Consider the following 56,438-nt stretch of genomic DNA (forward strand, 5'->3'; position numbering starts at 1 on the left):
TGGAACGACAAGCCACTGGACCGCACCCGCACCAGCCACCTCTCCCGCCTCGAACTCGCCCTCATTGCTTAACCAAATAAATGGGCAACAGGATCTCCGCTGGTGGCGCAGTTCGGGTGAGCGTCGCGGGTCGCGTTGGCGGTCGGCGGTTCGCGCGTCCACGACCGCGCGCCGGTCCGAGTCACTGCGCATGCGTTTGGTCTGGCGGCCGTCTGCCGCGTTTGGTGGGTGCCTAAGATCAAAGGCAGGTGCCTCCGGCGGGTGCTCTACAGCGGGCGGCGCCCCCTGCGGGTGTGGCCACGCCAACAACAAGTACTGCTAAAACACCCCCATGCGACCTGCCATCCCCGCCGCCGTCACCGAAGCCGAGCGTCTCGCAGCCGAAGCGGGGTTCACCCAGTCCTGCATTCCCGAAGTCGGGCGGCTTCTGCGCGCCGCCGTCGCGTCCAAGCCCGCCGGTGTGATTGCCGAGAGTGGCACCGGGTGCGGGGTCGGTACCGCCTGGCTGCACAGTGGGCTGGGTGCGGATGCGCGGTTGGTCACCGTCGAGCGTGAGCCGTCTCTTGCCGCGAGTGCCGGCGCGCGGTTTGCTGGCGACGCCCGGGTCGAGGTGCTCACCGGGGATTGGCGGCTGCTGGAAGCGCATGCGCCGTTCGATGTCTTCTTCTGCGACGGCGGGGGGAAGCGTGACGATCCCGAGCGCGTCGTGGACCTGCTCGCGCTCGGAGGGGTGCTCGTCATGGACGACTTCACGCCCGCCGAGGGCTGGCCGCCGTTGTTCGACGGCCAGGTCGACGAGCTGCGCGTCTTCTACCTCGGTCATCCGCGGTTGGCCGCTGCCGAGGTGCTGACCACCCCCGGGACCGTGGCGATCATCGCGACGCGGCTCGGGTGAGGGGTGGTGGGGTCCGCTTTCCGGTGGGGGAGTGGGGCTGCGGGGGATTGGGGCTGCCGGGGGTGAGGCTGCGGGCGGCCGGAGAGGGCACTGCCGGACCGCCCGCTCCCGTCACCCCTCCAGGTACGCCAACAGTTCTCGATTGAACTCAGCGGCGCGGGTGACGATCAGGCCGTGCGGTGCGCTCTGCATCCGCAGCAGGCGGCTGCCGGCGATTGCCTCGGCGGTGCGGGCGCCGGTGGACTCCACCGGCAGGACGGCGTCGGCCTCGCCGTGTACGACCAGGGTCGGCACGGTGATGGCCCGCAGGTCGTTGCGGAGGTCGGTGGTCGCGGTCTGGAGCAGGGTCTGTAGTGCGCCGCGGTGGGAGGCTGCGGCGGCGAGCATGACCATGCGGGTGTGCAGGGGCCGGGGCATCGCCGGGCGCGGGGCGGAGGTGCGGCTGACTTCGAAGAACTTGGTGGCGAAGCGGTGCAGGAAGCTGACGCGGTCGTCGGTCAGGCAGCGCTGGTACTCGCGCAGCTTTGTGTCCTCCAGGAAGCCCTCGGGGTGCGTGTCGGTGCGGCGCAGGTACGGGCCCGCCGCGGAGACCAGCGCCAGCTTGGACACGCGCGGGTTGCCGAAGCGGCTCAGGTACCGCACCGCCGTGTTGGCGCCGGAGGAGAAGCCGACCAGTGTGGCATCCCGCAGGTCCAGGTGCTCCAGCAGCATGTGCAGGTCCGCGGCCAGGGTGTCGGGGTCGTAGCCGCCGCGCGGCTTGGCCGAGGCGCCGAAGCCGCGGCCGTCGTAGGCGACCACGCGGTGCCCGGCCGCCAGCAGGTCGGGGATCTGGAACTCCCACTGGCCGATGGACAGCGGCCAGCCGTGGAGCAGTACGACCGGTCGGCCGGCGCCCCGGTCCTGGTAGTGGATGTCGACGGGAAGGTGGTTCTCCTTGTCGACCGTCACCCGCGCCATGATTCCGCACCCTTTTCCGGTTCCGGGGGCGGGGAACTTCCCGTCCACACTTGAAATGGTCGCGGAAAGTGGCCTCCAGGTCACTGTTCTGATGCACATGGCTGACGGCTCGCGGTTGTGGCGGGGGATAACCGCCGCGCACGCCACGGCACGCTCCGGGGTGCGCTTGTCGGCACCGGGCCGTAGCCTGCCGACTATGGGTTCTGCCGAAGCGCACGTCGAAGCCGGTGGTCGCAGCGTCCGGATCTCCTCGCCGGACAAACTTCTCTTCCCCGACGCCGGGGTCACCAAACTCGGGCTCGCCACCTACTACGCGAGCGTCGCCGACGGGCTCTTCCGCGGCCTTGCCGATCGCCCCGTGGCCCTGAACCGCTTCCCGGACGGCCTGGGCGGCAAGTCCTTCTTCACCAAGGCCGCGCCCAAGGGCCTGCCGGACTGGGCCTCGACCGCGCGCGTCACCTTCCCCAGCGGCCGCACCGGCGACGAGGTCTGCATCACCGAGCCGGCCACCGCGCTGTGGACGGTCCAGATGGGCACCCTGGAGCTGCACGGCTGGCCGGTCCGCGCCGCCGACACCGACCACCCCGACGAGCTGCGCATCGACCTGGACCCGCAGCCCGGCACCGACTTCGCCGAGGCCGTCCAGGTCGCGGGCCAGGCGCGGGCGCTGTTCGAGGAACTGGGCATCCGGCCCTTCGTGAAGACCTCCGGCGGCCGCGGCCTGCACCTGCTGGTCCGCATCGAACCGCGCTGGACGTTCGTCGAGGCCCGGCGCGCGGTGATCGCCCTGGCCCGCGAACTGGAACGGCGCCACCCGGACCTGGTGACGACGTCCTGGTGGAAGGAGGAGCGCGGCGAGCGCATCTTCATCGACTTCAACCAGATGGCCCGCGACCGCATGACCGTGGCCCCGTACTCCACCCGGGCCCGCCCCGAGGCGCCGGTGTCGATGCCGGTCCGCTGGGAGGACTTGGCAGATGTGGTGCCGGGGGACTTCACGGTGAAGACCGTCCCGGACCTGTTCGCCAAGAACGGCGATGCGAACGCCGAGATCGACGAGGTCGCGCACAGCCTGGACGCGCTGCTGGAGATGGCCGACCGGGACGAGAAGGACCGGGGCCTGGGCGACCTGCCGTATCCGCCGGACTTCCCGAAGATGCCCGGTGAGCCCAAGCGGGTCCAGCCCTCCAAGGCGCGTGCCACTGACCAGGAAACAGGGAGCTGAGATGGCGGACATGAACCTGCCGGTGACGCCTCCGGTGGAGCCGATGCTTGCCAAGTCCGCGGCCAAGGTCCCCAGCGGCGACTACCTCTACGAGCCCAAGTGGGACGGCTTCCGCTGCCTTGTCTTCCGCGACGGGGACCAGGTCGTGCTCGGCAGCCGCGGCGGCAAGGAGTTGGGCCGCTACTTCCCGGAGCTGGTTGAGTCGTTGAAGGCCGCGCTGCCGCAGCGGTGCGTCGTGGATGGCGAGATCGTGGTGGTGGTCGAGAGTCGCCTGGACTTCGACCGGCTCAGTGACCGCATCCATCCCGCGGCGTCACGGGTGAAGCTGCTGGCGGAGCAGACGCCTGCCTCGTTCGTCGGCTTCGACCTGCTGGCGCTCGGTGACCGGGACTTGACGGCCGAGCCGTTCACCGAGCGCCGCGCGGCCCTGGTCGAAGCGGTGGCGGAACACCCGCACGTGCATGTCACCCGCGCCACCGACGATCCGAAGCTGGCCACCACCTGGTTCCAGCGTTTCGAGGGTGCCGGTCTGGACGGCGTGGTGGCGAAGCCGTCGCAGGGTCCATATACCCCTGGCGAGCGCAGCATGGTGAAGGTCAAGCACGAGCGCACCGCGGACGTGGTCGTGGCTGGCTACCGCCTGCACAAGAGCGGCCCGATCGTCGGCTCCCTGATGCTCGGCCTGTACGGGCAGGACGGCGTCCTGAACTACGTCGGCGGCTCCAGCGCCTTCACCATGGCCCGTCGCGCGGAGCTGATCGACGAACTCGCGCCCTACCTGCTGCCCGAGGGCGAGTCGCATCCCTGGGTGGACGCCGCCGAGGAGGGCGAGGACGAACACCGCCGCCCCGGAACGCTGAACCGCTGGAACGCCGGCAAGGATGTGTCCTTCATCGCGCTGCGCCCGGAGCTGGTCTGCGAAGTGCGCTACGACCAGCTGCAGGGCGACCGGTTCCGGCACAACGGACGCTTCGTGCGCTGGCGGCCGGACCGGGAGGCGAAGTCGTGCTCGTACGAGCAGCTGGAGGTGCCGGCGGCCTACGACCTCGCGGACGTGTTCGGGGGCTGATGCGACGGGAGCGGCTGAGCGGTCAGCGGCGGGCCTTCGCCTTCACGTCACGCACCACTTCGCGCAGGATGAAGAAGAGGTAGCACAGGACGAGAGGCGTCACGGCGACCACGAGCGGCCAGATGAGCAAGCCGACGGGCACTGGAATAGTCGTGATTCCCGGAGGACTGGCGAGCACGAAGGCCACGCTATCCGCCGTGCATTCGCTGTGTTCGAATTGTGAACCCCCGATGTGACTCTGGCGTCTCAGCCACCGATCCGTCGATATGGGGGAAGAACCTTGAGACGCCATCTCCGCACCGCCACCGCACGCGTGGGCGCCGTGGCCATCGCCGTGGCCACGATCGGCCTCACCGCGCCGGCCGCGCATGCCGACACCACTCCGGTGGAACTGCCGCCGCTGGTCGCCGCCGGGCCGAACTTCAACCAGGACCTGCGGACCGAGGTGAACTACTGGACCCTGGCGCAGATGGCCTCCGTCGGGCTGAACGACGACGGCCAGGACGCCACCGAACCGGCGAGCGGCTGGGACGACCTCAGTGCGCCGTGGTCGACCCAGGGCCAGGGACTCATCACCAAGACCGCCGGGAAGCTGTTCTTCGTCCAGAAAGACGTCGACAGCGGGGCGCTCGTCCCCGACTCGTGCTCGGCGGACGTCGTGACCAGCGGCAACCAGAGCACCGTGGTGACCGCCGCGCACTGCGTGGCCGTCCACACGCCGTTCGACCTCGGCGCGCCCTTCGGCATGGGCAACACCGTGGTCACCAACATGGTCTTCATCCCGGGCTACAACGGCGCGGCCCTGCCGCGCGGCACCACGAGCACGGCGCTGCCCGGCAAGGACATCGCGCCGTTCGGGGTGTGGGGCGCCACGCGGGCGTGGATCACGAACACCTGGAGCAACAGCGCCGACTTCGCCCTGGGCCACGACATGGCCGCGATACTGGTCGCCAATCCCGACGACCCGCGGCCGATCGCCCAGGTCACCGGCGCTCAGCAGATCGGCTTCAACCAGCCGCAGAACCAGTACGAGTACATGTTCGGCTACCCGCAGACCAACGAGCGCAACTGGTACTGGTCGAACAACAACAACGGCACGAAGGCCAGCAACGGCGAGCCGCAGAACCTGTGGCGCGGCTTCGACGGCCGCACCTTGAACGTCACCCGCGGCCAGTCCCAGCCCGACGCGGTCTACGCCAACGACGTGCTGAACACCGCGCAGGCCCCGGGGTGCAGCGGCGGGCCGTGGCTGCAGAACTTCGACCCCTCGACCGGGACCGGTGTGCAGACCGGTGTGAACTCCCGGTACCAGAACCCGTCCCAGGGACCGAGTCCCCTGGGCTGGCTGAACTGGTTGCAGGGCCCGCAGATGGAGGCCACGCACTTCGGGGATGAGGAGCAGGCGGTCTGGCAGGCCGCGCAGAACGCTTCGCTGTAGCGGGGCGCTTGCGCGTCGTTGTGACAATGAGGGCAGGTCGCGGGAAGCCGTGGCCTGCCCCTCGTCGCCAGCTGTGGCTTACGCCGACAAGAACGCCTCGGCTGTCGGAGCGAGCAACGGCGACATGAAGATGTTGTAGTGCGTGGTCCCCGGCAGCACCGCCAGTTGATGCGCTCCCGGACGCCCGGCCGCGTCCCATCCGGCGTCGCGCTCCCCGCCGCCGAGCAGTGCCCAGAAGTCGCACACGTGCTGCATCGAGTACATGTCGGCGTCGGCGAATACCAGCTGCGTCGGCACCTGGATGCCGCGGATCTCCTCGGAGTAGTCGAACGGCTGCTGCAGCCAGTCGCCCATCTTGCCGACCAGCGTCGGGAAGTCCTGCGGCCGCGGGGCCGTGCGCTCGTACAGCTCCCACATCGGTGTCTGCTTCATGAACGCCGCCGCCTCCGGCGACATCTGCCGCTGCTGAGCGCGCACGTCCTCATAGAAACCGTCCTGGCGGAACGGGAACGACACCACGACCAGCCTGCGCACCGCGTCCGGGTGCTGGATCCCGCACCGCAGCGCCGCGCCGCCCCCGAACGAGTAGCCCATGACGTCCGCGCGTCCCAGCCCCAGGTGCTTGATCAGGGCGGCCACGTCGTCGCCGAGCGTCTCCACCCGGATCGGGCGGTCGGCGTCGGCGGTGCGCGCGTGGCCCTGCAGGTCCGCGGTGATCACCCGGCGGCCGGCGGTCAGCGCCGGCAGGATCGGCGCCCAGTTCTCCGTGCCCTGGAAGCCGCCGTGCAGCAGCACCAGCGCCGGGTTCTCGGCGGTGACCTCGGCGTCGCCGTGCTCCTCGTAGTACATCGACAGGCCGTTGACGTCGGCATAGCTCATGTTCGGGCCCTTTCCTCGCGGATCGCTTCGCCAGGTTGGACGACGCGGACCCGGCGGACTCATCGCTCGCAGCCTTCCTACTTTCCCAGCCGTCCGCCACACTCGGCGTCCTCGGCGCTACCTTGATCGCCATGGAACTGCGCCAGCTCGAGTACTTCGTGGCCGTCGCCGAGGAGCTGCACTTCGGCCGGGCCGCCGAACGGCTGCACATCGGGCAGCCCGCGGTCAGCCAGCAGCTGCGGCGCCTGGAGCGGGAGCTGGCCGCCGAGCTGTTCGACCGCTCGCCGCGCCATGTGCGGCTCACCCCGGCCGGCGAGGCGCTGCTGCCGCAGGCGCGCGACGTGCTGGCCGCCGTGGCCCGGGCCCGGTCCGCGGTGGCGCAGGCCGCCGGCGCCCGCCCGGCGCCGCTGCGCATCGGCACCAGCTCCGGGCTGGGGGAGCGGCTGGAGATGGTGCTGGACGAGCTGGTCCGCCTGGCCCCGGACCTGCCGGTCGAGCTGGTGATGGCCGGGCCCACGCCCGATCGCCTGGACCGGGTCGCCGACGGTTCGCTGGACGCGGCCTTCGTCCGCGGCACGGTGCCCGACGAGGGCCGGGGCCTGCGGGTGGTTCCGCTGTGGCGGGACGAGGTGGTCGCCGCCGTGCCGGCCCGCCACCCGGTCGCGCAGGAGCCGTACGCCACCTTCGCCGCGCTGGCGCCGCTGGGCCTGCGCCTGACCGAGCGCCGCAACAACCCCGCGCTGGTGGACCTGGTCGTCGGCGCCTTCCACGCCGCCGGCTGCGAGCCGAAGTCGGCGAATCCCTATACCCGCCTGGCCGACACCCTGGCCGCGATCGGCGCCGACGGCGCCAGCTACACCGTCATGTACGCCGCGCGCGCCGAGCAGATCCGCAACCGCCGCGTGGCCTTCCTGCCCTTCCAGCCGCCGGGGCTGCGCCTGATGACCCACCTGGTGGTCAGCCGTTCCCGGCCCACGCCGCATTTCAGCCTCCTGATGCAGGGCTGTGAGCTGGCGATGGGCGGCGATGAGGGCGCGGCCGGCGACCAGTGATCGCCGCGGCGATGAGGGTCCGGCCGGCGATCAGGAATCGTGATGGCAACCAGTGCCGGTCGCGTCTGGTTCGGATCCCCGCTCTGCGATGAACTTGATCTCGCAAGGGGGAACGGGCCGGAAAGGCCGGAACCGCCCCTGATCGCCAGGGAGAGCGCCATGCCGAACATCACCATCCAGCAGATGCCCAAGACCGCCGAGCAGAAGCGCGAGCTGGTCACCCGCATCACCGACGCGATGGTCGACGTGTACAAGGCTCCGGTGGAGACCATCCACGTGTGGTTCCAGGAGGTCACCACCGAGGACTACGCCGCCGGCGGCCAGCTGCTGGCGGACAAGCTCGCCAAGAAGTAGCCCGGCTGCTACAACGGTCCCTATGCGGATCTTCATCAGCGCGGACATGGAGGGGATCACCGGGCTCGTGGACGCCGACGACGTCCAGCCCGGCGGCCGCGACTACGAGCGCGGGCGGCTGGCGATGACCGGGGACGTCAACGCCGCCGTCCGCGGTGCCGTGCGGGCCGGCGCCACCGAGATCGTCGTGAACGACGCCCACGGTCCCATGCGCAACCTGATGACCGAGAGCCTGCACCCCGCCGCGCGCCTGATCCGCGGCAAGCCCAAGACCATGGGCATGATCGAGGGCCTCACCGGCGACTACGACGCCATGCTCTGCGTCGGCTACCACGCCCGCGCCGGCGCCCACGGGGTGCTCAGCCACAGCTTCATGGGGCACGAGATCGAGGACATGTGGCTCGACGGCGCCGCCACCGGCGAGATCGGGCTGGTCCAGGCCTCGGCCGCGGCGCTGGGTGTTCCGCTCGTGGTGCTCACCGGCGACGACGCGGCTTGTGCGGAGGCCACCGCGTGGGACGACACTGTCGCCACGGTGCCGGTGAAGTACGTGCGCAGCCGTTTCGCCGCCGAGCTGCGCCCGGAGAACGAGGCGCGGGCGGCGATCGAGGAGACGGTCGCCAGGGCGCTCGGGGAGAGCCGCCGTGGCGCGGGCGGCGAGTCCGGCGGCTCTGGCAAGCCCGGCGACTCCAGCGAATCCACAGACTCCAGCGAATCCAGCGAATCCAGCGGCTCCAGCGCGCCGACCGCGACCCTGGCCGTGCGCTGGCAGTCCTCGGCGGTGGCCGAGATCCTGCTCGGCATCCCCGGCGTCACCGCCGTGGACCCGCGGACCGTGCAGGCCGCCGGCACACCGCCGGACCTGTTCCGTCAGTTCGGAGTATGGATGCGGGTCGCCTCCGCGCTGACGAATCAGGCCCCTTACTGCTGATCGTTCCGACCGGTCACTCCCGGCGGCTCAGTCGTCCTCGTCGTGCCAGTGCCGCGAGGCCTGCTGCTGCAACAGGGCCGAGATCTCGTTGGAGTCGTTGAAGACGTCCAGGACACCCTGGATGTCCGGCACGGCGGCGGCGTTGACCATCACCACGAAGATGAGCGTGCGGCCGTCGTCGGTGATCAGGTATCCGGCCTGGCTCTGGTCGGCGATCGACAGGCCGTTGTTGAGCAGGTCCTGGCCGATGACGGTGCCGGGCTTGGCGAACACCTTCCCCCGGGCCGGGCACGCGGTGCAGGTGCTCGCGTTCGAGCCGTCGACGCCCAGGATCGGCAGGGAGTTCCGGAAGGCGGCGGCGTCGGGGGTCCTCAGCCAGTAGGCCAGGATCCCGGCCAGGCCGTTCGGGGTGGCCCGCTCGGTCGCGTCGCCGCCGCGGCCGTCGTCGAGCTGGAACTGGGCCGGATCGACGTGCGCGACGTCCCGCAGGAACGCCTGCTCGACCGGGAAGGCGTCGAAGCAGTCGGTGCTGCCCTTGAACACCGCGATGTTGCACAGCGCCAGGTTCGCGCCGAGGTTGTGGCTGACCTTGAGGATCAGCTTCGCGTACTGGCTGTAGGGCGGGGAGACGTACTTGGCCACCTGCGGATCGCCGGTGTAGCCGGCCGGCAGCAGGTTCTGCGGGTTCGCCCCGGTCGGTGCCGCCGTGACGGTCACCCCGGCCCGGCCGAGCGCCTCGATCAGCGCGGTGCGGCCGAAGGCGTTCGGGTCCTGGATGCCGGAGGTGCGCAGGACCGGCTGCGCGCCCGCGGCGATGGTGCCGGACAGGGTGATGTGCGTGCCGTCCGGCGAGGCCGAGACGGTGATGTTCGTGGTACCCCCGGCGGCCACCGTCTGCACGGTCGAGGTCACGGTGTACGGGGCGACCTGCGGACGCCACATCAGCTGCGCCGGCTGGCCGGCGCTGGTCGGCGTGGTGAGCAGGTCGATGAGGTTGTCGTTGATGATCAGCGGGGTGGGCTGCGGGTCCAGCGGCGGCGGGGTGAAGATCCGCGGGTCGATGACCACGTCGCCGGCGACGTGGGTGATGCCCGAGTCGCGCACCTGCTGGGCGATCATGTCGAGCCCGGCCAGCGGGTCCTCGGGGGTCAGGGTCGCCCCGGGCAGGTCGTTGGCGTCGGTGTGGTCGATGTCGGTGTAGGCCACGGAGCCGTCGGGCTTGGTGCGCCCGCCCATCGTCAGGTCGCCCTGCGCGACCAGCGCCAGGTTCCCGGTCAGCGTGGAACCGGAGAGCGTGCCGACCGAGTACACCGGGGTGGTGAAGCGGTGGTCGGGGCCCAGGGTGTGCCAGGCCGAGGAGATGGTGACCAGCTTGGTGTCCGAGCCGGGGATGAAGCCCTGGTTCGGGAACTGGGAGTGGATCGTCTCGTGCTTCGCCGGGTCCACCTCCAGCACGCCCCACTGCGCGTGCTTGTAGGCGGGCTTGTCCATGATGGCCTTGATCGCGGGCCCGAGGCTGTCGTCGCCGGCCACGGCCGCGGGGCCGGTGGCGACCGAGGCGGCCAGGGCCAGAAGGGTCATACCGGCGGCAGCCTTCGTCCGCAGGCCGGTGGGGTGCATCCGTCTCATGAGGCGCATCGTAAGTGGCTGATATGGGGCAGATCGCGACCTCCGCCTCGTGCCGGGGCAGCGTCATCCGGTCGGCCGATCCCAGACAGGTACCACCAGGACCTGTCAGGACGCACCCCGCGCATCTAGCCTGGAGATCATGGACGGCCGAGACGAGTTCCGCGACTTCCTCACCTCCCGCCGCGCGCGCATCACCCCCGACCAGGCCGGCCTGCCCGCCTACGGCGGCGCCCACCGCCGGGTCCCGGGCCTGCGGCGCGAGGAGGTGGCACTGCTGGCCGGGGTGAGCGTGGAGTACTACACCCGGCTCGAGCGCGGGAACGCGCGCGGCGTCTCGGAGAGCGTGCTCGACAGCCTGGCCCGGGCCCTGCAACTCGACGACGCCGAGCGGGCCCACCTGTTCGACCTGGCGCGCGCCGCCAGCGCCGGGGGTGGGGGCGGCACCGGCCACGGTTCGCGACCCCGCCGGGCGGCCAAGCAGCAGGTCAGGCCCATCGTCCAGCGCATCCTGGACGGCATGGAGGGCACCCCCGCACACGTCCGCAACGGCCGCTTCGACTCGCTGGCGGCCAACCGGATGGGCCGCGCCCTGCTCGCCCCGGCATACGAGGGACACCAGGGACCGGTGAGCATGGCGCGCTTCGTGTTCCTGGACCCGCGTGCCGAGGAGTTCTACGGCGACTGGGAACGGACGGCCAACGACATGGTCGCCGCGCTGCGCTCGGAGGCCGGGCGCAACCCCTATGACAAGGCACTGACGGACATGATCGGAGAACTGTCGACGCGCAGCGAGTTCTTCCGCACCCGCTGGGCCGCGCACAACGTGCGTTTTCACAACACCGGGCTGAAGCGCTTCCACCACCCGGTGGTGGGGGACCTGGAGCTGGCGTACGAGGCGTTGGAGCTGACCGACGGCACCGGGCTGGTGATGAGCGTCTACAGCGCCGAGCCCGGGACGCCGTCGCAGGAGAAGATGGCGCTGCTGGCCAGCTGGGCCGCGACGGTCGAGCGCGAGGAGGCGGACTCGCGCCCGGCGGGGTGAGGGCGAGGAGCCTCACAGCTCCGGGAGTTGCTCGCCCCGGTGGGGATAGCGTCCGACTTCCAGCCTGAAGATGTACGCGCGAAGGTCGGCTTCGAGCCCGTCCGCGAGGTAGCCGAGGAACTCCCGCAAGCCCTCGGCGGCGTCGAGCGATTCACCCCCGGGGTCGATGTCCAGCACCTCCAGGGTTGCCGAGACGGCGTCGACGACGCGCTGCCGGCCGTGCCACCACGCGCGAACCGCCGCAGGAGTCCAGTGGTCGTCGCCGTCGCACGCGTAGCCGACGTACGGATCCGCCTCGGCCGCCTGCGCCAGCGCCGCGACCTCGTCGGCATCGCGGGGCTGGCGGAAGACGTGCTCTGCGAAGTATTCACCGGCGTAGATCACGTTGTGGGGCGCGCTCAGGCGGCCGGTCCAGCAGTTGTCGGTCATCCCGGTGTAGAACGGCCCAGGCACGTTCAAGACACTCAGGTCGGTCCAGCGGTCGTAGAACGCTCCACGATCCGTCTCCGACAGAGCACTGACGGGGTCCCACGAAGCATAGGCGGATTCCACACCGGGCAGGCTACCGGTGCCTGATCGGCTGTTCGAATCCGCCGCCCGGGTTCCGACCGCCAGGCCTTGGCTTGCCCGGCCTCAAGCCGCCCTACTCGGCCACCAACCAAGCCGCCGCATCCACCGGCAGCACCCTGTCGTCGTCCACCACCTCCGAAGCGAGCAGCACCCGATACCCCGCCGGCAACGCCACCGGCGCCGTCGACAAGTTCGCGTAGCACACCACCTCGCCGCGCCGGAACGCCAGAACGTCGGGTGGCGTCGTGATCCACTCCAGCGGCGCTCCGTCGCCCAGGCCCCGGTCCCGCCACTCGCGGCGGATGCGGAGCAGGGCTTGGTAGTGCGACAGGGTCGAGCGGGGGTTCTGCTCCTCGGCGGCGGCCGTGTGGTCCTTCCAGTCCGGCGGCTGCGGGAGCCAGGGGTCGGCGGTCGCCTGCTCCGGCGAGAAGCCGAACGGGGGTGTCGCGCCCGACCAGGGCAGCGGGACGCGGCAGCCGTCGCGGACCGGGCCGTCGTGGTCGGTGTAGCGGCGGTTCGGGTCCTGCCATACCGACGGCGGGAGGTCCTCCACCTCCGGGAGTCCCAGCTCCTCGCCCTGGTACACGTACGTGCCGCCGGGCAGTGCGTTGATCAGCTGCGCCGCCGCGCGGGCCCGGCGCTCGCCGAGGGCGTGGTCCACCGGGGTGCCGTACAGGCGGCGCGCGTCGGACAGGGAGGTCTGGCTGCGGCCGTAGCGGGTGGCGTGGCGGATCACGTCGTGGTTCGACAGCACCCACGTCGGCGGTGCTCCCACCGCGGCCAGGACGCCGAGCGTCGCGTCGATCTCCGAGCGCAGTGCCGAGGCCTCCCACGGGCAGCTCAGCAGCCCGAAGTTGAACGCCGTGTGCAGCCGGGACGGCGTCAGGTACCGTGCCACGCGCGCGGCGTCCGCGACCCAGGCCTCGGCGACGAACACCCGCTCGCCCTCGTAGGAGTCCGCGACCCGGCGCCAGTCCTCGTAGATCGCCAGCGTCTCGTCGCGGTCGAAGTACGGATGGTCCCTCGCCACGCCGTCCAGCATGCCGCCGGCGGCGCGCGAGGCCAGATCGGGGAAGCCGGGGTCCTTGGTCAGGCCGTGGGCCACGTCGATGCGGAATCCGTCGACGCCCAGGTCCAGCCAGAAGCGCAGGATGTCCTCGAACTCCCGGCGCACCTCGGGGTTGGTCCAGTCCAGGTCCGGCTGCTCCGGCGCGAACAGGTGCAGGTACCAGTCGCCGGGCTCGCCGTCGGCGTCCACGGTCCGGGTCCACGCCGGGCCGCCGAAGATCGACGGCCAGTCCGTCGGCGGCTGCGAACCGTCGGCGCCGCGCCCCGGCCGGAAGTGGTACCGGGCGCGGGCGTCAGACCCCTGCGAAGCGGCCAGTGCCTCCTGGAACCAAGGATGCTGATCCGATGTGTGGTTCGGGACGATATCGAGTATCAACCGCAGGCCGTGCTCGTGCGCGTCGGCGATCAGCCCCTTGGCGTCCTCCAACGTCCCGAACAGCGGATCCAGCCGCCGATAGTCGCTGACGTCGTACCCGGCGTCCACCTGCGGCGAGGCATACCAAGGGTTCAGCCACAAGGCGTCCACCCCCAGCGCCGCCAGATACGGCAGCCGCGACCGCAGCCCCGCGACGTCCCCGACCCCGTCGCCGTTCCCGTCGGCGAAGCTGCGGATGTAGACCTGATAGATGACGGCGTCACGCCACCAGCTGCTCATATGTTTCACTCCGAGATGAGAAGGCTGAGAAGAGGAGGAAGGGCCTAAACGCGCTCGACACGCCACACATGGAACGCCGGCCCGTCGGACGGCAGCTGAACGCCAGGGCGCAGATCGGGACCGCCGAGCAGATGCGAGGCGGCGAACGGAACGGTCAGCGGCGCGTGCGCCGCCCGGCTCACCTGCACCACCAGCGTCTCCTCGGGCCGGGCCCGCTCGAAGAGCACCATGTCGTCGGAGGCGTGCAGCCAGCGCAGTCCGCCGGAGCGCAGCGCCGCGTGCGAACGCCGCAGCGCGATCAGCGAGCGGTACACCTCATACGTACCCTGATCCCACGTGCTCTCATCCCACGGGAACGCCCGTCGCCCGTCCTCGCTATGCAGCGCTCCGGCGACGCCAACCTCGTCCCCGGCGAACACCATCGGCAGCCCCGGCAGCGTCATCAGCAGCGCCACCCCGAGCGCCTGCCGCCCGGCCCCGCCGACCAGCGACCGGAAGCGCGGCATGTCGTGCGAGTCCAGCAGCGTCATGTTGTGCGTGACCGAGCGCCAGGGGATCAGCGCCGCGAACTCCCGCATCACCGCGGCCATCTCCGCACCGCCGAGCGACGGCGGCCGGCCCGGCACGCCCCACAGCTCCGGCGTCCCGGCCTCGCCGAGCCAGCCCAGCACCGGCCGCGTGAACCCGGCGTACGCCATCGTCCCGTGCCAGCCGTCGCCCTGAAGCGCCGCCGAGGCGTCGAACTGATGCTCGGCCAGCAGTAGGGAATCCGGCGCCGTCCGCAGCAGCGTCTCACGCACCGCCCGCGCCATCCGGGCGTTCAGATCGATCGCGCCGTACCGCCCCGCCGACTGCGCCACGTCCACGCGCCAGCCGTCCAGCCCGAACTCCGCCGGATACCGCGCGATCACCGAATCCGGGCCCTCATACAGTCGGCGCCGCATCTCCTCGGAGCGGTGGTCGAGCTTCGGCATCGAGGGCACGCCGTAGAACGACGCGTACTGGCTGCGGTCGGCCCCGAAGTAGTAGAACCCTGCTTCCGGGCTCGCCGGGTCGGCCCGCGCGCGCTGGAACCACGGATGCAGGTCCCCGGTGTGGTTCAGGGTGATGTCGCCGATGACCTTGATCCCGCGCAGGTGGGCCTGCGCCGTCAGCTCCTTGAGCGCTTCATCGCCGCCGAGCAGCGGGTCGACGACGTCGAACGACGAGGCGTCGTAGCGGTGGTTCGACCGCGCGGGGAAGAAGGGCGTCAGGTACACCGCGTCGATCCCGAGCCCGCGCAGGTAGTCGAGCTTCTCCGCGACTCCCCACAGCGTGCCGCCGTAGACCTGCTTCACCCCGTTCGGCGTGCCGTAGGCGACCGGTTCGTCCCACGCGGTCGGAACGGCCCAGTCCGGCAGCGCGCCCACCGGATGCGCCTCCGAGCGCGCGAACCGGTCCGGGAAGATCTCGTACACCACCGCGCCCTCGGCCCACGCCGGCGGCGGGTCGTACGTCGAGAGGCGGAAGTCGGCGCTGTCGGTGACGTCGACGTCGCTGAGCCCCGTGCCGTTCAGCCACAGCCGCCGCCTCGTCGCCCCGGTCTGTCCGGTCTCGATCAGGAACCGGTATCCGAGCTCGGTGTTCACCACCGGCACGCTCGCGCGCCACCAGATCTCGTCGCCGTCCTCCCGGTCCACCTGCGCTTCGGTGTAGGCCGGCTCGCCGTCGGGGGTGGTGCGAACGTGGACTCCGCGCGCCGCCAGGGCTTTCGACGTTCGTACGAACACCTCGGCCTTCTCCCCGACGCGGGGCGCGGGATCGCCGACGTACAAAGGCGAGCCGTCGTGGTGGGCCGAGGGACCGAGAGCGGGGGGATTCACGACGCAGACGCTAGGCAAACGTGTCGTGATCCGTAAGGGGTTGCCGATGTTTGCCGCCGTGTTTCACTCTTTTGCTTCCGTGTTTCGCAACGCAACACCTATAGTGCGGCGCATGTCTTCTCGACTCGACGACATAGCCCGCCAGGCCGGGGTCAGCAAAGCCACGGTCTCCCGCGTGCTCAACGAGCGTCCCGGTGTCAGTCCCCAGCTGCGCAAGGCGGTGCTGACCGCCCTTGACGTCCTGGGCTACGAACGCCCCTCCCGCCTGCGCCCGCGCAGCGCCGGCCTGGTCGGCCTGCTCCTGCCGGAGCTGGAGAGCCCGATCTACCCGCTGTGCGCGCAGGTCATCGAGACCAACCTGTCCCGGCAGGGCTTCACGCCGGTGCTGTGCTCCCAGACGCCTGAGGGCGCGGGGGAGGACGAGTACGTCGGCATGCTGCTGGACCGCGGCGTCTCCGGCGTCATCTTCGTCTCCGGCATGCACGCCGACTCCGGCCAGGACCACTCCCGCTACCGGGACCTGGTGGCCCAGCGGCTGCCCCTGGTGTTCGTCAACGGCTTCATCCCGAACCTGGAGGCGCCGTTCATCTCCTGCGACGACCGCGCCGCCGGCGAGCTGGCCGTGGCGCACCTGGCCGAGCTCGGGCACCGCCGCATCGGGCTGCTGCTGTCCTCCGACCGGCACATCCCGGCCCGCCGGCAGCTGTCCGGCTACCGCACCGCGATGGAGACCGGCTTCGGCGCCGGCGGCTACGACCCGGACCTGGTGGACATCTCCTTCCCCGGCGTCGAGGGCGGGTACGCCGGGGCTTCCAGGCTGTTGCAGCGCAACGTCACGGCCATCGTCTGCGGCTCGGACATGATGGCGCTGGGTGCGATCAGAGCGCTGAGGCAACACCACAAGCGGGTCCCGGAGGACGTTTCCGTGATCGGTTACGACGATTCGGTCCTCATGGGCTACACCGATCCGCCGCTGACCACCGTGCGCCAGCCGGTGCTGTCGATGGGCGTCGCCGCAGCCCGGACGCTGATCGACCAGATCCGCGGGGTCACCATCCGCAAGACCGAGTCGCTGTTCTTCCCGGAGTTGGTCGTGCGGGCCTCCACGGGGCCTCTTGCAGAAACGTAGAAACAGCGGTGCACGGATCTGAAACGGCGACGCAAGAAGCTGCAACGGATTGTCCGGCCCGAGTTTCCGGTTAGGGTCTGCCGTGTTAACAGCGAGTCACGGCCGGATCCCGCTGCGATCAATGCTCTGACCTGTAGCGCAGAGGCCGGGCGTCGGGTGCCTCCCATTGCCCGCCCTGCCTACCTTCCCTTTCCGCAACCACTGACCAAAGGGGTCATGGTGAGATTCCGTCCCTCCTTGACGACCGCCGCTGTCGCGGTCGTAGCGGCAGCTCTTTCCCTGACCGGCTGCTCGAGCTCGGCCTCGAAGTCCGCCTCGAGTTCGAGCTCCACGCCGACCGCGTCGTCTGCGTCGTCCTCCAGCTCCTCCGCGGCGGCCGCGCCGTCCTCGTCCTCCAGCGCGCCGCCGGTCCGCGACCCCAACACGGACCTGGTGATCTGGACCGACGCCCAGCGCGCCCCGGTGCTCCAGCAGTTCGCACAGAGCTTCGCCGCCGCCAACGGCATATCGGTGAGCGTCCAGCCGGTGGCCACCGACCTGCAGTCGGCGTACGTCACCGCCACCGCCGCCGGCAAGGGTCCGGACATCGTGGTCGGCGCCACCGACTGGATCGGCAACCTGGTACAGAACGGCGCCATCGCGCCGCTGCCGCTGACCGCCGGGCAGAAGGGCTCCTTCGAGACCACCGCGCTGAACGCCGTCACCTACAACGGCCAGGTCTACGGCGTGCCCTACGCGACGGAGAACCTCGCGCTGATCACCAACACCGGCGAGGCCGCGGCGAACCCGGCGACGTTCGAGGACATGGTGGCCAACGGCCAGGCCGCGGTGAAGGCCGGCAAGGCCTCCGAGGCGCTGGCGATGCAGATCGGCCAGCAGGGCGACCCCTACACCGCGCAGCCGCTGATGGGCTCGGCCGGCGGCTCCATCTTCGGCACCAAGGCCGACGGCAGCTACGACCCCGCGCAGGTGGGCGTCGACGGCACCGGCGCCAAGGCGTTCGCCGCGCAGCTGGCCAAGTACGGCGAGAAGGGCCAGAACGTCTTCAAGCGCTCCATCGACGCCAACAACGCGGTGTCGCTGTTCACATCCGGCAAGTCCCCGTACCTGATCTCCGGCCCCTGGGCCCTGGAGCAGGTCCGCAAGGCCGGCCTGAAGTACGCGATCAGCCCGGTCCCCGGCTTCGCCGGCATGGGCCCCTCGCAGCCGTTCGTCGGCGTGCAGGCCTTCTACGTCTCGGCCAAGGCCAAGAACACCGCGATCGCGCAGGAGTTCACGCTGAACTACCTGACCAAGAAGGACGTCGAGGAAGCCCTCTACAAGGTCGACCCGCGTGCCCCGGCCCTGACCGAGGCCTACAACGACGTGTCCAAGACCGACCCGGACATCGCCGCCTTCCAGGCCGCGGCCGCGCACGGCGTGGTGCTCCCGCAGATCCCCGCGATGTCCGCGGTGTGGGGCCCGCTCGGGATCGCCGAGGCCGCGATCGTCGGCGGCGCGGACCCGAACACGTCGATGACGAACGCCGCGACGCAGATCAAGGCCGCCATCGCCAAGGGCTAGCAGACCTGAAGTCCCTTTCCACCCCCCAAAACCTTCGTGCGGTGCGGTGTCCCGACCTTGCCCCCGGGCCGCCGCACCGCGCGGAGCCGACAGAAAGCAGGGGAACGGCCCATGACTGCAGCCCCCTATGAGCGCGCCGCGCGCTTGTCGTGGCCGCGGGTCGTCTTCGTCGGGCTGGTCGCGGCCTTCGCGGTCCTCACGATCCCGACGCTGGTCGACAAGCACTCGTGGACCGGGGTGGCGATCAGCGTCGCGGTCACCGCGATCCTGGCCTATTTCTACCTGACCCCGAAGCGGATAGCCGCCCGGTTCCTGGTGCCCGGCACCATCTTGCTGCTGGCGTTCCAGGTCTACCCGGTCGCCTACACGATCACCACCGCGTTCACCGACTACGGCGACGGACACCGGCTGAGCCAGTCCCAGGCCGTGGCGCAGATCGAGGCCGACTCCGTGCTGGAGCAGCCCGGCGCGCAGCGCTACGAGCTGTCGGTGGCGACCAAGACCACTGATACCTCCGGTGCTTTCGTCTTCTTCCTCACCGACCCGAACGGCAAGGTCGAGCGCGGCGACGCCTCCGGCCTCACCCCGGTGCCGGACTCGCAGGTCACCAAGGACCAGTTCACCGGCAAGGTGACGACCGCGGCCGGCTGGCACATCCTGACCGGCATCCAGGTCAACGGCCTGGGCCAGCGGCTGTCGACCTTCGCGGTGCCGACCTCCGGCGGCTTCATCAAGTCCGTGGGCCTGTCGGAGGCGTACATCGGCCAGTTCACGATGAAGTACGACGCCGCCGCGCACACCATGGCGGACACCCGGACCAACACCGTCTATAAGGCCTCCGGCGGGGAGTTCAAAGCGGCCGACGGCTCCGGCAAGACGCTGCCGATCGGCTGGAAGGTCGGCGTCGGGTTCAAGAACTTCACCTCGGTGCTGACCGACGCGGCCATCCGCGGGCCGTTCCTGAGGGTCCTGATATGGACGATCGCCTTCGCCGTCCTGTCGGTGCTCACCACGTTCGCCCTGGGGCTGCTGCTCGCGGTGGTCATGGACCATCCGCGGATGCGAGGCCGCAAGCTCTACAGCTCCCTGCTCCTGCTGCCCTACGCGATGCCGGCGTTCATCTCGACCCTCGTCTGGGCCAGCATGTACAACAAGGACTTCGGTCTGCTGAACAAGATGTTCGGCACACACATCGACTGGCTCGGCAGCCCCTGGTCCGCGCGCGGGTCGGTGTTGCTGACGAACCTGTGGCTCGGCTTCCCCTACATGTTCCTGGTCTGTGCGGGCCTGTTGCAGGCCGTGCCGCAGGAGCTGAAGGAGGTCGCGCGGGTCGACGGAGCCTCACCGTTCCGCGTGTTCCGCTCGGTGACCATGCCCACGGTGCTTGTCGGGGCGATGCCGCTGCTGATCGCGTCCTTCGGCTACAACTTCAACAACTTCAACGTGATTCGGCTGCTCACCGACGGTGCTCCGTACCCGTCCGGCAGCTCCACGGCCGGTGACACGGACATCCTGATCAGCTACACCTACCGGCTGGCGTTCGGTAGCCAGGGCGCACAGTACGGCCTGGCCTCGGCCATCTCGTTCCTGCTTTTTGTGCTGGTCGGCCTGATCTCTTATGCCGGCTTCCGGCAGACCCGGCAGTTGGAGGAGGTCTACGCGCGATGAAAGAGCATCTGTGGTGGCGCCACCTGATAGGCCTGGCGGCTCTGGTCTTCGCGCTCGTCCCGATCCTGTTCCTGATCTCCGCGGCGCTGAACCCGGTCGGCACGTTGTCCACGACCTCGCTCATCCCAAGCGGCGCAAGCCTCGCCAACTTCACCAAGCTGTTCCACGACCCGAACTCGCCGTATGTCCGCTGGTACGTCAATACCCTGGTGATCTGCGGCTTCTCGTCACTCCTCAACGTGCTGATCGGCGTCAGCGGTGCGTACGCCTTCTCCCGGCTGAGTTTCCGGGGTCGGCGGCCAGGGCTCACCGGCATCCTGCTGGTGCAGATGTTTCCGAACTTCCTTGCGCTGACCGCGCTGTACCTGCTGTTCATCAACATCGGGAACGTGCTGCCGGCGTTCGGGCTGAACACAACGCTCGGCCTGATCCTGGTCTACCTCGGCGGCGCGATGGGCGTGAACACCTGGCTGCTCAAGGGCTACCTGGACACTATTCCCGTAGAGCTGGACGAGTCGGCGCGGATCGACGGTGCCACCGAGGCACAGGTGTTCTTCCGCATCATCCTGCCGCTGGCGCGGCCGATGCTGGTGGTCGTCGGGCTGTTCTCGTTCGTGTCGTTCCTGAACGAGATCCTGCTGGCCGGGGTGTTCCTCACCGACACCAACCACAAGACGCTGGCCGTGGGCCTGTACGGCCTGGTCTCCGGCAACCACAACACCGACTACGGCGAGTTCGCCGCCGGGTCGCTGCTCGCCGGTGTTCCCGTCGTCCTGATCTACCTCTACCTGCAGAAGTATCTCGTCAAGGGCTTGACGGCGGGCGCCGTCAAGGGCTGATTCGCTGGTCCGCACGATTCGTATAGGAGAGGCACATGCACAGACGCCGCAGACTCTTATTCGCCGGCACGGCGGTGAGCCTGGCCGCGGCCACCGCGGTGACCGTCGCCGCGACCCCCAGCCAGGCCACCCCGGTCCGGTCCGCAGTGGCCGCCAACGCCGCCGCCAACGCCGCCACCACCGCCGCGCTGAGCTCGACGCCGGTCAGCACCGGCGACATGACCTCCGACGTGATCTACCAGCTGCTGACCGACCGCTTCTACGACGGCGACACCAGCAACGACAACCCGTCGTCCTCGCCGAACCTGAACGACTCCAGCCACAGCAACTGGCAGGAGTATTGGGGCGGCGACTTCGCCGGCGTCACCGCCAAGATGCAGTACCTGTCGGACCTCGGCGTCGGCGCGATCTGGATCTCGCCGCCGGTGCAGAACGTCAACGTGCCGGTCCCGGACTCCACCACCGGAGCCACAACCGCGGGCTACCACGGTTACTGGGGCATGGATTTCTACACTCCCGAGCCGCACTTCGGGCAGTGGGCGGACTTCGACGCCATGGTGGCCGCGGCGCACGCCAAGGGCATCAAGGTGATCATGGACTGGGCGGTCAACGACACCAACCCCGAGGACACCAGCAACCCCGACTACGGGGCCGGCGGCGCGTTGAAGCAGAACGGGACCACGCTGTCGACGTACGACAACGACCCGAATGGCTACTTCCACCACAACGGCGGCGTCGCGGACTACAACAACCTGTACGACGTCGAGTACCAGAACCTGTTCAACCTGGCGGACCTCGCGCAGGAGAACCCGGCGGTCACGAACTACGTGCAGGGCGCCGTCGACACCTGGCTCGGCCACGGCGTGGACGGCATCCGCATGGACGCCGTGAAGCACATGCCCGGCGGCTGGCTCAAGGGCTACGTGGACCACATCGAGAACTCGCACAGCGTGTTCATGTACGGCGAGTGGGCCGACCCGAGCACCGCGGCGCTGTGGCCGAACGAGGTGAAGTTCGCCAACACCGACGGGCAGTCGCTGGAGAACTTCGACCTGAACACCGCCGAGCGCGACGTGTTCGCCGACAACGCCAACATGTCCGAGCTGGACTCCGAGCTCAGCCGCCAGCAGAGTTCGATCAACTGGTCGAACGACCTGGTGGACTTCGTCGACAGCCAGGACGAGAACCGCTTCTTGTCCATCAACAACAACACCACGCTCCTGGACCAGGCGACCGTGGTGAACATGACCGTGCCGGGCATCCCGTCGGTGTACTACGGCGACGAGAACTACCTGCATAACGACACCACGAACTCCTTCGGCCAGGTCGGCGGCGACCCCTACAACCGGCCGATGGTCAGCTCGTTCGCGGAGAACAGCCGCAACTTCGGCATCACCCAGAAGCTGGCCGCCCTGCGCAAGAGCAACCCCGCCCTGCGCTACGGCAGCTCGACGCAGCGCTGGATCAACAACGACGTGTACGTGTACGAACGCAAGTTCTACAACGACACGGTCCTGGTCGCGGTGAACAAGAGCACGTCGACGAGCTACCCGTTGACCAGCCTGAACACCGCGCTGCCGGCCGGCAGCTACAACGACGTGCTCGGCGGCGCCCTCGGCGGCGGCACCCTGACCGTCACCGCGGGCACCGGCGGCAACAACCCGACCGGGGCCTACACGCTGAACCCGGGCCAGGCCGCGGTGTGGTCGTACACCGCCCCGGCGGGCTCCACCCCGCAGGTCGGCAACATCGGCCCGACCATCGGCCACAGCGGCGACGTGGTCGCCGTGACCGGCACCGACTTCGGGACCACCGCCGGCACCGCCACGGTCGGCGGCGTCGCGGCGACGGTGAAGTACTGGTCGAACACCGAGGTGGACCTGGCGATCCCGTCGGGCGCGGCCGCCGGACTGGACCAGGTGGTCCTCACATCCTCTGGAGGCGTTGCCGGCAACGGAATCTCGTACCACGTGGAGTCCGGGACGCAGGTCCCTGTGACGTTCACCGTGACCGGCACCTCGACCTCGCCCGGTGACGAGATCTACCTGGCCGGCGACGACGACGAACTGGGCAACTGGAGCACCGACACCTCGGTCGCGATCGGGCCGCTGCTCGACCCGAACTACCCGACGTGGTTCTCCCTGGCCAGCGTCCCGGCCGGGGCGAACATCCAGTTCAAGTTCTTCATCAAGCACACGGACGGGACGGTCACCTGGGAGGGCGGATCGAACCACACGTATACCGTTCCGAACTCCGGGACGGGAACGTGACGGTCGCTTGGTGAGGTGCATCGCTGATCCGCGTTGAACGATCCGCGTTGAACGATCCGCGATGAAACAGGCGGCGACCGGGTTGAGGGGCCCGGTCGCCGCCGCGCGGCTACCGTGAGCGGCATGAAGCTGCCCGACGTAGTGGAACCCGAACCTGAGCGCCCCTTCGCGCAGCTGCTCTGGTCGCTGCGACGGCTCGGATTCCCGCTGCTGCCGCACGACGTCCGTTTGGCGCGGATACAAGAGGTCGTCGATCGGGAGGCGTCGCGCAAGGCGCTTCGGGTGTTCGGTCTGGAAGGCGTCACCGTGACCGGGCTGGGGTCGGTTCCGCCGGGCGACAGCTCCGTCGATTCTTTGGAGCTGCGGCCGTCCAAGCACGGCGGCTCGCTGCTGTCGCGGTGGTCCAGGACCGGCAGGCTCGGGTGGGACGGGCAGCTGCTGACCGTGGAGAGCGCGGCCGGGGACGTGGTGCGGCTCAGGCCTTCCGGAGACGGAGTGCAGCCGGGCTACCGGGCCGACGAGGTCGCGCGTACCGGGGTGCGGCCCAGCCCGGCGCTCACGGAGTGCCCGTCGGCGGTGGTGGAGATCGCCGCTGTGGCGGTGGAAGGGCAGCGCATGCAACGGCTGCTCTTCCTGGACGAGGCTTCCCGCTGCCTGGCCGTGACGCCGGCCGCCGGCCTGTCCGAGGACGGCGTGGCCGACCTGGCCCGGCACGCGGGGATTGGGTTCCGTGTCTACTGGATCTCGCTGGGACGAAGGGTTCCCAGCTCGCTTGTCCGGCTTCAGCGCGATCTCAGGTTCGAACAGGGCCGGCTGGTCAAGTCGGAGGTGTACGAAGCGGTCTTTCCGTTCTCGGCCCGGTTCCGTGCCGTCGGAAGAGGCATGGGCCACGCCATGGAGTGGCGTTCCCTCATGGACGAGTGGCCTTCCCAGGTGTACTGACCGGGCTTTCGACGGGGTCGAACGTGGTCGCCGACCGTCAGGGAGTCGGTCGGCGACCACGATCATCGGCTCAGCGCGCTTGCCGAGCGTGGTTGCTCATCGCGACGGACCGAGCTTCACATCCGTCTGGTCGATGACGCCGCCGTCCATCGACGCCGGCAGCATCGCGCGCACCGTGTCGATGGCCGCCGCCTTCGTCGTCGCACTTCCGTGCCACCCCGAGATGTCCGTCCCGGCCGGCGCCTTCGAGGCGATGTAGGCCGCGTACACCCCGAACCACTGCGCGTCCGTGTACGGCGACCAGCCGTGCGGCTTCTCGCGGCCGTAGGTGAACGTCGCGTCGGCCGGCGGCGAGGTCTGCGCGTCGAGGTTCTTCTGCAGCAGTTCCACCGCGTCGTTCAGGAAGTACGTGTCCATGTCGCCGACGTACATGTGGATCTCGCCTTGCAGCTGCGGTCCCAGTGCCGGCCACTGCGCCGCCAGCTTCGCGTCCAGGTCCTTCGGCTTCCACTGCGCGGCCACGGTGTGGTCGATCGCGCCGGTGCGCTTGTCCCACACCAGGGCCGGGTAGCCGTCCTTGCCCTGCGGGCCGTAGACCGCCTCCCAGATCGCCCAGGCGCCGCCGCTGCGGTCGCGGTCGCCCAGGGCCAGCTCCCAGAGGTTCTCCTGGGCCATGTCGTAGACGGTGTCGCCGGCGGTGGTGCGGTCGTCGGGGCGCTGGGTCGGGTAGTCGAACTGGCGCAGGGTGTTGTAGGCGTTGGCGTCGTCGTAGACGTCGACGATCTGGTGGCGGTGGAAGTCCACCGGGTCGGGGTAGCCGGCGAAGGTGCCGCCGAAGACGTCGGGGTTGAACACCAGCGAGGCCAGCGCCTCCCAGCCGCCTGTCGAGCCGCCGGAGGTGACGCGGGCCCAGGGCGCGGCGATCGTGCGGAACCGGGCGTCCAGCGCCGGGATCAGCTCCTTGGTGGTGGCGGTGCCGTAGGGGCCGACGTTGGGGGAGTCGACGATGTAGGAGGAGTCGTAGAAGGGGTTCTCCTCGCGCACCTCGATGCTGATGAACTTCGGTGAGCCCGGGTTCAACCAGTACTGGGAGAAGGCGTTGCTGCCGTCCTCCTTGAAGCCGTGCGGCGCGTTCTCGGTGTAGTGCGCGAAGTGGTACTCCACCGGGTAGCGGACGTTCGCGTTCTTCGGATCGTCGTAGCCCTGCGGCAGCAGCACGTTGGCGCCGACGTAGATCGGCGTGCCCCAGAACTTCGTCAGGGCCGGGCTCAGGATCTTGATGTGCTTCACGTGCTGGCTGTCGGCCGGGTTGCCCTGCTGGCAGGTGCCGCCGGCGGGGATCGGGTCGGCCGGGGTGATGACGTGGTCCAGCGTCAGCTTCAGCGGCTTGTTCTCATTGCCGGTGATGGTGATCCACTGCGGTGTGCTGTACATGTTCCGCGGCGAGTCGAACATGTTCTGTCCGTCGCCGCAGGGCATGTGCATCTGGACGGTCGAGCCGTCGCCGCGGTGGAAGGTGTCGTAGACGGTGAAGAACGCCTGGACGTAGTACCGGCCCGGCGGCAGCTGGTCGAGCGTGGACATCGGGTAGCCGTACGTCGAGGCGCCGGAGTCCAGGGTCACCGCGCGCCCCGGCTTGAGCCCCTCGACGTCCCGGCCCCAGAACGGCGCGCCGTTGACGATGTCGATCTGGTCCCGCGGATCGGAGTTCGCGGTGGTGGACACGATCACGAAAGCCCGGCCGTCGGCCGGCGCGGCCCGGGTGGCGGCGGGGAAGGAGACGTCGAACTTCAGCTCGTGCCGCGGCCGGGCGGCGGCAGCGGTGGCGCCGACCAGGGCCAGCACCAGAGCCAGCAGGATGGCGGGACGTTTTCTCAGGGACGGCCGACCAGACATGCGGCACCTCCGGGGCACGCTGTCGGGGGGAACGGGACGCAGCGATCCTTACCCGGTGCGCAACTGTCAGAATCCTGATAGGAGCTTTACGGTGCGCGACGATCCGGTGTCCGCCCCACACCCGTCGGCGCGTCCCCGTCGGCCGCGGCCTCCACCGCCGCACGCTCGATGCCCCAGGCCAACTCCTCGATCGTCTCCGGCGCGACGGTGTGCGTGTCGAAGTGCAGCGCCACGGCCAGCGCGCCTCCGGCGTCGTCGATCGTCACCGACAGCGGCTCGGTGGGTTCCGGGCCCCGGTGCGTCCAGGTGAACGCGCTCGCGTAGTCGGCGCCCGGTCCGGCGCCTGATCCGGTGCCTGATCCGGTGCCGTGCCGGTCGTTGAAGAACAGCGCCACCGCCGGGCAGCGGCCGTGGTCGGCGGCGTAGTGGCCGATCAGCGTCTCCAGCGCCCGCGGATCGAAGTAGGCGTTCTTCATCGCGGCCATCGTGGCGCCGCGAGCGCGGTCCACGGCCTCGTCGAACGTCGCGCCGCCGAGTTCCAGCACCAGCAGCCCACTCTGCGCCACGAAGCACACGGCGCCGCCCAACGCCGGCCGGAACCGGTTGCCGACCCGGGGGCGCATCAGCACCCGGTCGGTGCCGGCCAGCCGGGCGAACGCGGTCGCGGTGACGGCGGTGAGCACGGCGGAGTCGTCCACCGCGCACCGCGCCGCGACCGCCGCCACCGCCGAGGCCAACGCGGGGGAGACCAGCTGCCCGCACCAGTGCCGCGGGCGGCGCGGTCCGGGACGCAGTGCCGGGGCCGGGCCGGCCGCCAGCCGGTCCAGGGCCTCGGCGAAGTGCCGCAGAGCCCTGTCATTGTGCCGCAGCCCGGCCTGCGAGGACTGCCAAGCCGCCTGCTCCAGCGGCTGCATGCCGTCCGGTTCGGCGGATTCGCGCACGGCCACCTCGCGGACCATCACCGCCGCGCCTCCGGCATCGAGCGCGAGGTGGTGCATGAGGACGACCAGATGCGTGCACGTGCCGCCGGACCGCACGACCGCCATCCGCACCGGCCATTCGGTCCGCAGGTCGTAGGGGCGGCGGCGGTAGACGGCCTCGACGCGTTCGGCCAGTGCCTCAGGATCCTGATTCGGCGCGGTATCGAAGACTTCCAGAAACGTCTCGCCCGACGGCGCCACCTCCTGGCACACGCCGTGCTCGTCGACGGCGAGCCGGGTGCGCATCGATTGGTAGCGGCCGTGCAGATAGGCCAACTCCGCGGCGACGTCCTCCAGCGAAGTCCCCGGAGCCAAAGGCCGCCGCCCGCCCAGCGGCAACCAGTTGCGCTGACGCAGCATGGTCGCCCAGATATCCCGCTGGCCCCAGGTCAGCCCGGCCCGCCCGGACCCCGCTCCGGCGAATGCCACGCGCAGCCGACGCACCGGCCGCGGCTCGGCCCGGTCCGCGACCCCGCTGCCCAGGCCCGGCAGCCAGGTGCCGGCCAGGAAGTCCGCGTGCCGCCGCCGCGTGGCGACGACGTCGACGGCCCCGCCGGCGTCCTGGACCAGCCACTGCTCGCCGGTCGGCTCCTGCGCCACGTCGATGCCGTCGCGCGCTTGGTTCCCCGCGAGATCGACGGTCCTGCCGGCGTCCCGGTCCAGCCACTGCTCGCCGGTCGGCTCGTGTGCCTCGTCGATGCCGCCGCGCACCTGGCCCCCCGCGAGTCAATGCCGCGCCGCCGCGGCGGCCCGGACCGCTGTCCCGATTCAGCCGGAGGGCCAGAATAGGGATGGGAGGGTCCTGCGATCCACCGGCATCGGCCTGCGGGATCGGCCGGACCCCGCCAGGTCCGGCCGATGACCCTCAGCGCCGCCGCGCGTCCTCCAGATCCGCCGGCGCGCCGAGCGCGATCGGGGTCCCGATCCGCTCGATGACCTCCCAGTCGAAGTGCATCGGCACCAGCCGGGCGGCGTACCACTCCTGGCTCTGCTCCGGCACCACCCAGCCGCTGTTCTCCCAGTCGCCCAGGTCGAAGGCGTAGCGTGCGACCGAGCCGGAGGTGGCCGCCGTGGTCTCGATTCCGTGCAGGCCCGCGGCGCGTACCGTCTCGTTGTCGCCGGGCAGCGGACGGCCCGCGACGGCCGGGACGCCCGGCAGCAGCGCGGTGAACCGGCACTGGTGCAGGCGGCCCCAGGTCCAGTCCTCAATGTCCGGCCCGATCTCCTCGTCCAGGCGCTCCGCGGTGCGGTCCAGGGCCTGTCCGACCGCGTCGGACCACGGGCCGAAGATGGCCTCGTCGCCGGTGCGGGCACCGGCCAGCAGGGCCTGGAAGGACAGCCACAGGGTGCCGGTGCGCTGCTGGTGTGTCAGGAGGCTGGCATGCGAGGCGCTCGAGTCCGGCAGCGGAACGGTCGAGAGCAGTTCGCGGCGGGCCTCGGTGTACACCGTGGCGGCGATCGAGCCCAGGCCCATGGTGCCGTCCCAGGCGCGCAGGAGCTCCAGGAGCTGCGACCGGCGGCTGCCCTCGTCGGCCTTCACGTGCTCCAGCGAGGCGATGAAGTCCCGCGCGGTGAGCGAGGCCACGTCGCCGTGGATCCGCTCCATCGCGGCGCGGTCCATCGGCTCGCCGGAGGCCACGCCCTCGCGCAGCAGCTGCAGGATCCGCGTGGCCCGCGCGGGGCCGGCGTAGTCGTGCGCCACGTACGGCGTGGTGTCGGCGCTGGGCCGGTTGTTGGCCGAGACCAGCAGGCCCTCCTCGGGGTCGCTCGCCGCGGGCATGTCGTCGAAGGGGACCCAGCCCTGCCATGCGTACTGCGGCTCCCAGCCCGGGACCGCGGCCCAGGAGTTCGCCTCGTCGCGGTGCGGGACGCGGCCGCGCAGCCGGTAGCCGATGGCGCCGTGCACGTCGGCCATCATCAGGTGGTCCACCGGCACCGCCCAGCCGCGCATCACCTCGTCGAGCTCGGCGACCGTGGTGGTGGTGAGCATCGGCAGCAGGCAGTCCAGGGTGCGGTCGGGTTCGGCGATGCCGGTCCAGCGCAGCGCCAGGCCGGTGTTCGCCGAGTCGTCCTGCACCACCACGCCCCCGCGCGGGCTGGTGTGGACGGTGATCCGCACCGGGTCGGCGTCGCGCACCTTGATCACCTCGGTGCGGCGCTCCAGCCGGTCCAGGTTCTCCACGTACAGGTCCTGGTCGTCGGCCATGCCGTGGGTGATTCCCCAAGCCACATAAGCGTTGTGGCCGAAGTGCGGGAAGCCGGGGACGCCCGGGAAGGACAAGCCGATCGCGTCGAAGACGTCGCAGGACACGTGGTTCTGCCAGTACGGCCCCGGCGTCTCGAACGGCCGGTGCGGGTCGCCGGCCAGCAGCGGACGCCCCGAGGCGGTGTGCGCCCCGGAGACCACCCAGTTGTTGCTCCCGGCCGCCGGGTCCGCCGAGGCCGCGACGGTCTCGACTTCGGCCAGCCCGTTGAGCCATTCGCGGACCTTCTCGCCGTGGCTCTGCGGCGGGCCCTCGACGTCGACCCGGTGTACAGCCCCGGTCGGCACCACCATGAGCTCGTCCCGGGCGTTGGCCCGCACCCGCCACACCACCTCGGCCGGCGCCACCGGCAGCAGAGCGGTGCGGAACAGCTTGTGCGCCATGCTGCCCATGCCGACGTGCCGGCCCAGGTACACCGCGACGCTGTGCCACGGCTCCCACGGCGCGGGGGCCTCCGGCAGGTCGCAGTCGGCCAGGCTCTCGGGCAGCGCCGCGTTCACGCCCTCGGCGTACGCGGTGAACACCGCCTTGGTCTGGTCCGACAGCGCCTCATAGGAAAGGCGGGCCGCGGCCGCGAGGCCGACCCGCCGGGAGAAGGTGTCGTCGGTCAGCGCCCGCGATCCGACGACCTCTGACCATGTCCCCATGGCTTTACGGCGTACGTATTCCATCTGCAGCCCCCGGTCCAGGGCCGCGATGTGGCCCTGGGCGCGGAAGGCCCCCTCGACGGACGCCGCGCGGGCGTGAGGAATGCCGTGGTGATCGCGAAAAGCCTCCATGGTCAGCCATTCTCCATGGCCACGCGGGCGATCGGCAGCAGGGCCTGCCCGGTCTACTCCCAGACCACGGTCAGGCCGTCGCGCCGGCCCGCGCGTTCCAGGGTGCGGGTCACGGCTTCTTGCAGGCCTTTGAGCTGCTGCTCGTCCTCGGCGGTGAGGTGCAGCGACAGGGCTGTCGGGCCGGCGGTCAGCTCGCAGACGGCGGTTCCGCGGGTGATGCGGCCGGTGGTGTCGGAGGTGGCTTCGGCGTGCGGACCGGCGTGCCGATCGGCGTGCCGGCCGAGGTGGCGCATGCGCGACGCGTGGGAGCAGAGCTGCTGGAGATAGCGCGATGCGCGGTCGGTGGCTACGTGTCCTTGTATGGCGGGCATATTCAGGATTCCTCTTGATCTGTAGTGGTAGGGGCGGTTGCGGTTGCGGTGATGAGCCAGGAGGCGATGCCGCCGGGTGCGCGCTGCGAGAGGCTCGTCGCCTCGCCGATCGCGACGACCGTCCAGCCGTCGGCGAAGGCGTCGTCGATGTCGGCGAGCGAGACCTTGTGCGGCGGGTCCGGCGGCCCGATGTGCCGGGCGCTGTAGCACAGGACATGCAGTCGTCCGCCAGGACGTAGTACCGAACGTAGGCCCGCTACGTACTCCCGGCGCGACTCGCCTTCGAAGGAGTGGAACACCAGCGAGTCCAGGACGGTGTCGAAGGCTCTTCCGAGGTCGGCCAGGTGCCGGACGTCGAAGCGGAGGAAATCCGCCCGGGCGTCCAGGCCGCGTTCCCGTGACTGCCGCTCGGCCCGCTCCAGGGCCAGGGCATCCCGATCGAGGCCGGTCACGCTCAGTCCCGAGGCGGCGATGAGCAGCGCGTTCTCCCCGTACCCGCAGCCCACGTCCAGCACGGTGCCGCTGAAAGCGCCGGCCTCGACCAGCTGCCGGACCGCGGGCTGGGGCCGGCCGACATCCCAAGGCGAGTGATGCGTCATGCCCCCAGTTTTTCGATACACACTGTCTCTGTCAACCACACAGTGTCTCGATAGCGGACAGGCTGTATAGCATGGTGCCGTGCCCAAGATCTGGAGCGATACCCTCGCCGGTCACCGTGACTCCGTCCGGGAGGCCATTCTGGACGCGACCGCCGACCTGGTCGCCGACCACGGCCTGACGGCCGTCAGCATGTCCGCCATCGCCCAGGCCGGCGGCATCGGCCGCGCCACGCTCTACAAGTACTTCCCGGACGTCGCCTCGATCCTGACCGCCTGGCACGACCGCCAGGTCGTCGAGCACCTGGCCGAGCTGATGCAGACAGCCGACCGAGCGCACGACGCCGACCGCCTCGAAGCCGTCCTGCGCGCCTACGCCCACCGCAACCGCCGCGACCGCGAGGACCACCACGGCGCCGACATCGCCGCCTCCCTGCACGCCTCACCCGGCGTCCACCAGGCGCACCAGCACCTTGCGCACTTCATCAGTGAACTGATCGCCCAAGCCGCCGAACGCGGCGAGGCGCGCTCCGACGTACCACCCGCCGAACTCGCGGTGTACTGCGTCAACGCGCTGAACGGCGCCGGCGTCCTGCCGTCGAAGGCGGCGGTCGAGCGGTTGGTGGCCGTCACGCTGGCCGGGCTGCGGGCCTAAGCTGGCGCCCGTGAACAACACCGCGGACGACGACTACGACGACTACGACGACGACGAGCTGGTCGCATACGTGGCCTGCTGCCCGATCACCCCCGCGGTGGCCGAAAGGCTCGTAGCCGTCGCCAGGCTTCCGCTCGACGATCCGGACGAGCTGGATGCCCGGCTTCTCGCCCTCGGATTCGCCGACGACGACCTGGAGCTGGACGACGCGCTGGCCCGCACGCCCGAAGGCCATCACGTCTTTGCCGACGACCACCTCTGGATGCCCTTCGCCTATTCCTACTACGTGGGCGGCGACCTGAACCCCGAAGACTTCTGGGGCGCCCTGCCGGGCTGGAGCAGCCAGGCCGACGCCGGCCAGGAGGCCGTCGAAGCCGTGATCGAGGCCGCCGTCCAAGCCTTCACGAAGGTGCTCGGCACGCCGCCGTCCGTGGACGTCCGCCAAGACGACAAAGGCCGGCGCTACGCCGCCTGGTCGATCGACGGCACCCGGCTCGCCGTGGCACAGGCCTTGGAACCGTTCTCGTACATGCAGGACGACCACGCGGTCGTCTACATCGGTCAGCCCGACGCACCCGCCGGCTGATCGCGCTGGCGCACCGGCACTCCGAGTTCCTCCAGCAGTGAAGGCCGGGACAGGATCTCCGCGACCGTCTCGCGAATGGCGGTGACTGCTTCCTGGTCCGTGCGCGCCCGGCGTGGCCCGACATCGACCAGGAGACCGAAAGCACCGCCGTCGTTGTGGTCGTCGGCTTCGACGCCGAGTCTGCCCTCGACCGTCACGCGGTCCTCGGTGAAGACGATCTGCAGCTCGATGATCACGGACCGGCCGTCGGCCAGTACCAGACACTGGCCGTCGTGATACCGCACGGGGTCCGCGTCTTCGCCGTACTGCCAGGTCGGTCCGAGCGCCGCGCGTTCGGTGATCTGATACGGCTGTGCCCGCTCGTCGAGGTCGGACGCGTGCCGCTTGAGCTGAAAGTGCGACTGGCGGAGGACCGCCGCCAGCGCCGGGCCGGAGAGCATGGCAGGAGCCTATGGCAGCGCGCCCACCGGCTGATCGCGCATCACCTCGATATAGCGCCCCAACCGCGCAGCCCCCGCCAAAAGCGCCGCCGACCGCCGGTCCAGCGATACCCGCCGGTCGGCGAGCGCGTCGCGCAGGGCCTGCGAGCTGCCGGTGCGGCGCAGGCCGTCGATGATCGGGTGGATGCGGTCGAACAGGTAGTGGCTCTCGCGCAGGGTGTGGATGATGCGGGCGTCCCGGATGTCCTGTGCGCCGTAGACGCGGTAGCCGGTGTCCGGTTCGCGGGTCGGGGTCAGCAGGTGCGCGGCCTCCCACACCCGCAGCGCCGACGTCCGCACGCCCAGCAGTCGGGCCAGCCCGCCCACCCGGAGCCGGACCGGCGCGTCGGAGGCGGGTTCGTGGTCCACCACCGCGGCCAGCGTGCGCTCGATCTCCCTCAGCGACGCACGGCCCTGATGCAGCGCCGCGTGAGCCCCGTCCAACAGTGCCAAGGCCCTGGCGACCTCCCCGGCGCCGACCGCCTCCAGGATCGCCCGCGCGCCGGTCGCGCCCAGCCCCGGAACCAGCGCGGTGTAGGCCAGGAGGGCGGCCAGATGCCGCTCGTCGTAGCGGCGGTAGCCCGACGTACTCCGTTCCGACTCCGGAAGCGTGCCGACGGCCTCCAGGTTGCGGACTTGCTGCGTCGACACGCCTGCGGCGCGCGCCAGATCCACCGGACGCACAGCGGATGCTCCCTCCTGCTCGAGATGACGGTGCCGGCTTCAAACAACGGCTTTCACCCGGGAGTTTAAACTTCATCGCTCATCGCCAAGGCAGCGGTACGCAAAAGTATCAACAGCCAGTTCAAAGATAAACTTCAATCATGCAAAACGTGACGGAATGGATCGAGGTCCGAGGAGCCCGGGAACACAATCTGCGGGCCGTCGACGTGGCGGTCCCCAAGCGCGCCTTGACCGCTGTGACCGGAGTGTCCGGCTCGGGCAAGTCCTCGCTGGTGTTCGACACGATCGCCGTGGAGGCACGGCGCCAGCTCAACGAAACCCTGCCCGCCTTCGTCCGGGGCTTCCTGCCGGCCCTGTCCCGGCCGGCCGTCGACGCCGTCGACCACCTGCCGGCCGTCATCCTGGTCGACCAGCGGCGGCTGCGCGGCGGCGCGCGCTCCACGGTCGGCACCATCACCGACATCGCCCCGCTGCTGCGCCTGTTGTTCAGCCGCGCAGGGGAACCCTTGGTACCGCACGCCGATGCCTTCTCGTTCAACATGCCGGCCGGGATGTGCCCGGGGTGCGAGGGCCTCGGCGAGGCGACGGTCGTGGACCTGGACGTGTTCCTCGACCGCTCCCGGTCGCTGCAGGGCGGGGCCCTGCGGTGCGAGATCTTCGCTGTCGGCAGCCGGAACTGGCAGATCCTGGCCGCATCGGGCCGCCTCGACCCGCGGCGGCCGGTCGCCGACTATTCCGAGACCGAACTGCACGATCTGCTTTACGCCGACGACGGCGTCGTGGCCATGGAGTTCCAAGGCCAGGCGTACAACGCCTCCTACGAGGGCGCGGTGACCAAGTTCCGCCGGCTGTACCTGGACCAGGACCCTGAAACGCGCAGCGGCCGCACGCGCAAACTCGTCGCGGCGTACACGAAGACCGCTCCCTGCCCCGACTGCGGCGGCACCCGCCTGTCGCCGCTGGCGCTGTCCAGCCGGGTCGCCGGCCACACCATCGCCGACCTGTCGGCCATGCCCGCCTCGGACCTGGTCAAGGTGCTGGAAGGGATCTCCGATCCGGCGATCGTGCCCCTGCTGAACGCGTTGTGGGCCCGTCTTGAGGACCTGATCGGCATCGGGCTCGGGTACCTGAGCCTGGACCGGCGGACCGCGAGTTTGTCCGGCGGCGAGGCGCAGCGGGTGAAACTGGTACGCCAGCTCGCCTCCAGTCTCAATGATCTGCTGTACGTCTTCGACGAACCCAGCATCGGCATGCACCCGCGCGACGTCTCGCGCATGACCGACCTGCTGCGGGCGTTGCGGGACAAGGGGAACAGCGTCCTGGTCGTCGAACACGACCGGGACGTCATCGTCGCCGCCGACCACGTCATCGACATCGGCCCCGGGGCCGGGGCGGCCGGGGGCGAGGTCGGGTACGCCGGCGACGTCCCGGGGCTGCGCGCCTCCGCGACACTGACCGGCCGCTTCCTGGACGAGCCGGTCCGGCTCAAGTCCACGGTGCGCGAACCCACCGGGAAGCTGCCGGTCCTCGACGCCAGGGCGCACAACCTCACCGGCTTCGACATCGACGTCCCGACCGGGGTGCTGACCGTGCTCACCGGAGTGGCCGGCTCGGGCAAGTCCACGCTGGCGCACGGCGTCCTGCGGGTCCAGCACCCGACCGTGGTCGCCGTCGACCAGTCGCCGCCGGGGGCCAACCGGCGCTCGACCGTGGCCACCTACACCGGCGTGCAGGACCCGATCCGCAGGGCCTTCGCACGCGCCAACGGCGTCGATCCGGCGCTGTTCAGCGCGAACTCGGCCGGGGCGTGTCCGGAGTGCGCCGGGCTCGGGGTGATCGAGCAGGACCTGGCCTATCTGGACACGGTGAGCACCACCTGCCCGTCCTGCCACGGCCGCCGCTTCACCGACGAGGTGCTGGGCCACCGCCTGCGCGGCCTGTCGATCGGGGACGTGCTGGAGACGACGGTGGCCGAGGCCGCGGGGTTCTTCGCCGCCGACCGCCGGGTCTGCCCGGTCCTCGGCGCGCTGGCCGCCGTCGGCCTGGACTACCTGCGCCTGGGCCAGCCGCTCACGACGCTGTCGGGAGGTGAGAGCCAGCGTCTGAAACTGGCCGGGCACCTGGCCGAACCCGGCGGTGTCTACGTCCTTGACGAACCCACCACCGGGCTGCACATGAGCGACGTGCGGCGGCTGCTGGCCGCGCTGGACCGCCTGATCGACGAGCACGGGGCCACGGTCGTCGTGATCGAGCACAACCTCGACCTGGTCGCGCACGCCGACTGGCTGATCGACCTCGGGCCCGAGGCCGGGAGCGAGGGCGGGCGGGTGTTGTACGAGGGGACGCCGGCGGGTTTGTTGCGGGTCAAGGGATCGCACACCGGTGAGTACCTCCGGCGCGCGATCGAGGACACAGCCACAGCCACATCTGTCGTAAGGGCGGCCCGGTGACCCCCGTATTCCTCGCCACCGTGGCCGACTCCGCAGGCCGGGTCGCCGAGACCTTCCGCTCGCTCCCGTTCCGCGCCGACCGGCCCTACGACCCGCGCCCGGTTGCGGCCGTCGCCGCCGCGGAGTTGGCTGTGTTGTGCGGCGTCGTCGCGACGCTGGACCGGCCGCTGGTCGTCGACACGCCGACCCGGGCCGAGCCGCTCGGTGTCGACCTCGCGGGCTTGATGAGCTTTCTGCAACTGGTCGCGGTGCTCTACCACGGTCTGGACGCCGTGCCGCCGGTCCTGGCGGTCAGTGCGGGACGCAATCTGGCGGCGACGCAGCTCATCGCACGCCGTGTGCGGGACCGGGCGCGCAGCGAGGCGGCCCAGGTGTGAACCCATAGACTTGCGTTCTTGCCCGGGGTTCACCGGGTGGAAAAAAGGAGGTCTGAGATGGCTAAGCGCGGTAACAAGCGGCGGGGTCGGAAGAAGAAGGGCGCGAACCACGGCAAGCGTCCCAACGCCTGACCGTCGTTTCAGGTCCCGCTCCGAGCTGCGGCTCTGGGCGGGACCTTGGCGTTTCCGGGGCCGGATCATTGATACGTATCTCGTAACTTCCGAATCTCATGTATTATGAGTTCCGTATCAACGAGCGCGATCCGACCCGACGGAGACTTCGCTGTGAGTACCGACCCCCGTGTGAGCACCGAGACCGCCACGAGCACCACCGGCCGCATCGACTTCACCTTGATGTACGTCACCCATGACGCCTTCCGCCGCGACCTGTCCAAGCTGCGCCGGGCCGCCGCCGAGGGCCGTACCGACAGCCTCGGTGTCCAGGCCGGCTGGGCGAACTTCAAGCGCCAGCTGCACGTCCACCACACGTCCGAGGACGAGGCGCTGTGGCCGCGCGTCGAGGCGGCCAGTGCCGGCCGCGCTGACGCCGCCGAGATCCTGGCCGCGATGGCCGCCGAGCACGCGCGCCTGGACCCGCTGCTGGAAGCCGTGGACGCGGCCCTGGAGCGGCGCACCGCGGAGCCCGCCGAGCTGGCCGGCGTCGTCGCGGAGTTGGAGACCGCGCTCGGCGGTCACATGAAGCACGAGGAGGAGGCCGCGCTCCCGTTGATCCAGCAGGTCCTGGATCCCAAGGAATGGGCAGCGTTCGCCAAGGCGATCGCCCGCAAGCAGAAGCTGTCCGGCGCCGCGGCCTACGTCCCCTGGGTCATCGACGGGGCCGACGACGCGCAGCGGGCGGCCTTCTTCGGCGCCATGCCCGCGCCTGTCAAGGTCCTGAATCGTCTGTTCTGGAGCTCGCGTCATCACAAGCGCCATCCGTGGGTCTGAGGCATCCGTGGGTCTGAGGCATCCGTGGGTCTGGGGACGCCGCGCGCGCCACGGTGATCGACATCTCTTTGACGCCTGCCCCGCTCGGCTCTACGCTGCCCAAGCAAGGTACTGGGACAGGAAGCCGGTGAGAATCCGGCACGGTCGCGCCACTGTGAAACCCCTCCCTCGTCGGGCAGTCGAGGCAGCGGGATGAGTCAGACCCTCCCCAGTCGACCCGCTCCACTGATCAGGGACGCTGGATCCCGAAGGAGGGCTCACTGTGAGCACCATGCCCGTTTCCCCTGCCTCCACCTCTGTTCCCACCCCGCTGGTGGTCTCGGCCGCCAAGGCGCGGCTGTGGATGGGTGGCGCGCTGCTGTTCGGCCTGCTGGCGTACTACTTCATCGGCGTCGACCAGGGCGCGGTGTCGGTGTTCGGCAGCGACATGCACATCCACGAGTTCGTGCACGACGCCCGCCACCTGCTCGGCTACCCCTGCCACTGAGCACGGGGAACCAGAACCCTGATGGAGAGAATCCTCATCACGCGCGGCCTGCTGGCCGGCGCGCTGGCCGGCCTGGTCGCGTTCTGTTTCGCGCGGATCTTCGCCGAGCCGGTCATCGACAAGGCCATCGCCTACGAGAGCGGCCGTGACGCGGCCCAGGCGGCCCTGGACCGGGCCGCCGGGATCGCGGTCCCGGCCGACGGGCCGGACATCTTCAGCCGGACCGTGCAGAGCAACATCGGCATCGGCGTCGGCCTGATCGCCTTCGGTGCGGGCATGGGTGCCGTCTACGCGGTGGTGTACCTGCTGTGCCTGGGCCGGGTCGGCCGGATCCAACCGAAGGTGCTGGCCCTGCTGGTCGCCGGCGCCGGACTGGCCGGGATCTACCTGGTGCCCTACCTGAAGTACCCGGCCAACCCGCCGGCCATCGGGCACCCGGACACGATCAAACCCCGAGCCGCGCTGTACCTGACCATGGTGGTCTGCTCGGTGGCGTTCATCCTGGCCGCGACCTGGCTGGGCCGCCGCCTGGCCCCGCGCTTCGGGAACTGGAACGCCACCCTGCTGGCCGCGCTGGCCTTCGCCGCCGCGATCGGCATCGTGATGGCGATCCTGCCCTCCCTCGGCGAGCTGTCGGCGAACGTGCACCAGTACGGACACCACGCGACCGAGACCCCGCTCCCACTGCCCGACGCCAAGGGGAACATCGTGTACCCGGGCTTCCCGGCCGACGTGCTGTTCTCCTTCCGCTTCTATTCGATCTGCAACCAGGTCCTGCTGTGGGGCACGCTCGGGCTGGCCTTCGGGCCGATGGCCGAGCGCGTCCTGCGGCCGGCGATGCAGAGGGCTGAGGCATCGGGCGGCGCCGGCGTCACCGCGGCGGCGGTGTGACGGCAGCCCGCCACGGCGCGACGGCCCCGGCGGCGGTGAGCGAGGAGCTCGCCGCGCTGGGGCCGTTCTTCGCGGTGGGGTTTCATGGATCGCGAGCACCTGCACCGCAAGCACCCGCACGGCCAGCACCAGAACCACAAGCAGCCACTTCCTCCTGGCGCTCGATGAGCGAGCTGATCGATGGCTCGGGGGTTTTGGCCGACCGCATTGCAGCCGTCCGTGCCTTCCTCGCCGCCGGCACCGCGCAGCAGGATTCCGCGGTGGAGCTGCGGGTCGCGGCCTCGGTCGTGCACCTGGGCCTGGTCGCGCGGGTCCTGTCGCCGGTGCTCGCCCTGGCGGTGCTCCACCGGCGCGTCGGCCGGGTCCGCGCCGCCGATCTGCTGTGGCAGCCGACGCTCGGCAGCATGTTCCCGCTGTCCGTGCGCTCGGCGGCGCTCGATGGTGGCGAGGGGTTCGCAGAACCCGAATGTGTCGGCGAGTTCGGCGCGGCGGTCGCGCGCTTCGGCGTCAACGAGCACATCCTGCGCGGCAACGTCGCCTCGGCGCTGGCCGCCGCCGGCCGGACGCTCGCCGAGGCCCGTCCCGACCGGCGCGACGATGTCCGTGCCCTGATCGGCGGGCGGTTGGCCGGTGCCGGGGACTTCGAGCCGGACGGCAGCTTCCGCCGCCGCAGCTGCTGCCTCATCTACCGCGCCGCCCCGGACCGGCGGGGTGCCCTGTGCGGCGACTGCGCCCTGGCCCCGGTGCGTGGTCCAATGGATTCGTAGATCGCGACAGCGATCGTGACAGAGCTTGAGACAGAGCTTGAGACAGAGCTCGCGGCGGACGAGGAGCGGGACCATGCGCATCGCGGTGTCGGCGGACGAGGTGGCCGGGGTGGCCGAGCTGATCGGGCCGGAACTGGAGCGCCGCGGCCATTCGGTGCTGCTGTTCGGTGCGCTGGCGCCGGGGGAGCGCGCGGACTGGGCCTGGTCCTCGGAGGCCGCCGCGCGGGCCGTCGCCGAGGGACGCGCCGACCAGGCGGTGGTGGCGTGCTGGACCGGCGCCGGGGCCTCGATCGCGGCCACCAAGGTGGACGGCGTGCGGGCCGCGCTGTGCACGGACGCCGTGATGGCCGACGGGGCCCGCAAGTGGGCCGACGCCAACGCGCTGGCCCTGAGCCTGCGCCTCACCTCGCAGCCGCTGCTGATCGAGATGCTCGACGCGTGGTTCGCCGGCGAGCCGAGCGCCGATCCGGTGGACGCCGCGAACGTGGCGCACGTCGCCGCGATCGAGAGCTAGCCGTCGTGCCCCGGAGCTAGACACGGGGCCGATTCCCGCGATGAGAGCTGAAGAAAGTCGGCGACGGCCATCTCGGCCGTCGCCTCGCATCCGGTCCGATCGCACTCGCACATGAAGGTGCTGACAGCCGCCGCGAAACTGCCGGTCTCCGGCCGCGCGGCGTAGTCCGCGTACCGCTGCACCTCGGCGAGGTTGGCGTACCGCAGCAAAGCCCGCCGCTCCTGCGAGCTCGAAGCCGTCGGGCCCTGCGCCAGATCCGCCGCGAAGAACCCCTCCACGGCCTTGACGACCTCCGCGACCGACAAGCCGTCCACGACCACCTGCGGCGCCCCGGCGCGTGCCACCTCCTCGGCGATCACCGCCCCGAGCAGCACGTACAGCTCCGGCACCGGATCCGGCGCGTGCCGTCGCGCCAGCCGGAGCCGCTGCTGCTCCGGCGAGAGCGTCAGCCACAACGCGTGCCCGCCGGCCGGCACGATATCCGGCAGGATCTGCGTCCCCTCGGCGATGACCAGCGGCGAGGTCGGCAGTCCCCGCACGTCATCGACCGTCATCGGCCCGCGCTCCCGCTGCAACGCCATCGCCAGCCGCTCGCCTACCGGCCGGGTCGCACGTTCGGCGGGCGTCAGAGCATCGAACAGCAGTGCCGCCGGAACCCCCGCGCGGGCGGCACGCTCCCGATGCGCCCACGTGTACGTGTCCGACCGGTACCACCGCAGCCCCCACCGCCGCGCGATGATCCGGGCGACCGTGCTCTTGCCCGCGCCCGGAACCCCGCCGAGCCACAGCACCCCTGGCGAAGGGGTGCAGGCACCCCCTCCGCTTCCACATGCCTGCATGATCGAATCCGTCCCGCCGCGAGCCGATGCTGGTACCAGCCTTTCAAACCGGCGTGCATCGGACGCCGGAGGCACGTCCCAGGGGGAACATCATGCGGGCCACCAACTCCAGCTCCGGTACCGACACCGGTACAAGCACAAGCACGAGCACGAGCACCAGGGCCAAGGGCGTCGGCGTGGCGGCTCTCGCCGTCCTGGCCGTCACCGGCACCGTCCTCGGCCTCGGCCTGAACGGCACGGCCCAAACCGGTACCACGCCCGGCTCGTCCACCACGACCGGCGCCGGCACCCCGGCCGCCGACGGGCAGGCCGTCATCGCCGAGGCCGCCGGCTTCGTGCAGCCGGACACCTACGCCTTCAAGACCGTCGACGACACCGCCGACCCGACCTTCAACCAGCTGCTCGGCATCAACAGCCAGGGCGTCATCGCCGGGTACTTCGGCTCCGGCGCCGCCGGCCACCCGAACCAGGGCTACACCGTCCACGGCAACGCGTCCTCCTTCGCCAAGGAGGACTTCCCCGGCTCGGTGCAGACCCAGGTGACCGGGCTGAACGACCGCGGCGTGACCGTCGGCTTCTTCTCGCACGCGAACACCGCCAACCAGGTCAACGACAACGAGGGCTGGTACGCCCTGGACGGCCGGTTCCACCAGGTCGTCTTCCCGGCCTCCAGCACCGCCTCCCCGCCGGTGGAGCAGCTGCTCGGCGTCAACGACTCCGACATCGCAGTGGGCTTCTACAACGACGCCGCCGGAAACAGCCACGGCTTCCGCTACGACATCAACCGCCACACCTTCCACACCGTCGCCGTCTCCGGCGCCACCAGCACGACCGCCGCCGCCATCGACGCTCGCGGCGACGTCGCCGGCTTCTACACCGGTGCCAACGGCAACCAGAGCGGCTTCCTGCTCACCGCCTCCGGCAAGCTGACCCCGCTGAACTTCCCCGGCGCGACGATGACGCAGGCGCTCGGCGCCAACGACAAGGGCGAGGTCGTGGGCCTGTACCAGACCGGCAGCGGCGACACCGCGCAGACCCACGGCTTCACCTGGACCGCCAAGCAGGCCTATCTGACCGTCGACGACCCCAGTGGCGCCGGCGGCACCACCGTCAACGGCGTGAACGACGCCGGGACGCTGGTCGGCTTCTACGTCGACGCCCAAGGCAACACCGACGGCATGCTGGCCACGCCGCAGAAGACGACGACCACGCGCCACCTGTCGCTGAACCCGATGCCGCAGGGCTCGGTCACCCTCGGTACCGACCGCTCCGGGATGCTGGCCGCGCACGTGTCAGCCTTCGGATTCACCCCGGGCTCGCAGCACGCCGCCGAGGTCGTCGTCCCCGGCCGCGCCAAGCCGGTCGCCACCCTCGCCCCGCTGACCGCCGACGCCGCCGGCCGGATCGAGCAGACCGTGACGACCGCCGGCGCCGTCACGCGCCTGCCGTCCGGGAGCCGCTTCCAGATCCTGCTGGGCACCGGATCCGACGCGCTGTCCGCGCAGCCGATCGCGCAGAGCCGGACCCTGCCGCAGCGGCCCTCCGGAGACGACCCGATGCCGCTCCAGGGCGTGGACGTGAAGTCCGACACCCGGCTGAACGGCAGCGCCACGCTGGTGTTCGACTCCGCCACCCACCGGCTGACGGTCACCGTGGACGCCTCCGGCCTGACCCCCGGCGCCCACGCCGCGCACATCCACCTGGGCAGCTGCGCCAGCCAGGGCGGCGTGCAGTACATGCTGACGGACCTGCGGGCCGACTCGCGCGGCGACGTGGTGCACCAGACGCAGACCATCGACGACGTCGCCGCCATGCCCGCGCCCGGGACCGCTTACCTGAACGTGCACCTCGGCGACATGAACTCGATCCTGGCGAACGGCCGGCCGACCCCGGCCTTCCGTCCGCTGCTGTGCGGGAACATCTGATGATCGCCTGTGCAAGCCCGGGACGCCGCATCTCTGCGGCGTCCCGCCCGCGCGTGCGCCGGGGAACCTCAGAAGGCTCAGGTTTGGTTTCAGCAGCCCCAGCCCCAGCCCCAGCCTCAGTCCCAGCAGCCCCAGTCCCAGCGGCCACAGCCCCAGCAGCCTCAGCCCGACCGCGCGTCCAGCAGTTGCAGCACCGCCGCCACTCGCCGGTCCAACCCCTGGTCCGCTCCCAGCCCCAGTTTCGAGAACAGGGCATTGATGTGCTTCTGCACCGCGCGCTCGGTCAGGAACAGCGCCTCGGCGATCGCGGTGTTGCTCTTGCCCTGCGCCATCTGCTCCAGCACCTCCCGCTCGCGGTTGGTCAGCTCGGCCAGCGGCGAGCGGTCGTCGGCGCGGCGTTTGCGGTCGACCAGCGCCTCGACCAGGACCGGGTCCAGGGCCGAGCCGCCGGAGGCGACCTGCTGGAGCGAGCGCTCCAGTTCCGCGACGTCGCCGATGCGCTCCTTGAGCAGGTAGCCCGCGCCGGTGGCGCCGTCGCGCAGGAGTTCGTACGCGTACTGCGGATCGGCGTACTGGGTCAGCAGGACCACGCCGGTGCCGGGGTAGCGTGCGCGGATCACGGCCGCGGCCTTCAGGCCGTCGGTGCCGTTCTCCGGCGGCATGCGGATGTCGGTGAGCACCACGTCCGGCCGGTGCTCGGCGACGGCCGCCAGCAGTGCCTGCGCGTCGCCGACGGCCGCCACCAGCTCCACGCCGTCCAGCGCGTCGAGCAGCGCCGCCGTCCCGGCCCGCAAGAGGTAGTTGTCCTCGGCGAGGACGACCCGGATCGCCATGGTCTCCCCCTGGGTGGTCGTGTTCTCATGGCGTGGCACGGGGACCACTTCGGCGCCATGAGAACACGAGCAGGTGATGCGTGATGTCCGGCGGAACGACGCGGCCCGGTCCGGACCGGCGGTCGGCGGCCCTGCGCCTGGCGGAGTGGACCGCGGTCGCGGTCTTCGTCATCGCAGTATACGAAGTAATCGTCGCCGGCGGGGTGGCGCTGTGGCCCGACGCCGACGACGCCTGGATCCTGGCGCTGTGGGTGGCCGCGGCGGTGATCAGCGCCTCGGGGATGACGGCGGTGCGCGGGGCGGTGCGCTCGGTCTTCGTGCGGTTCCGGCCCTCGGCGGCGGGGCCCTACACGACCCTGGTGTCCTTCGCAGCGGGGGCGTCGGCGGAGCCGGTGGAGCAGATGCTGCCCCGCCTGGCCGAGCTGCTGGCGCGCGGGACCGGGGCCCGGCGGGCCGAGGTGTGGCTGGCCGACCGGGGCGGCGGATTCCGGCGGGCGTCGAGCTGGCAGAGCACACAGACAGCCGGGGCTGGGGAGACCGACAGGGTTGCCGATCTCGCCGCACTGCCGCAGGACCGCGAAGTACTGCCGGTCACCGACGCCGGCGAACTGCTCGGCGCCCTCACCGTCGCAGGCTTCGATGACGGCCCCTTCACGCCGCGCGACCTGCTCCTGGCCTCCAACGTCGCCAACGCCGCGGGCCTGCTGCTGCGCACGGCCGACCTCGAAGCGCGCCTGATCGACCGGGTCCGCGCCGAATCCGAGCAGGCCGAGATCCTGCGCGCATCCCGCCGCCGCGTCGTCGCCGCGCGCGACGCGGCGCGCGAGCAGATCGGCCGGCAGATCCGGTCAGAGGTCTGCGATCCGCTGGAAACGCTGATCGGGCGGATGGCGGGGCTGCACGAGGAGATCGCCGGGATGCGGGACGAGCTGCCGTCGATGATCGCCGAGGCCGAGACCGTCATCACCCGGTTCCGCCGGGTGGTGCGCGGCGTGTACCCGTCGGTTCTGGCCGACCACGGTTTGCAGGCCGCCCTGGGCAACCTGCTGGAGACCGTCGAGCGTCCCACAGCACTGGACGCCGAGGATCTGCCCCGGTGCCCGGCGCGGATCGAGGCCTGCGTCTACTTCTGCCTCGCGACCATGGTGCGCGGCTGGCCGGACGGCGATGAGCGGCTGCGGATAGCCGTGACGGCGGTGCAGGACCGGTTGCGCGTCACGCTGACAGATCCGCAGGCCTCTGACATGGCCGACGTCGCCACAACGGCCGTGTTGGAAGCGGCCGGGGACCGGATCGCGGCCCTGGACGGCACGCTGACGGCCACCACCGAATCCGACGGCCTCCACCTCGTGATCGACGTCCCCGCGACGGAGCCGGAATGAGCCCCGCGACGCCAGTGACACCCGGGACGCCTGCCTCGGCCGCGACGTCCGCGAAACCCGCCAGGGCCGCGACACCCGCCTCGGCCGCACCGCGTCGGCTGTTCGCCGAGACCGCCTGGTACCTCCTGGCCACGGCATACATCCTGTTCGTCCTCGGCTGGCTCGCCGTCGGCCTGCTGTGCGCGGTGGCGGCGCACGACTCGACACTGCATCAGTGGGCTGTCACGGCCGCCGCCGGCCGGCACGGCCGCACCGACAGGGCCGTCGGCCGTGGCCTGATCGCCGGGATCGGGCACAGCACGTCGCTCGCCGGCACCGTCCTGGACTACACCTTCAGCGCCGTGAACCTGGTCACGGCCGGGCTGCTGGTGGTGCTGGGCCGGCGCGACCGGACCGTGCGGCTGTTCGCGATCGGGATGGTCGGGGCCTCCGGCGCGTTCAACCTCCAGGCGCACGCCTCGATCGAGGCCATGGCATCCGCGTGGGGCGTCCGGATCGGCTGGTGGCACTCGGCGCTGCTGCACGGCGTCGGGGGAGTGGCCTATGTGGCGGCCCTGCTGATTTTTCCGGACGGCCGGATGCCGTGGCGGGGGAGTCGGCCCATCAGGGCTCTGGCAGCGGTTGTCGTCGCCGGCACCCTGGCATTGCTGGCCGTCTCGACGGCCGACTACCCGCACACCGTCACCTTCGTGCTCTTCTTCGGCGTCCTGACGCCCGTCGCCGGGATCGCCGCGCAGCGATGGCGGCTGACCCACGCCGTGGACGCCGAACAACGCCAGCAGTCCCGGGTCCTGCTGTGGGCGCTGGGACTGTCCTTCGGCGTCGCCGCCGTTCTGGCCGGCGCGGCGACGGCGGCCCGCTTCGTCGACGCGCCGGGCCTGGCCGGCATCGCCTCCCGGACCACCGCGTTCTGGATCTTCCGCGCGGTCTTCACGGCGCTGCCGATCGCGGTGCTGGCCGGCGTCCTGAGGTTCCGGCTGTGGGACGCCGAGCGAGTCTTCAACAAAACCCTGATCTACGGGTCCCTGGTCGCCCTCAGCGGGGCGGGCTGGGTCTTCGGCGTCGTGCGCGTCGACGCGCTGTTCGGCCTGTCGAACGACTGGACCGCGCCGCCGCAGCTGGTCGGGATGGGACTGCTCGCGCTGGCCGTGCAGCCGGTGCGGATCGGCCTGCAGAAGCTGGCCGACCGCCTGGTCTACGGGCGGCGGACGCCACCCTACGAGGTGCTGGCCGCGATATCGGCGATGTCGCAGCTCAGCGGTCCGGCTGATCAGACACTGCGCGCCTTGGCCCGGACCGTCGCCGAAGGACTGTCCGCGCCGTCGGCGGCCATCGCGGTCACCGTCTCCGACCGTGAGCGGGTCCACTACGGCTGGCCTCAGGACATCGCAGAGTCCGGAGACCACCAGTGGACGCCGCTGGAGTACCAGGGCGAAGCCGTCGGCGCGATCGGCATCCCCTCGGACGCCCACCGCTCGCTGGCCCCTGACCGCCGCCGCCTCCTCGCCGACGTGGCTCCGGCCGCAGGCGTCATCGTCCACAACGCCCGGCTCACCATCGACCTCGAACACCGGCTGCGCCGCATCGAGGCGCTGTCGGTCCGGGTGCGCGCCTCGCGCCGGCGCATCGTCGCCGCACAGGACGGCGAACGCCGCGAACTGGAACGCGATCTGCACGACGGCGCGCAGCCCGAGCTCACCGCCGTCCGCCTGGCCCTGGGCCTGCTCGCGCACGCCGCCCGGCGCGGCGGTGAGGCCGATCCCGAAGCCGTGCGCGCCGCAGCCGGCCGCGCGGTCGCGCAGACCGAGGCCGCGCTGGCCGGGCTGCACCGGACGATGCGCGGCCTGGACCCGCGCACCCTCGGGCAGGAGGGCCTGGTCGCCGCGCTGCGCGAACGGGCCGAGAACCTCGACTGCACGACCCGGTTCGAGTTCCCCGAGTTCGTGGCCGCCCTGAGGTTCGAACGCTCCATCGAGGCCGCCGTGTACTACTGCTGCTCCGAGGCGATGCAGAACGCCGCCAAGCACTGCCCCGGAACCGAGGTCGTGGTCTCGCTCAGCGTCCAACCCGGCATCAGCCCGGGAGATGGCCAGGGAGATGGCCCGGCAGATGGCCCCGGAGATGGATCGGGGGGGAGGCCCGGAGCCGGAACCGGAGGTCGAACCGAGCGCCGATTGGCTTTCGCCGTCACGGATTCCGGTCCCGGCTTCGACGTGGACGCCGCCTACGAGCAGGAACCCGGCGGCCTGGTGAACATGGCCGACCGGATCGCCGCGGCCGGGGGAGAGGTGCGGATCACGTCGGTCCCGGAGTCCGGGACGACGGTCATGGGCTGGGTACCGTGCCCATAGCATGAGGTATGAAGATCAACCGGCTGTCCCGCAGCACCGGCGTCTCACACCATCCGTTCCCGTTCGACCCGGCCTACGGTCTGGACCTCGACGGTCTGCTGCGGGTCGGCGCGCCCGACAACGCGCCGGAGGACTTCGCCGAGTTCTGGCAGGGCTTGTACCGGCGCGCGCTGGCGACTCCGGTCGAACCACGGCTCGGAGCCAGGACCGGGGCCACCGCCGACGGGCTGGACGTCTTCGAGGTCTCCTTCACCTCGCTGGACGGCGTGCGGATCGGCGGGTGGGTGGTGGCTCCGGCCGACGGGGCCGTCGAGCGCGGGTTCGTCGTGGGCCACGGCTACGGCGGCCGTGACGCGCCGGACCCGCGGCTGCCCGCGCCACGCGCGGCCGGGATCTACTTCGTGGCGCGGGGACTGCCGACCAAGACCCTGCTGCCCGGCGTTCCGTCGGAGGCGGCCGGGCACGTGCTGCACGGTGTCGAATCCCGCGACGCCTCCATCATCGGGGGCTGCGTCGCGGACATCTGGTGCGCGGCGACCGCCCTGACCGAGCTGTTCCCGGGCGCCGCGCGGCGGCTGGACTACAGCGGCGTCAGCTTCGGCGGCGGGACCGGGGCGCTGGCGCTGCCGTGGGACGAGCGGTTCACGGCGGCGCATCTGGTGGTCCCCACCTTCGGCAACCACCCGCTGCGCGTGACGCTGGAGTGCGTCGGCAGCGGCGCGGCCGTGCGCGAGCGTTACCTTCAGGATCCTCGGGTGCTTGAGGTGCTGGCCTACTTCGACGCCGCGACCGCCGCGCGCCACGTGCGGATCCCGGTCCAGGCCGTGCCCGCGCTGTTCGACCCTTCGGTGCCGCCGCCCGGCCAGTTCGCGGTGGTGAACTCGCTGGCCGGCCCGGTGGACGCGCGGGTCGCGACCGCGGGGCACTTCATGGACTATCCCGAGTTCGAGCAGGAGATGCGGGGGCTGGACCGCGCGATGAGGGAGTTCTTCGCCGAGTAGGCGTGCCGGCCCGGCCGCTCAGGAATGCGGCCCGAGGCCGCCGTCACCACGAACTCCCGGCCAAAGCCTCCCGCAGCTGCGGCATCACCACGTCGACCTGTGCCAGTGCCCCGATATGGTCGTGCCCGGCCAGTTCGATCACCTCGAACCCGAGGTCGCGCAGCCGGGGTTCGTCGGCGTGGTCGTGGCGGGCGATGGCGGCGCCGCCGGCGTGGTGGGACATGCGGCACTCCGGTTCGCAGTCCTGGCTGCCGTACCAGAGGATCTTCGGGCCCGGCAGGGCGGCCAGCGCGGCCCGGTCGTCGCGCGCGGCCCACTGGCGGAACATCAGGCGGCCCAGGTGGTGGTCTCCGGCCTGGTCCGGCAGGCCGGCCTGGACCAGCGCGGCGCGGGCGCCCTCCTCGAAGCCGAGCCAGTAGTCGAAGTCCGCCAGCAGCGGGAAGCCGCCGACCAGCAGCCCGCGGGTGCGGTCGCTGAGCGGGGCCAGGAAGCCGGCCAGCGCGGCCATCCCGGAGTAGCCGGCCAGGACGAAGCCGTCCAGCCCGGCCGCGTCGGCGACCGCGTGCAGGTCCGCGACCTCCATGCGGGTCGGGTACTCGGTGAAGTCAGGACCCTGCCACGCGCCGCCGGCACCGGCGCCGGGCTCGTCCTCGGTCTCCCCGACGACCCGCCGCGGCTTGTAGCGCACCACCCGGTACGTCTCGGCCAGCGCCGCCCCCAGCGCCGCGAACTCGCCCCGGTGCCGCACCGGGAACACGATCCCGGCGGCGTCGTGCGGCCCGGACGCCTCGTACCACAGGGTGTAGCCGTCATTCGTCTCGATCAGCGCCATCGCGCCCTCCCGGTTCCCCGCCCCTCGCCCGGCCAGGGCGAATCGAACCCCTGTTTCATATCACTGCTGCGCTCAACGCACAGAGCAAGTATCTGAGCCGGACGCTCAGCGAAGGGAACCGGGTGGCGATAGATGTTACGGAACAGTATTATCCATTTCCGTGAAGACCGAATCCGTGAAGACCGAATCCGTACCACCGGCACCCTCGGCTCTCCTCGCCCTCCAGCGCGCCACCCACGCGACCCTGCAGACGCTGGCGACCGAACTGGTCGACCTGGACCTCACCCCGTCGGAGACCAACGCCCTGGCCAACCTCGCCGACGGCCGCGGCCGCACCGTCTCCGAACTCGGCGCCGCTATCGGCAGCAAGCCGACCACCCTGACCGGCGTCCTGGACCGCCTGGAGCGCCGCGGCCACATCACCCGCGGCACCCTGGCCGGCGACCGCCGCTCGGTGCTGATCGAGCTGACCCCCTCGGGCCGCACGACCGCCGAGGCCGTGCTGGGCACCATCACCGATCTGGAGCGGCGCGCGCTGGGGGATCTGGGCCCTGAGAAGGTCGCGGCGTTCCACGAGGTGCTGCGCGCGCTGACGGAGGCCTCGCGATGAGCTTCCAGGCCCTGTTCGCCGAGGTCACCGCCGGGAACCAGCACTTCGGGCACCGGCAGCACGTCCACCTGACCTGGCTCGCGGTGCGGCGCCACGGCACCGAGGAGGCGATCGCCGTGGTCAGCGACGGGATACGCCAGACGGCCCGCTACGCCGGGGCGCCGCAGAAGTACCACGCGACCGTCAGCCGCGCGTGGGTGGAAGCGGTCGGCCACCACGCCGCCGAGCGCCCGGGTGAGGACTTCCCAGCGTTCGCCGACGCGAACCCGGCCTTGCTGGACAAGCGATTGCTGTCCCGCTTCTACTCGTCGGCGCTGCTGGCCTCGGCGCCGGCGCGCACCGGCTGGGTCGAACCGGACCGGGAACCCTTCCCGTAGCAGACAAAAGTCCCGCCGCCGATGAGGTCCATCGACGGCGGGACCGGGACTGCTTAGCGGATCAGAACCCGCATACCGGCCTCAGCGGTAACCGAGGGTGTTCAGCGCCTTGTCGATCGCCGGCGCGGCCGCGTCGATGCCGAAGCCGCCGTTGAGCACCAGCGCGCCGAAGGCGATGTCGTCCTTCTTGTCGAAGACGATCATCCAGCTGTCGGTCTTGCCGGTCTTCGGGGTGTCGCCGGACTCCGCGGAGCCGGTCTTGCCGGCCAGGTCGGAGGTGCCGGGGAACTTGCCGTAGGCGGTGCCCTCGCCGGAGTAGATGACGCCCTTCATCAGGGTCGTGAGCTGGCTGTCCACGTTCGCCGGCAGCGCGGTGGCGCTGATCTGCGGGGTGCCGGGCACCAGGATCGGCTGCTTGAAGGAGCCGTTCGCCACCGTGGCCGCGACCGAGGCCATGGTCAGCGGGGACATCGTGATGTTGCCCTGGCCGAAGGCGTCGCGGGCGAACAGGCCCTGGCCGTCGGCCGGCGGGACCTGCTGGTCGCCGCCGGTGCCGTAGGTGGCCGGGCCCAGGCCCAGGTCCCACTTCTGGTCCATGCCGAAGTAGTTCTTGGCCTCGGTCGACAGCGCGCTGTAGTCGCTGCCGAGTTTGCCGTCCAGGGCCAGGTGCACGAACGCGGTGTTGCAGGACTGCTCGAAGGCGTCGATCAGGTGCGCGTTCTGGATCCCGTTGCGAAGGCTCGAGTCGTTGTTGATGACCTGGCCCTCGACCGTGGCGTTGGGGCTGCAGTTCACCGGCTGGCTGGTCTGCAGGCCCTGCTGGAGCGCCAGCGCCGTGGTGATCACCTTGAACGTGGAGCCCGGGGCGCGGGCGGCCTTGTACGCCAGCGAGGGGAAGCCCGTGTCGTTGCTGGCCATGCCCAGGATGTAGCCGGTGTCGGGCTGGATCGCGACCATGCCGGAGTTCGGGTAGGCCTTCAGCGCGTTCTCGATCGCGGACTGCACGTTCGGGTCGATCGTGGTCTTGACCGACACCGTGGATCCGGAGTTCGTGCCGAGCGGGAAGACCCCCGAGTGCGGGTCCTGGGCGCCGGACTTGGGGTCGACGAACTCCACGGTCAGCTGCGTGGGCGTGGTGCCCGCCGGGACGTGGGTGGACAGCGCGTTGACGGCCCCGGACAGCGTCGGGTGCTTCGAGGTGTCGATCGTGGTGCCCTTGGAGTCGGTCACCGTCTGCTTCGGCGGCACCGCCTTCAGCAGGTCGGTCCCGCCGAGCTGCGGGTTGATGACCGCCGAGGACCAGTGCACCACCGGCGCGCCCGAGGGGCCGGCGACCAGGTCCATGCTCGAGTCGTAGGTCCAGACCAGGTTGTTGCCGAAGTCGGCGGCGACCTTGAAGCCGAACTTGGCCAGCGTCGCGGCGCCGGAGGAGGAAGCGGTCGAGCCGCCCGTCGCCGGTGCCGTGGAGCCGGACGCCGTGGACGTCGGGGAGCCCGCGTCCGTCCCCGACGAGGCGTTCTCCTGCGATCCCAGGGTCAGCGTCAGCGTCTTCGGGGTCAGCGAGCCCATCACGGCCGACAGCCGGGCCGAGGCGTCCTTGGCGTCGTCGGTGAGTGCGGCGGCTCCGTTGAAGTCGCTCGTTCCCCACGCGGTCAGGAAAGCCTGGGCCACGCTCTGCGGGGAGGCCTGCGGCGAGGAACTGGTGGTCGCGGCCGCGCCGCCCTGGGCGCCGGACGACGACTTGGACTTGCCGCTGCTGCCGAACAGCCCGCAGCCGCTGGTGGTCAGCAGGGCCGCGGCTGTCATGCCGCATGCCGTCATCCGTACCGCCGTGATTCGCCGCCCCGTCATACGTCCACTCCCCAGTTGCATCGGCTTGCCCGCCCGAAGGCGGTAGCGGCCAAATTACACTGTCGGGGCTTTCCGATCCGATCCAGGGGCGTTTCTTTGTTCGACTTGTCAAGCCTGGAAGGGTCCGGCGGCGGATGGGCCGCCCGCGACCGGACCCGGGTACCTCAACTCGTGCGGATGACGTCCATGAAGGCGGACACCGAGAATTCGGCGTTCCCGGCGCCGGGCCGGCCGTAGCCGGGCGGGACCGGCAGCGCGTACTTCTCGAACGTGTCGCGCCAGGCCAGGAGCAGCTTCACGAAGTACTCCAGCGACGGGCCCTTCTGCCGGCCCAGGTTGCTGGTCGGCTCCGGGCACCAGGTGGTGAACCGCGGCATCACGCCGTGGCTCATGAAGAAGTCCAGGCCCTCGGTCGTGGAGGCGATCGCCTTGTCGACGTCGGTGAAGCCGTGCGGCTCGGCCATCTCCACGCCGCCGACGAAGTTCGGGATGACGTTGGTGGCGCCGAAGACGTCGGCGGAGTCCAGGATGCGCTTGACCCACTCGTCGCGGCCGACGTAGCGGTCCTTGCCCGGGCAGATCCAGTTGAACATCTCGGCGTCCCACACCTCGTAGTTCGGGTGGTAGACGCGGTAGCCGGACTCGAAGAGCATCTTCACCTCGTCCAGCGGCAGCGCCTGGACCACGGCCTTGGGGATCCAGCGGCCGGCGAAGCGGGACTCGATGGCCTCGGCGAAGCGCGCGTAGAACTCGCCCTCGCGCATGCCGTCCAGCTTCTTGGTGATCGAGCCGCCGGTGACCGTGTAGGCCTTGGTGACGGTGTCGTACTGGTTGATCAGCGACATCGCCTCGACGATGTCGTCGATCTCCTTGACCGCCGTGTACTCCCGGCCGTTGGCCCGCTGCTGCCGGAAGTTCTCGTTCAGGTCGCAGAAGCGGCACTCCTCGTCCCGGCCCCAGTACTGGCACAGCCGGTAGACAGTGAGGTACACCAGGTAGCCCCACTCGATGGCCGGCGCGATCTCGCTGATCTTCTTGCCCGAGGACAGGGTGTGCTCGTAGTAGCCCGGGATCGGCGGGAACTCCAGGTCGGCCAGGAACACCCCCTCGCAGCTCAGCCCGAGCTTGCCCTCGTGCAGTCCGACCACATAGGGGCTGTCCGGCGCGACCCGCGTGGAGACCACGGTCCGCCGCAGGTCATAGGGGCCGCCGGTCATCCGGATCTCCTCCGGCGCCCGGAACTGCGCGTGTTGGGCCATCTCCGCCACCGGCACCAGGTCGAAGGTGAAGATGAAGTAGTCCTTGGGTTTGTAACCGCTGGCCACCCTGAGCGCGTCAGGGCTGAAGGCCAGGCCCTGCCGCAGGATGTCCTGCTTGATAATGGCCTCGACCGGGAGATCCGGGAACTCCCCCATCATGCGTTCCAGCTCGCGTGTCGTCGCCCCGTCCGCTGTGACAGCGTCCATTCTGGACCTCGCTTCCGCCTATTCCGGATAAGGTCTTGAATATCTCATGGGTTACAAGCCGGCACCGGGAGTGGGGGGCTCAGCTGGCGATGCGGGCATGAGTCGCGACGGCTTGTGCAGGGCTGGGAACAGCAGTTGTGCACATTCCGTGTGGATCGCCTGTCGGCAGTGCACTGAGCTTGCTCAAGCACCGCGGGCGCGGGTCAGCGTGATTGCGCGGCGGCTTCGGTGGTGGCATCGGTGACAGCTCCGATGACAGCTTCGGTGATGGCGTCCCGGACCGGTCGCGGCGCCGACTCCAGCAACGCCGGCAGATCCGAACCCGCGGCCTCGGCGCGGCCCGCGATGACGTTCGAGAACAGCGACAGCGCGTGCCCGATCTGGTACGGCTCCGGTCCGCTGCCCTCCAGCGCGGCCCGCGTCTCGGCGAGGGAGGCGGCACGGTAGGCGACCGGCCGGCCGAGCACCTCGGCGAGGATCCGTGCGAGGTCCTCGCCGCCGACCGCCGTGTCCCCTTCGAGCTCGTACACGCGGCCGGCGTGCCGGCTCGCCCGGCCGGCGGCCAGGTCGCGGTCCGATTCGGCGGCCACCCGCACCGCGGCGTCGGCCAGGTCCTGCTTGGCCACCACCGACAGCCGGCCCTGCCCGAACGGCGCTGCGAACTCCCCGGTCGCCGCGGCCTGCGCGACCCCGGCCGCCGCGAGCCCGACGGGCACCTCGGTGTACAGGCCGTTGCGCAGCATGGTCGTGGTGAACGGCCCGGCGGCGAAGCGGTCCTCGCTCCAGCGGTGCGGCACGGCGATGGTCATCGACTCGCCGGAGGCCGCCAGGCTCGTGTAGATCAGATGCCTGACACCGGCGGCCGCCGCCGCGTCGGCCACCGCGCCGTGGCGGGCCAGGACGACGTCGTCCTCGGCGTACCCGGCCGACACCACCAGCAGGACGTCCACGCCGTCGAACGCGGCCGGCAGCGAAGCCGGGTCGTCGAAGTCGACGCGGCGTGCGGCGGCGCCGTCTCCGGAACGGGTGCCGGCGACCGCCTTCACATCATCGAGGCCTGACAGGCCCGCCAGGATCAGGCTGCCGAGGCTGCCGGATACCCCGGTCACGAGAATCATCACAAACCTCCATAAGAGTGCTGATGGTCTCCGAAGTGGACGACAACCAGACTCCGCCGGCCGCGCCGGCCGCAGAAGAAGGCACTTTCGAAGCACCGGGGCACACGGCGGTAACCGTCCAGGCCCGGCCGCCGGGGCCGGTCGCCCATGTGACTCAGGTCGCATCCCAGGTCTCATTCCGGAGCTCATCCCGGAATAGCTTCGCGCCCCGCGACGTCGTCACCGGCGTGACGGATACGAACAGCTGGGCCCTGCCCGCGATCGAGACCGACGAGCACGGGCCCTGCGGCGACGACGACTGCGGCATCCGCGACGTCCTGGACCGCCTCGGCGACCGCTGGTCGGTGCTGGTGGTCGTGGAGCTCGCGAAGGGCGTCCGCCGCTTCGGCGCGCTCAAGGCCGCCATCCCCGGCATCTCCCAGCGCATGCTGACCGTCACGGCCAAGCGCCTGATCCGCGACGGACTGGTCGAGCGCACGGTCTACCCCACGATCCCGCCGCAGACCGACTACCGCCTCACCCCGATGGGGGAGAGCTTCGCCCAGACCGTCGCCCACCTGGCCGACTGGTCGCGGCGGCACAAGGAAGCCGTCGCGGTGGCGCGGCTGCGGTTCGACCTGGACCACCCCGGAGAGCTGTAGCCGGCCGGGCATATCCCCTGCCACCAGGCCATACTGGGACACGTGTCCACCACCGACTGGGTGCTGCACGTCGACCTCGACCAGTTCATCGCCGCGGTCGAGGTCGCCCGGCGGCCCGAACTGCGCGGCCGGCCGGTCGTGGTCGGCGGCCAGGGCGACCCGACGCGGCGCGGCGTGGTGGCGACCGCGTCGTACGAGGCGCGCGAGTACGGCGTCCACTCCGGCATGCCGATGCGCACCGCCGCGAAGAAGTGCCCCGACTGCGTCTTCCTGCCGGCCGACCGGGCCGCGTACGAGAAGGTCTCCGAACGCGTCATGGCCACCCTGCGCGAGTTCCCGGTCGTGGTCGAGGTGATGGGCTGGGACGAGGCCTTCCTCGGCGCGCGCACCGAGGACCCCGAGGCGCTGGCCGCCGACGTCCGCGAAGCCGTGCTCGGCGAGACCGGCCTGTCCTGCTCCGTGGGCATCGGCGACAACAAGCTGCGCGCCAAGACCGCCACCGGGTTCGCCAAGCCGGCCGGCGTCCACCGGCTCACCCGCGAGAACTGGGCCGCCGTGATGGGCGACCGCCCCACCGACGCGCTGTGGGGCATCGGGTCGCGCACCGGCAAGAAGCTCGCCGGACTCGGCCTGCACACCGTCGCCGACCTGGCCCGCGCCGACCGGGCGATGCTCGCCGATCACTTCGGCCCGAAGATGGGCCCCTACTTCTGGCTGCTGGCCCAGGGCGCCGGCGACACCGAGGTGACCGGCACCCCGCACGTGGCCAAGGGCCGCAGCCGCGAGGTCACCTTCCAGGAGAACCTCAGCGACACGGCCGAGCTCGCCGCCCAGGTGCGGCTGCTGGCCCGGCATGTGGCGCAGGACGTCGCCGACGAGGGCCGGCCGGCGACGCGTGTCGGGCTGAAGATCCGGTACGCGCCGTTCGTCACCAAGACCCGCAGCATCACGCTGCCGGCGCCCACGGCCGACGCCGGGGAGATCGAGCGCGCGGCGCTGGAGGTGTTCGCGCTGCTGGAGCTGGACCGGCCGGTGCGGCTGCTGGGGGTGCGGGTGGAGCTTTCGGAGGAGGACTCGGAGTCGGCACCGGAGGTAGAGCCGGAGGTCATACCGGAGGTAGAACCGGAGGTAGGGCCGGAGGTAGGACCGGAGGTCGAACCAAGCGCTGAAACCGTTGCGGACACTCAATCCGCACCGTCATGAGGCCTCGGCCGGATCCACATGCTTGGCCCGGCTCGGGGCCACCCGCGGCGGCTCGTTCGGCTGCTTGGGATAGACCGGCGGCCACGGCGCGTCCATCAAGCCGTTCGCCATGTCCTGCTTCGACATCTCCAGCAGCGGCTCCAGGGACTGCGGCTGCGCGTTGTACTCGGCCCAGGGGTCGCCGCGCTCGGCGACCCGGTCCGGGACGGTGGCGATGGTCAGCTCGTCGGGGACGACCGTCAACAGCT

The 56,438-nt window shown here is 70.8% G+C and carries 53 protein-coding genes and 1 riboswitch (1 of these 54 running past the window's edge); of the genes, 32 read left to right on the plus strand and 21 right to left on the minus strand.

From position 1 onward, the window contains the following. Positions 1-331 precede the first annotated feature (331 nt). Positions 332-895, plus strand: coding sequence for an O-methyltransferase (locus ABIA35_RS24215; RefSeq protein WP_370342811.1), 564 nt, complete (start codon positions 332-334; stop codon positions 893-895). A gap of 111 nt (positions 896-1,006) precedes the next feature. Here ABIA35_RS24215 and ABIA35_RS24220 read toward each other — a convergent pair whose 3' ends face one another. Continuing rightward, entirely contained in the window at positions 1,007-1,852 is an 846-nt protein-coding gene (locus tag ABIA35_RS24220; RefSeq protein WP_370342813.1) for an alpha/beta fold hydrolase, read from the minus strand. Positions 1,853-2,048: 196 nt separating this feature from the next. On the opposite strand from ABIA35_RS24220, the gene ligD (ABIA35_RS24225) reads away from it, so the two are divergent. Together ligD (ABIA35_RS24225) and ABIA35_RS24230 are read left to right on the plus strand one after the other, a co-directional pair. Further along, positions 2,049-3,077, plus strand: coding sequence for a non-homologous end-joining DNA ligase (gene ligD / locus ABIA35_RS24225; RefSeq protein ID WP_370342814.1), 1,029 nt, complete (start codon positions 2,049-2,051; stop codon positions 3,075-3,077). A gap of 10 nt (positions 3,078-3,087) precedes the next feature. Beyond that, positions 3,088-4,146, plus strand: coding sequence for an ATP-dependent DNA ligase (locus tag ABIA35_RS24230; protein ID WP_370359539.1), 1,059 nt, complete (start codon positions 3,088-3,090; stop codon positions 4,144-4,146). Between the two features lie 22 nt (positions 4,147-4,168). Here the strand turns inward: ABIA35_RS24230 and ABIA35_RS24235 are convergent, their stop codons facing one another. After that, positions 4,169-4,333, minus strand: coding sequence for a hypothetical protein (locus ABIA35_RS24235; RefSeq protein ID WP_370359419.1), 165 nt, complete (start codon positions 4,331-4,333; stop codon positions 4,169-4,171). Between the two features lie 93 nt (positions 4,334-4,426). Here ABIA35_RS24235 and ABIA35_RS24240 point away from each other — a divergent pair, with 93 nt between their 5' ends. Beyond that, a complete protein-coding gene (locus ABIA35_RS24240) occupies positions 4,427-5,584 on the plus strand; it encodes a serine protease (RefSeq protein ID WP_370359420.1) in 1,158 nt (385 codons plus the stop codon). 78 nt (positions 5,585-5,662) lie between these two features. On the opposite strand, the gene ABIA35_RS24245 is transcribed toward ABIA35_RS24240, so the two are convergent. After that, on the minus strand, positions 5,663-6,463 hold the full coding sequence (locus tag ABIA35_RS24245; RefSeq protein ID WP_370359421.1) for an alpha/beta fold hydrolase: 801 nt from the start codon (positions 6,461-6,463) through the stop codon (positions 5,663-5,665). Positions 6,464-6,594: 131 nt separating this feature from the next. Between ABIA35_RS24245 and ABIA35_RS24250 the strand changes: the two genes are divergently transcribed. From ABIA35_RS24250 to ABIA35_RS24260, 3 genes are all read left to right on the plus strand, one after another. Further along, positions 6,595-7,515, plus strand: coding sequence for a LysR family transcriptional regulator (locus tag ABIA35_RS24250; RefSeq protein WP_370342818.1), 921 nt, complete (start codon positions 6,595-6,597; stop codon positions 7,513-7,515). Between the two features lie 159 nt (positions 7,516-7,674). Beyond that, a complete protein-coding gene (dmpI, locus tag ABIA35_RS24255) occupies positions 7,675-7,869 on the plus strand; it encodes a 4-oxalocrotonate tautomerase DmpI (protein WP_370342819.1) in 195 nt (64 codons plus the stop codon). Positions 7,870-7,891: 22 nt separating this feature from the next. Next, positions 7,892-8,800 (plus strand): M55 family metallopeptidase, encoded by a 909-nt coding sequence (locus ABIA35_RS24260; RefSeq protein WP_370359422.1) that lies wholly within the window; start codon positions 7,892-7,894, stop codon positions 8,798-8,800. 27 nt (positions 8,801-8,827) lie between these two features. Here ABIA35_RS24260 and dacB read toward each other — a convergent pair whose 3' ends face one another. Continuing rightward, complete coding sequence (gene dacB / locus ABIA35_RS24265; protein ID WP_370359423.1) at positions 8,828-10,429, minus strand: D-alanyl-D-alanine carboxypeptidase/D-alanyl-D-alanine-endopeptidase; 1,602 nt, start codon at positions 10,427-10,429, stop codon at positions 8,828-8,830. Between the two features lie 139 nt (positions 10,430-10,568). On the opposite strand from dacB, the gene ABIA35_RS24270 reads away from it, so the two are divergent. Further along, the gene (locus tag ABIA35_RS24270) at positions 10,569-11,471 is read left to right on the plus strand and encodes a helix-turn-helix transcriptional regulator (protein WP_370359424.1); all 903 of its coding nucleotides are present in this window, start codon (positions 10,569-10,571) and stop codon (positions 11,469-11,471) included. Positions 11,472-11,483: 12 nt separating this feature from the next. Here ABIA35_RS24270 and ABIA35_RS24275 read toward each other — a convergent pair whose 3' ends face one another. From ABIA35_RS24275 to ABIA35_RS24285, 3 genes are all read right to left on the minus strand, one after another. Beyond that, positions 11,484-12,023 carry a hypothetical protein gene (locus ABIA35_RS24275; RefSeq protein ID WP_370359425.1) on the minus strand — a complete coding sequence of 180 codons (540 nt, stop codon included), beginning with the start codon at positions 12,021-12,023 and terminating at the stop codon, positions 11,484-11,486. Between the two features lie 91 nt (positions 12,024-12,114). Continuing rightward, positions 12,115-13,764, minus strand: a complete 1,650-nt coding sequence (locus tag ABIA35_RS24280; RefSeq protein WP_370359426.1) for a glycoside hydrolase family 13 protein — start codon at positions 13,762-13,764, stop codon at positions 12,115-12,117. 44 nt (positions 13,765-13,808) lie between these two features. Next, the gene (locus ABIA35_RS24285) at positions 13,809-15,626 is read right to left on the minus strand and encodes a glycoside hydrolase family 13 protein (protein ID WP_370342826.1); all 1,818 of its coding nucleotides are present in this window, start codon (positions 15,624-15,626) and stop codon (positions 13,809-13,811) included. Positions 15,627-15,738: 112 nt separating this feature from the next. On the opposite strand from ABIA35_RS24285, the gene ABIA35_RS24290 reads away from it, so the two are divergent. The 6 genes from ABIA35_RS24290 to ABIA35_RS24315 all read left to right on the plus strand — a co-directional run bounded on the left by ABIA35_RS24290 (position 15,739) and on the right by ABIA35_RS24315 (position 24,037). Further along, positions 15,739-16,755, plus strand: coding sequence for a LacI family DNA-binding transcriptional regulator (locus tag ABIA35_RS24290; RefSeq protein WP_370342828.1), 1,017 nt, complete (start codon positions 15,739-15,741; stop codon positions 16,753-16,755). Positions 16,756-16,992: 237 nt separating this feature from the next. Continuing rightward, on the plus strand, positions 16,993-18,318 hold the full coding sequence (locus tag ABIA35_RS24295; RefSeq protein WP_370359427.1) for an extracellular solute-binding protein: 1,326 nt from the start codon (positions 16,993-16,995) through the stop codon (positions 18,316-18,318). 111 nt (positions 18,319-18,429) lie between these two features. Next, complete coding sequence (locus tag ABIA35_RS24300) at positions 18,430-19,986, plus strand: ABC transporter permease subunit (RefSeq protein WP_370359428.1); 1,557 nt, start codon at positions 18,430-18,432, stop codon at positions 19,984-19,986. Beyond that, entirely contained in the window at positions 19,983-20,825 is an 843-nt protein-coding gene (locus ABIA35_RS24305; protein ID WP_370359429.1) for a sugar ABC transporter permease, read from the plus strand. The genes ABIA35_RS24300 and ABIA35_RS24305 overlap by 4 nt, the downstream gene beginning before the upstream one ends. A gap of 35 nt (positions 20,826-20,860) precedes the next feature. Beyond that, positions 20,861-23,095: an alpha-amylase family glycosyl hydrolase gene (locus tag ABIA35_RS24310; protein ID WP_370359430.1), complete on the plus strand. Its 2,235-nt coding sequence runs from the start codon at positions 20,861-20,863 to the stop codon at positions 23,093-23,095. A gap of 123 nt (positions 23,096-23,218) precedes the next feature. After that, on the plus strand, positions 23,219-24,037 hold the full coding sequence (locus ABIA35_RS24315; protein ID WP_370342833.1) for a hypothetical protein: 819 nt from the start codon (positions 23,219-23,221) through the stop codon (positions 24,035-24,037). Between the two features lie 96 nt (positions 24,038-24,133). Here the strand turns inward: ABIA35_RS24315 and ABIA35_RS24320 are convergent, their stop codons facing one another. From ABIA35_RS24320 to ABIA35_RS24340, 5 genes are all read right to left on the minus strand, one after another. Further along, the gene (locus ABIA35_RS24320) at positions 24,134-25,933 is read right to left on the minus strand and encodes an alpha/beta hydrolase-fold protein (RefSeq protein WP_370359431.1); all 1,800 of its coding nucleotides are present in this window, start codon (positions 25,931-25,933) and stop codon (positions 24,134-24,136) included. A gap of 86 nt (positions 25,934-26,019) precedes the next feature. Beyond that, complete coding sequence (locus ABIA35_RS24325; protein WP_370359432.1) at positions 26,020-27,624, minus strand: condensation domain-containing protein; 1,605 nt, start codon at positions 27,622-27,624, stop codon at positions 26,020-26,022. 154 nt (positions 27,625-27,778) lie between these two features. Then, on the minus strand, positions 27,779-29,956 hold the full coding sequence (locus ABIA35_RS24330; protein ID WP_370359433.1) for a penicillin acylase family protein: 2,178 nt from the start codon (positions 29,954-29,956) through the stop codon (positions 27,779-27,781). 53 nt (positions 29,957-30,009) lie between these two features. Beyond that, the gene (locus ABIA35_RS24335; RefSeq protein ID WP_370359434.1) at positions 30,010-30,327 is read right to left on the minus strand and encodes a DUF2218 domain-containing protein; all 318 of its coding nucleotides are present in this window, start codon (positions 30,325-30,327) and stop codon (positions 30,010-30,012) included. Between the two features lie 2 nt (positions 30,328-30,329). Further along, on the minus strand, positions 30,330-30,926 hold the full coding sequence (locus ABIA35_RS24340) for a cyclopropane-fatty-acyl-phospholipid synthase family protein (protein ID WP_370342839.1): 597 nt from the start codon (positions 30,924-30,926) through the stop codon (positions 30,330-30,332). A 79-nt stretch (positions 30,927-31,005) separates the two neighbouring features. On the opposite strand from ABIA35_RS24340, the gene ABIA35_RS24345 reads away from it, so the two are divergent. Then, positions 31,006-31,578: a TetR/AcrR family transcriptional regulator gene (locus ABIA35_RS24345; protein ID WP_370359435.1), complete on the plus strand. Its 573-nt coding sequence runs from the start codon at positions 31,006-31,008 to the stop codon at positions 31,576-31,578. Between the two features lie 10 nt (positions 31,579-31,588). Then, positions 31,589-32,164, plus strand: a complete 576-nt coding sequence (locus ABIA35_RS24350; protein WP_370342841.1) for a hypothetical protein — start codon at positions 31,589-31,591, stop codon at positions 32,162-32,164. Here ABIA35_RS24350 and ABIA35_RS24355 read toward each other — a convergent pair. Both ABIA35_RS24355 and ABIA35_RS24360 read right to left on the minus strand, forming a co-directional pair. After that, positions 32,140-32,604 (minus strand): hypothetical protein, encoded by a 465-nt coding sequence (locus ABIA35_RS24355; RefSeq protein WP_370359436.1) that lies wholly within the window; start codon positions 32,602-32,604, stop codon positions 32,140-32,142. The two genes, ABIA35_RS24350 and ABIA35_RS24355, sit on opposite strands and share 25 nt — an antisense overlap. A gap of 9 nt (positions 32,605-32,613) precedes the next feature. Beyond that, positions 32,614-33,327: a MerR family transcriptional regulator gene (locus ABIA35_RS24360; protein ID WP_370359437.1), complete on the minus strand. Its 714-nt coding sequence runs from the start codon at positions 33,325-33,327 to the stop codon at positions 32,614-32,616. Positions 33,328-33,467: 140 nt separating this feature from the next. Between ABIA35_RS24360 and ABIA35_RS24365 the strand changes: the two genes are divergently transcribed. From ABIA35_RS24365 to ABIA35_RS24400, 8 genes are all read left to right on the plus strand, one after another. Continuing rightward, positions 33,468-35,777, plus strand: a complete 2,310-nt coding sequence (locus tag ABIA35_RS24365) for an ATP-binding cassette domain-containing protein (RefSeq protein ID WP_370359438.1) — start codon at positions 33,468-33,470, stop codon at positions 35,775-35,777. Further along, the gene (locus tag ABIA35_RS24370; protein WP_370359440.1) at positions 35,774-36,154 is read left to right on the plus strand and encodes a hypothetical protein; all 381 of its coding nucleotides are present in this window, start codon (positions 35,774-35,776) and stop codon (positions 36,152-36,154) included. Before ABIA35_RS24365 ends, ABIA35_RS24370 begins: the two co-directional genes overlap by 4 nt. Before the next feature lie 57 nt (positions 36,155-36,211). After that, positions 36,212-36,286, plus strand: coding sequence for a 50S ribosomal protein bL37 (locus tag ABIA35_RS24375; protein WP_370343036.1), 75 nt, complete (start codon positions 36,212-36,214; stop codon positions 36,284-36,286). A 171-nt stretch (positions 36,287-36,457) separates the two neighbouring features. Continuing rightward, complete coding sequence (locus tag ABIA35_RS24380) at positions 36,458-37,102, plus strand: hemerythrin domain-containing protein (RefSeq protein WP_370359441.1); 645 nt, start codon at positions 36,458-36,460, stop codon at positions 37,100-37,102. A 119-nt stretch (positions 37,103-37,221) separates the two neighbouring features. Further along, a riboswitch (cobalamin riboswitch) is annotated at positions 37,222-37,305 on the plus strand. 68 nt (positions 37,306-37,373) lie between these two features. After that, complete coding sequence (locus tag ABIA35_RS24385) at positions 37,374-37,589, plus strand: CbtB-domain containing protein (RefSeq protein WP_370343037.1); 216 nt, start codon at positions 37,374-37,376, stop codon at positions 37,587-37,589. Positions 37,590-37,610: 21 nt separating this feature from the next. Continuing rightward, the gene (locus tag ABIA35_RS24390) at positions 37,611-38,480 is read left to right on the plus strand and encodes a CbtA family protein (RefSeq protein ID WP_370359442.1); all 870 of its coding nucleotides are present in this window, start codon (positions 37,611-37,613) and stop codon (positions 38,478-38,480) included. 164 nt (positions 38,481-38,644) lie between these two features. Then, on the plus strand, positions 38,645-39,247 hold the full coding sequence (locus ABIA35_RS24395; RefSeq protein ID WP_370359443.1) for a hypothetical protein: 603 nt from the start codon (positions 38,645-38,647) through the stop codon (positions 39,245-39,247). Between the two features lie 73 nt (positions 39,248-39,320). Beyond that, positions 39,321-39,761, plus strand: a complete 441-nt coding sequence (locus ABIA35_RS24400; protein WP_370359444.1) for an RpiB/LacA/LacB family sugar-phosphate isomerase — start codon at positions 39,321-39,323, stop codon at positions 39,759-39,761. On the opposite strand, the gene ABIA35_RS24405 is transcribed toward ABIA35_RS24400, so the two are convergent. Beyond that, positions 39,758-40,600, minus strand: coding sequence for a hypothetical protein (locus tag ABIA35_RS24405; RefSeq protein ID WP_370359445.1), 843 nt, complete (start codon positions 40,598-40,600; stop codon positions 39,758-39,760). The two genes, ABIA35_RS24400 and ABIA35_RS24405, sit on opposite strands and share 4 nt — an antisense overlap. A 92-nt stretch (positions 40,601-40,692) precedes the next feature. Here ABIA35_RS24405 and ABIA35_RS24410 point away from each other — a divergent pair, with 92 nt between their 5' ends. Further along, positions 40,693-42,525: a CHRD domain-containing protein gene (locus ABIA35_RS24410; RefSeq protein WP_370359446.1), complete on the plus strand. Its 1,833-nt coding sequence runs from the start codon at positions 40,693-40,695 to the stop codon at positions 42,523-42,525. 161 nt (positions 42,526-42,686) lie between these two features. On the opposite strand, the gene ABIA35_RS24415 is transcribed toward ABIA35_RS24410, so the two are convergent. After that, positions 42,687-43,397, minus strand: a complete 711-nt coding sequence (locus ABIA35_RS24415) for a response regulator (protein WP_370359447.1) — start codon at positions 43,395-43,397, stop codon at positions 42,687-42,689. A 44-nt stretch (positions 43,398-43,441) separates the two neighbouring features. On the opposite strand from ABIA35_RS24415, the gene ABIA35_RS24420 reads away from it, so the two are divergent. The 3 genes from ABIA35_RS24420 to ABIA35_RS24430 are packed head-to-tail and all read left to right on the plus strand — an operon-like array spanning position 43,442 to position 48,092. After that, a complete protein-coding gene (locus tag ABIA35_RS24420; protein WP_370359448.1) occupies positions 43,442-44,740 on the plus strand; it encodes a hypothetical protein in 1,299 nt (432 codons plus the stop codon). After that, the gene (locus tag ABIA35_RS24425) at positions 44,737-47,091 is read left to right on the plus strand and encodes a sensor histidine kinase (protein ID WP_370359449.1); all 2,355 of its coding nucleotides are present in this window, start codon (positions 44,737-44,739) and stop codon (positions 47,089-47,091) included. The genes ABIA35_RS24420 and ABIA35_RS24425 overlap by 4 nt, the downstream gene beginning before the upstream one ends. Positions 47,092-47,099: 8 nt before the next feature. Next, the gene (locus ABIA35_RS24430) at positions 47,100-48,092 is read left to right on the plus strand and encodes an acetylxylan esterase (protein WP_370359450.1); all 993 of its coding nucleotides are present in this window, start codon (positions 47,100-47,102) and stop codon (positions 48,090-48,092) included. 43 nt (positions 48,093-48,135) lie between these two features. Here the strand turns inward: ABIA35_RS24430 and ABIA35_RS24435 are convergent, their stop codons facing one another. Continuing rightward, positions 48,136-48,924 (minus strand): alpha/beta fold hydrolase, encoded by a 789-nt coding sequence (locus tag ABIA35_RS24435; RefSeq protein WP_370359451.1) that lies wholly within the window; start codon positions 48,922-48,924, stop codon positions 48,136-48,138. Positions 48,925-49,084: 160 nt separating this feature from the next. On the opposite strand from ABIA35_RS24435, the gene ABIA35_RS24440 reads away from it, so the two are divergent. After that, the gene (locus ABIA35_RS24440; RefSeq protein ID WP_370342862.1) at positions 49,085-49,534 is read left to right on the plus strand and encodes a MarR family winged helix-turn-helix transcriptional regulator; all 450 of its coding nucleotides are present in this window, start codon (positions 49,085-49,087) and stop codon (positions 49,532-49,534) included. Continuing rightward, complete coding sequence (locus ABIA35_RS24445; RefSeq protein WP_370359452.1) at positions 49,531-49,911, plus strand: hypothetical protein; 381 nt, start codon at positions 49,531-49,533, stop codon at positions 49,909-49,911. The genes ABIA35_RS24440 and ABIA35_RS24445 overlap by 4 nt, the downstream gene beginning before the upstream one ends. Positions 49,912-49,992: 81 nt before the next feature. Here the strand turns inward: ABIA35_RS24445 and ABIA35_RS24450 are convergent, their stop codons facing one another. The 3 genes from ABIA35_RS24450 to ABIA35_RS24460 all read right to left on the minus strand — a co-directional run bounded on the left by ABIA35_RS24450 (position 49,993) and on the right by ABIA35_RS24460 (position 54,346). Further along, positions 49,993-51,717 carry a penicillin-binding transpeptidase domain-containing protein gene (locus tag ABIA35_RS24450; RefSeq protein WP_370359453.1) on the minus strand — a complete coding sequence of 575 codons (1,725 nt, stop codon included), beginning with the start codon at positions 51,715-51,717 and terminating at the stop codon, positions 49,993-49,995. 209 nt (positions 51,718-51,926) lie between these two features. Then, positions 51,927-53,228 (minus strand): radical SAM protein, encoded by a 1,302-nt coding sequence (locus ABIA35_RS24455; RefSeq protein WP_370342867.1) that lies wholly within the window; start codon positions 53,226-53,228, stop codon positions 51,927-51,929. Positions 53,229-53,431: 203 nt separating this feature from the next. Continuing rightward, a complete protein-coding gene (locus ABIA35_RS24460; protein ID WP_370359454.1) occupies positions 53,432-54,346 on the minus strand; it encodes an NmrA family NAD(P)-binding protein in 915 nt (304 codons plus the stop codon). Positions 54,347-54,573: 227 nt separating this feature from the next. Between ABIA35_RS24460 and ABIA35_RS24465 the strand changes: the two genes are divergently transcribed. Further along, entirely contained in the window at positions 54,574-54,987 is a 414-nt protein-coding gene (locus tag ABIA35_RS24465; RefSeq protein WP_370342871.1) for a winged helix-turn-helix transcriptional regulator, read from the plus strand. A 42-nt stretch (positions 54,988-55,029) separates the two neighbouring features. Then, entirely contained in the window at positions 55,030-56,190 is a 1,161-nt protein-coding gene (locus ABIA35_RS24470; RefSeq protein WP_370359455.1) for a DNA polymerase IV, read from the plus strand. On the opposite strand, the gene ligD (ABIA35_RS24475) is transcribed toward ABIA35_RS24470, so the two are convergent. Further along, a protein-coding gene (gene ligD / locus ABIA35_RS24475) for a non-homologous end-joining DNA ligase (protein WP_370342875.1) crosses the window boundary here: on the minus strand, positions 56,185-56,438 show its final stretch. Its footprint extends 769 nt past the window's final position; only the last 254 of its 1,023 coding nucleotides appear in the window; its start codon lies off the right edge, out of view — the gene reads right to left on this strand; the stop codon is at positions 56,185-56,187. The two genes, ABIA35_RS24470 and ligD (ABIA35_RS24475), sit on opposite strands and share 6 nt — an antisense overlap.

Source organism: Catenulispora sp. MAP12-49 (genome assembly GCF_041262705.1).
GTDB lineage: Bacteria > Actinomycetota > Actinomycetes > Streptomycetales > Catenulisporaceae > Catenulispora.

Coding starts and splice junctions, on each gene's coding strand:
- ABIA35_RS24300 (WP_370359428.1), top strand. CDS start 18,430: ATGACTGCAGCCCCCTATGAGCGCGCCGCGCGCTTGTCGTGGCCGCGG.
- ABIA35_RS24405 (WP_370359445.1), bottom strand. CDS start 40,600: ATGCAGGCATGTGGAAGCGGAGGGGGTGCCTGCACCCCTTCGCCAGGG.
- ABIA35_RS24400 (WP_370359444.1), top strand. CDS start 39,321: ATGCGCATCGCGGTGTCGGCGGACGAGGTGGCCGGGGTGGCCGAGCTG.
- ABIA35_RS24280 (WP_370359426.1), bottom strand. CDS start 13,764: ATGAGCAGCTGGTGGCGTGACGCCGTCATCTATCAGGTCTACATCCGC.
- ABIA35_RS24425 (WP_370359449.1), top strand. CDS start 44,737: ATGAGCCCCGCGACGCCAGTGACACCCGGGACGCCTGCCTCGGCCGCG.
- ABIA35_RS24315 (WP_370342833.1), top strand. CDS start 23,219: ATGAAGCTGCCCGACGTAGTGGAACCCGAACCTGAGCGCCCCTTCGCG.
- ABIA35_RS24220 (WP_370342813.1), bottom strand. CDS start 1,852: ATGGCGCGGGTGACGGTCGACAAGGAGAACCACCTTCCCGTCGACATC.
- ABIA35_RS24365 (WP_370359438.1), top strand. CDS start 33,468: ATGCAAAACGTGACGGAATGGATCGAGGTCCGAGGAGCCCGGGAACAC.
- ABIA35_RS24270 (WP_370359424.1), top strand. CDS start 10,569: ATGGACGGCCGAGACGAGTTCCGCGACTTCCTCACCTCCCGCCGCGCG.
- ABIA35_RS24250 (WP_370342818.1), top strand. CDS start 6,595: ATGGAACTGCGCCAGCTCGAGTACTTCGTGGCCGTCGCCGAGGAGCTG.
- ABIA35_RS24305 (WP_370359429.1), top strand. CDS start 19,983: ATGAAAGAGCATCTGTGGTGGCGCCACCTGATAGGCCTGGCGGCTCTG.
- ABIA35_RS24310 (WP_370359430.1), top strand. CDS start 20,861: ATGCACAGACGCCGCAGACTCTTATTCGCCGGCACGGCGGTGAGCCTG.
- dacB (WP_370359423.1), bottom strand. CDS start 10,429: ATGAGACGGATGCACCCCACCGGCCTGCGGACGAAGGCTGCCGCCGGT.
- ABIA35_RS24450 (WP_370359453.1), bottom strand. CDS start 51,717: ATGACAGCCGCGGCCCTGCTGACCACCAGCGGCTGCGGGCTGTTCGGC.
- ABIA35_RS24455 (WP_370342867.1), bottom strand. CDS start 53,228: ATGGACGCTGTCACAGCGGACGGGGCGACGACACGCGAGCTGGAACGC.
- ABIA35_RS24460 (WP_370359454.1), bottom strand. CDS start 54,346: ATGATTCTCGTGACCGGGGTATCCGGCAGCCTCGGCAGCCTGATCCTG.
- ABIA35_RS24390 (WP_370359442.1), top strand. CDS start 37,611: ATGGAGAGAATCCTCATCACGCGCGGCCTGCTGGCCGGCGCGCTGGCC.
- ABIA35_RS24290 (WP_370342828.1), top strand. CDS start 15,739: ATGTCTTCTCGACTCGACGACATAGCCCGCCAGGCCGGGGTCAGCAAA.
- ABIA35_RS24335 (WP_370359434.1), bottom strand. CDS start 30,327: ATGCCCGCCATACAAGGACACGTAGCCACCGACCGCGCATCGCGCTAT.
- ABIA35_RS24435 (WP_370359451.1), bottom strand. CDS start 48,924: ATGGCGCTGATCGAGACGAATGACGGCTACACCCTGTGGTACGAGGCG.
- ABIA35_RS24395 (WP_370359443.1), top strand. CDS start 38,645: ATGAGCGAGCTGATCGATGGCTCGGGGGTTTTGGCCGACCGCATTGCA.
- ABIA35_RS24330 (WP_370359433.1), bottom strand. CDS start 29,956: ATGGAGGCTTTTCGCGATCACCACGGCATTCCTCACGCCCGCGCGGCG.
- ABIA35_RS24355 (WP_370359436.1), bottom strand. CDS start 32,604: ATGCTCTCCGGCCCGGCGCTGGCGGCGGTCCTCCGCCAGTCGCACTTT.
- ABIA35_RS24445 (WP_370359452.1), top strand. CDS start 49,531: ATGAGCTTCCAGGCCCTGTTCGCCGAGGTCACCGCCGGGAACCAGCAC.
- ABIA35_RS24230 (WP_370359539.1), top strand. CDS start 3,088: ATGAACCTGCCGGTGACGCCTCCGGTGGAGCCGATGCTTGCCAAGTCC.
- ABIA35_RS24245 (WP_370359421.1), bottom strand. CDS start 6,463: ATGAGCTATGCCGACGTCAACGGCCTGTCGATGTACTACGAGGAGCAC.
- dmpI (WP_370342819.1), top strand. CDS start 7,675: ATGCCGAACATCACCATCCAGCAGATGCCCAAGACCGCCGAGCAGAAG.
- ABIA35_RS24385 (WP_370343037.1), top strand. CDS start 37,374: ATGCCCGTTTCCCCTGCCTCCACCTCTGTTCCCACCCCGCTGGTGGTC.
- ABIA35_RS24340 (WP_370342839.1), bottom strand. CDS start 30,926: ATGACGCATCACTCGCCTTGGGATGTCGGCCGGCCCCAGCCCGCGGTC.
- ABIA35_RS24260 (WP_370359422.1), top strand. CDS start 7,892: ATGCGGATCTTCATCAGCGCGGACATGGAGGGGATCACCGGGCTCGTG.
- ABIA35_RS24430 (WP_370359450.1), top strand. CDS start 47,100: ATGAAGATCAACCGGCTGTCCCGCAGCACCGGCGTCTCACACCATCCG.
- ABIA35_RS24420 (WP_370359448.1), top strand. CDS start 43,442: ATGTCCGGCGGAACGACGCGGCCCGGTCCGGACCGGCGGTCGGCGGCC.
- ABIA35_RS24215 (WP_370342811.1), top strand. CDS start 332: ATGCGACCTGCCATCCCCGCCGCCGTCACCGAAGCCGAGCGTCTCGCA.
- ligD (WP_370342814.1), top strand. CDS start 2,049: ATGGGTTCTGCCGAAGCGCACGTCGAAGCCGGTGGTCGCAGCGTCCGG.
- ABIA35_RS24320 (WP_370359431.1), bottom strand. CDS start 25,933: ATGTCTGGTCGGCCGTCCCTGAGAAAACGTCCCGCCATCCTGCTGGCT.
- ABIA35_RS24410 (WP_370359446.1), top strand. CDS start 40,693: ATGCGGGCCACCAACTCCAGCTCCGGTACCGACACCGGTACAAGCACA.